The following is a 55343-nucleotide window of genomic DNA, read 5'->3' as shown; positions in this document are numbered from 1 at the left end:
GGTATTGAACAGTTATAGCCGTTTAACTGTGGATTTAAACCCATACAACTGTAATAAATCAGCTTTTAGAGTAGATTCCAACCTCGCGAGAAATTGCAGGAAGCTGCCGAGGCGCCAAGTCTCCCGATGCCCCTTTTTGACCTCTTTCCATCCAGACACCCTGTGACCTCTGAACGCTGCTTGTTCCCCAGCCAGTCGGCAAGGCCCCAGGGCTTCTGCCGCGCACCGGGCATGGGGGCGTGATGCTTGCCGAGATCGCCACGTTGATCGTCGCCGCCAATGTCGGCGTCATGCTGTTTTTCAGTGTGGCTGTGGCGCCAGCGATCTTTGTGGTCTTGCCAGCCGAGTGGGCGGCCACCTATGTGCGGGCGTTTTTCCCCAAGTACTACCTGTATCTGGGCGTGCTCACGGCAGCGGCGGCTGCGATGGCCCCCACACTTCTCCAGCAGCTCGGCCTGGCGGTGTGCGCGGCGCTGTTCTTTTTCAGCCGCTGGTGGCTCACGCCGCAGATCAACCGGGCGCGTGATGAGAAGCGGGCGCAGGCCTTCAAGGTGCTGCACATCGCGAGCGTGGTGCTCAATGTGCTGCAGTTGCTGTGGCTGATCGGCTTTCTGGTGCAGGGCCTGCTGTGAACCCGCCACCCATCACCCCGGCGGGCTCGAACCCGTGTGACGCCCTGACGGTGATGTTCGACGGCGCCTGTCCGCTGTGCCGGCGCGAGGTCGGTGTGTACCAGCAGCTCACGCCGCTGCAGCCGGTGGTGTGGACCGACGTGAGTGCGCAAGACACCGCCTTGCTGGATGAGCAACAGCGTTTGAAGTTTTTGGCGCGCTTTCATGTGCGCCTGCCAAGCGGTGAACTGCTCAGCGGTGCGGCCGCCTTTGTGGCGTTGTGGCTGTCGTTGCCGGGCTGGCGCTGGCTGGGCCGCCTGGCCTCGCTGCCCGGTGTCACGCCCCTGCTGGAGCGGGCGTATTCCGGCTTCCTGCGCTACCGTCCGGCGATCCAGCGCCTCGTCGCCAAATGGGATGTGGCCCATCTGCCTGCCGACATGCCGGCCAGCCTGTTGGGCGACCTGCGCTCCGATCACGCCGGCGAAACTGGCGCCGTGTGGATCTACCGAGGCATCCTGGCCGTGTCACGCGATGACGCCGTGAGGACGTTTGCCCTGCGACATCTGGAGACCGAGCAGCGCCACCTGCAGCACATGCAGGCGCTGCTGCCGCCCCTGCGTCGCAGCTGGCTGCTGTTGCCCTGGCGAATGGCCGGTTGGGTGACCGGCGCGCTGCCCGCGCTGGCGGGCCCGCAGGCTGTATTTGCCACCATCGGAGCGGTCGAGACCTTTGTCGATCAGCACTACCAGCATCAGCTGGACCAGCTCGCCGGCCGACCCGGCTGCCAGCCGCTGTACCGCCTGCTGGCCGAATGCCAGCACGACGAACGCGAACACCGCGATGAATCCCTCGCACAAGTGCAAAGCCCACCGAGCTGGCTGCTTTCGGCGTGGTGCCGCGTCGTCGGGCGTGGCTCTGCCGTGGCGGTGTGGCTGGCACGGCGCCTCTGACCCTTGATTTTCTTATTCCTGTTTTCTGTTTTGTAACCCCCGGAGACTTTTGACACCATGAACTTCTTGAACTCATTCAAGTTCGGCAATGAACTGATGGAAATCCTCATCGAAGGCACCAACCCCGGCGCCGTGAAGCTGCTCACTGCAGCCGACGCTGACAGCGTTCGTGACGACTTCACCCCGGGCGAGAAACTGACGGCCTACGTGGTCGGTCGCGTGGTGGGTTCCGGCCGCGGTCTGTGGGTCTTGAGCGATACCGCTGTGCTGCTGCGCGGCCATGGCGTGAGCACCGCGACCACCCGCATCCGCTTGGCTGACATCACGCATGCCGAGTGCGAAAAAGGCCGGTACGGCCACACGCTGCGGCTCGAAGCCGCCGGGCGCAAGTTCAGCCTGTATGGCACTTCGCCGACCCTGGCCATCTCGTTCTTCAGGATTCTGGCCAAGCATGTGCCCGCACTCGGGCTGGAGATTCCCGGCACCCTGTCGCCAGAGCAGGCCCTGCGCGCGGTGCACTGCTTCAAGGACGCATCCCTGCGCACCCAGCCTGCTGCGCACGACACCGCGCTGGCGGGCGATGCGCTGTTGCAGCTGGTCAAGGAGTCGTCAGAGCTCGGCATGATCCTGCCCGGCGAGCAGGCGGACATTCATGCCCATGTGTCGGCTGCGCCGCGTGCGGTGGCAGCTTGAGTTTCTGCGTGCCCACAAGCCACTGCCCCCATGACTGACAGCAGCGAGGACCCAAGGTGCTGCGGCACCGGGGTCTGCATCGTCGACCCCTCGGGCCGGTGCTGGTGTGGTCAGCAATGGGACGGCACCCGGATGTGTCACCCCGGTGCCGAGCCTGAAAGCGGCTCGCCTGAGCAGGCGCAAGCGGCGGAGACTCGCACGGGCGAGTGACCGCCACCTTTCATCGCTCAGCCCGTCATGACGGTGGTCTGATGCCGAGATGCGTGGGCTACATAAAAATACTGTGAGTGTGGTGAATGTGCTGAGCGCGTCTCACCTCACGCCTGCAGCCCGTTGATCCGCGCGAAGTAAGACGTATGGGCGTCAGAGCGCTCTGGCCAGTTGGAAAGAAACAGGCGCTTCCAGCGCGCCTGGTCGTAAGCCACAGGCAGCGCATCGACCCACGCCCCGGCGACACGCGAGCCATAGGCCACGACATGTGGCGATGGCGTGCGGCCAATGCGTGTGATCAGCCCCGGCCACTTGCCGCCCGCATTGGGCATGCCAGCTGCACCGTTATTGATCACCGCTGCGTCCCGGCCGTTGGCCCTGAGTGGCTTGAGCAGGGGCTCGCAGGTGTGGCTGGACGCAAACACATCCACCCTGGCCGCCTCGAAGGCGTTGCGCAGCCAGGCGGCGTGCTCTGGTCGGTTGATCTCATCAACGCCGAAGCGCCACCCAGCCAGCGATTCCGCATCACCATGCACCACGCCCACGCGGCAGTCGCCGACGTCGTACCGCGCGAACATGGGCAGGCGATCGAGGCGTGCGGTCAGCGCGGCATGGCGTTGCGCTGTGGCTTTCAGGCGTGCGTGAATCCGGTTGGAGCGCTCCACCACGGCGGCATCGACCTGATCCGGATAGGCGCAACCACAGCCGGCCTCGTCGCCGGCAGACGACAGCTCGGCTTCCACATTGCCGGTGATGGCGTGGTGCTGCAGCACGCGCTGGTTGATGGCGCGAAAGCCGTCGTCGTCAATGTTGAACCAGTTGAAGTCGCCGTTGAAGCACAGGGTGACCGGCCCGGCTTCCTTCGCAGCCATGCGCTCAATCACATCGAGCGCCGGCAGGTTGCCGTACAGCCCGCCGATGACGTACAGGGTGTCGGCCGGGTGCTGCGGCGCCGTGGCGATGGCGTGCGGGCCGTATCGGTAGCGCAAGGGGCAGCTGCGGCCCGCGATGTCGGTGTGGGTTTCGGTATGGGCTTCGGTATGGGTGTCGCTCATGACGTGATCAATGGTGTGAGTCGTGGTGTGGTTCATGGGGTGATTCCGTCTTCGTGATGCCAATGAACGGGCAGCGCCACCTGCCAATGGGCGGGTGGTTCGCTGCCGAGGGGGCGGTACAGGCCCACCAGTTGCCGGTCGCCCACCTGGGACACCGGGAGATCAAACGCCACCTTGCCCTGCCGCAGGCCAATCACCCGGTCGGCCAGCACCGGCAGCAAGGCCGGGTTGTGCACCACGGTCAGCAGCGTGGCGCCAGCGGCCGCAGACACCAGCAGTTGGCAGACTTCGGCCGCTGCGGTCGGGTCCAGGGCGGCCGTGGGTTCGTCGGCGAGGATGAGTCGCGGCCCCTGCATCAGCATGCGGGCCACGCCCACCTTTTGCCGCTCGCCACCAGAAAGCTGGTCAGCCCGGGTACCAGCGCGGGACAGCATGCCGACTTGTTGCAGCGCCAGGTTGGCGCGCTCGATTTCGGCCGCAGGGAAGACACGTGCCCAGCTGCGCCAGCCGCCCACGCGACCGAGCGCACCGATCAGCACGTTGTCGAGCGCAGACAGGCGGCCCACCAGATGCAGGCCCTGCATCACTTGCCCGATCTCCTGCCGCAGCAGCCGCCACTGCCGCGCATCAAGCGCCATGCCGAGCGAGCGGCCCAGCACCTGCACCTCGCCGTGGGTGGGGCGCATGAAGCCGGTGAGCACCTTGAAGAGCGTGGATTTGCCCGCGCCGTTGTGGCCGATGATGGCCACGCGTTCGCCGGCCGCGACCGTCAGCGCCGGAATGTCGAGCACCGTCTGCCCATGGATCTGGCAGCAGACATTTTTCAGATCAATGCAGGGGCTGCTCATGACAAGGCCTGCCGGATGCGGCGACTGACGGCGTCGAACGAACTCACCAGAACAATGACCACCAGGAGTACCGTGGCAAGCCGATCCCACTGGAACAGTGCAGTGGCCTCCGAGATCAGCAGGCCCAGCCCGCCGGCGCCGATGATGCCGAGAATGGTCGAGTCGCGGATGTTGAACTCCCAGATGTACAGATGGCTGGAAACAAACTGCGGCAGCACCGACGGGCAGACGGCGTTGAAGAACACCTGCGTGCGACTGGCGCCGACGCTTTGCACCGCATGGATGGCCGCCATGTCCAGCGACTCGATGGCCTCGGCAAACAGCTTGCCGTAGGTGCCCATCGAATGCAGGCCAATCGCCAGAATGCCGGCCGTGGGCCCGAGGCCGACGATGCCGACCAGCACCAGCCCGAACACCAGCGTGTGGATGGAGCGCATCACATCCAGCACGGCTTTGGCTGCCACTGCCAGCGCGCGCGGCGCGGCCAGATTACGCGCCGTCAGCACCGCCAGCGGCAGGGCCAACAGCGCGCCTAGCAGCGAGCCCAGGGTGGCGATGCGGATGGTGGTCCAGGTGGCGCGCCCCAGCGCAGCCAGGTAATCGGCCTCGACCTGCTGGCGGTTTTCCACGCGCAGCACGGTGCCGTCGTCGCTGCGGTATTCCAGCCGTGTGTCGCCAAACCAGACATCCAGAAAACTGGGGTGGGCAAACTCGGTGACGGTCTTGGCGAGATTGGCCAGCGGGTTGCGGCCCATCGAGAGCTCGCCCTCGGCGCCCAGCGACCACAGACAGGCCAGCACCAGCAGCCCGTACACCAGCGCCAGACCGAGGAACTGCAGCCGTCCACCCTGACGGGTTGCGCCGCCAGCACCCGCTGCCATCGTCATCGCCATGCTTACTTGGCCCGCAAGTTACCGGTGGCCAGGCCCGCGTCGCGGATCGGTTTGTAGAAGGTGTTGTCCCGCGTGACAAAGCCGGTGTAGTTCGCGGGCAGCAGCCGTGGCTGTGACTTGAGCGCCGCACCGACCCCGGCCAGCGCCTGCTGCAGGCGCGCGACAAAGGCCTTGTCGGCTGCCAGCGTTTTGCTGACCGCAAAGGCGTCGTTGGGCAATGGTGCCGACTGCCAGATGATCTTGGACTGCTCGGCCTTGATCAGCCCCTGCTCGATCATCGCGTTGCGGTTGCGGTTGTAGTCGGCACCGGCATCCAGCAAGCCCTGTGTGACCTGGGTTTCAATGGCCTGGTGCTTGGTGTACAGCACCTTGCTGAAATAGGTGTCGGGGTTGATGCCCAGCGTCATGAAGTGGTGGCGGGGAATCAGGTAGCCGGAGGTGGAGCCCTTGTCACCAAACGCGAAGGTTTTGCCCTTCAGGTCGGCCAGTGTGTTGATGCCTGACTTCGGGTGGGTGACGATGATCGCGAAGTATTCCGGCTTGCCGTCATAGAGGATGGTCGAGACCACCTCGGCACCGGCCTCGTGGTTGGCCAGCACATAGCCCCAGGGCCCCATCAGGGCCATGTCGGTTTCGCCGTTGGCCAGCGATTTGGCCAGACCCTCCCAGCTGTCCACCGTGCGCAGTTGCACCGGGCGCTGCAACTGGCTGGCCAGGTAGTCGGCCAGCGGCTTGTAGGTGGCGTCGTTCTTTTCCTTGTCGGGCTGGAACAGGCCCACGCCGAGTTGCAGCGGGGCTTGCCGCGCCTGTTGTGCCTGCTGGGCCTGCGCCGTGCCTGTGATGGCCAGGGCGGCCAGCAGGGTGAACATGCGACGACTGAACTTCATGGGAACCACTCCTTGAATAGGCTTGTTGATGCTGATGCTTATGCTGGTACGGGCTCTGCCGCGGTGTCTCTTCATGGCGGCTGGCCTGCAAACTGGCAGGGCTCGTCGGCGCCGACAAAGTGCAGTTCGGCGAAGCCGGCACGGGCCTGCTCCTTGGTGTTGTCGGTGTCTGATGCCACCGCCAGCAGGCTGGCTTTGAACGGAAGCGCGCCAAAGGCCTGTGTGGCGTCGGCCAGTACGTTGGCCCGCTCGCTGACCCAGCGGCCGACCTGCTCCTTGCCGGAACGCCGTACCACCATCGCGGCCCGGTCGGTGTAGGCATTGAAGGCGCGGGTGCCGACCGGCTGACGGTTGTCCCACACATAGTTGACCGCCGCATCGGGCGCCAGCGCACCATACAGGCTGCGGCCAAGTGCCAGCTTCATGCGCAGGCCCAGGTCCAGTGATTCGGGGGGCACGGTGAAGGTGACGTAGACGCGGGCGGCATAGTCATCGCCGGCTTTGCGGGTCAGGTCGGCCTGTTGCACCACACCGTCCACACGCCACAGCCAGCACAGCACGGGCGTGGCCTGCAGATCAACCGTCAGCGGCCGGGCCAGCAGCGCCATGCTGGCGTTGGCTGTGGCTTCCACGGCGGCCCGCCCGTCCCACTGAAAGGTGCGGTAGCGTGTGGCGGGTACACGGTCGTCAATCTGCACCACTTTCCACGGGGCTGGCACGGCCTCGCCGCTCGCAGCAAAGTCGCCCACCCGCACCGGGGTGGCGATGGCGAGGGTCGTCAGTCCGCTCATGGCACACAGCATCAGCAGGGCCAGCGAGCGGGGTTTCAAAGCGAAGCGGATGGGTGTGTATTTCATGAGGGTGTGGGCAGGGGCAAGCTGGCCGGTGACCCCGTCTGCAAATCAGCTGGCAGCCAAGCGAGGTCTTGCGGCTCGTCGATGTCGTGCAGGGCTAGCAGTTCGCACAGAAGCCAGCCGAGTTGCGCCACGCGCTGCCTGGTCTCGGCAGCCACGGCAGCGGTGCTCCAGGGCATGGCGTCGAACAGCGTGGCGTCAAAGTGATTCAGGCCGAGCAGCACGTAACCGCCATCGGTGGCTGGCACCAGCGACGCGTCGTGGTCCTGCAAGGCCGCTTCAGCGCGTTGCAGCAGGTGGGTTTCGAGGGTAGGGCAGTCTGTACCCATCAGCAGGATGGCTTCACCCCCCTGGGTCACGCGCCGGGCCACGCGGCCCATGCGTGCACCGAGGTCGCCTTCCCCCTGATCGGTGCAGACCAGACCTTGCGGCAAATCCAGCGTGGTCCAGTCAAAGTACTGAGGGCCGGGCGTGACGCAGAGCTCCACGGTACCCAGCCGCGCCGCCAGCGCGAAATGCACGGCGCGCAGCAGCATGCGGTGTGCCAGCGCTGCTGCGCCGTGTTCGCCCAGTGCGGGGATCAGGCGGGTCTTGCAGAAGCCCGCGATGGGCGCCTTGGCCATGATGACGATGCGCGCCGCTTTCATCGGTAGGCCTCGGCGAGTCGGCTTGCGGGCACACCGCGCCAGTAGGCCCAGCGCAGGCGCCACATCAGGAAAATGGTGCGCCACACCCCGCGCTGCTCCCAGCGCCTGCCCGAGGTCACCACCGGATCAGACACGCAGATCGGGCGTGCCATGCGGCGCAGCCGGCTGGAGATTTCAATGTCTTCCATCAGCGGCTGCACCGGGAAGCCACCCACCGCATCGAACGCTGCGCGGGTCATGAAGAGGGCCTGATCGCCTGTCGCAATACCGGTCAGGCGTGAGCGCCGGTTCATCAGCCAGGCCACCAGTACCAGCAGGGCCGGGCGCCCGTCGATGCGCACATCAAAGCGCCCCCACGCGCAACCCTGCAATCCGCTGGCCTGCAGCCGCTGAAGGGCGGCAGGCGGCAGGCGCGTGTCGGCATGCAGGAACAGCAGCACATCGCCGCTGGCGGCGGCAGCGCCTGCATTCATCTGCAGGGCACGCCCCCGCGGCGAGCGGATCAGCCGAAAGCCCAGACACTCCACCGCCTCGGCGCTGCCGTCGTGACTGCCGCCATCGACCACGATGACTTCCACGCCCTGACGCACCAGCGGCAGCAGGTGCGCGCACAGCTCAGGCAAGCCAGCGGCTTCATTCAGCACAGGTACGATGAGCGACAGTTTCACGGGTGCCCCTGTCCCGAGCCGCCGGTCGGTTTGTTGAGCCGCCAGGCGTGGTAGCGCTGCACCCAGGCCAGCAGCTTCTGCGGCGCGTGCGCGCGCTTCCATTCACCGGCGGCGTACTTGTTGGCTTCGGCCAGCGTGGGGTAGGTGTGGATGGTGCCCAGAATCTTGTTCAGGCCCAGGCCGTGCTTCATCGCCAGCACGAACTCGGCCAGCAGGTCGGCGGCATGTTCGCCCACGATGGTCACGCCCAGGATGCGGTCCTTGCCCGGCACCGTCAACACCTTGACGAAGCCGTGCGCCGTGCCGTCGGCAATGGCGCGGTCCAGATCGTCAATGCCGTAGCGTGTGACTTCGAACGCAATCCCTTTTTCTTTCGACTCTTGCTCATTCAGACCGACCCGCGCCACTTCCGGATCGATGAAGGTGGCCCAGGGAATGACGGAGTAGTCCACCTTGAAGCGCTTGAACTGTCCGAACAGCGCATTGACGGCGGCGTACCAGGCCTGATGCGCGGCGACATGGGTGAACTGGTAGGGACCGGCCACGTCGCCAGCGGCGTAGATGTTGGGGTACAGCGTTTCGAGGTACTCGTTGGTCACCACCGTGCGCTGGGTGGGAATGCCGATGTCTTCCAGGCCGTAGCCCTGCAACCGGGCCACGCGGCCCACCGCGCACACCAGCGCGTCAAATTCAATGCGCTGCTCCACGCCCGCGTGTTCAACGACGATGTACTTGCGCACCGCGCTGTCCCGCTCCTCGCGCTCGCAGCGCAGCGCCTTGTGGCCAGTGAGCACGGTCACGCCGTCGCGTGTGAGGGCTGCGCGGGCCAGTTCCGACACCTCGGCGTCTTCGCGGGCCATGATGCGCGGTGCCATCTCGATCTGCGTCACGGCAGAACCCAGGCGCGCAAAGCTTTGCGACAACTCGCAGCCGATCGGGCCGCCACCGAGAATCACCAATCGGGCGGGCGGCGCGTCCATGTCGGCAAAGACGTCCCACAGGGTGTCGCTGGTGACGTAGCCCACCGCGTCGAGTCCGGGCAATGGCGGCACCAGCGGCTGCGCGCCGGCGGCAATCACGATGCTGCGGGTGGTCAGGCGTTGCTTGCGACCGTCTGCCGCTTCGATCTCCACCGTCCACGGGTCCACCACGCGGCCGTAGCCCTGAAGGACCTCGACACCCAGCGACTCGTAGCGCTCCAAGCTGTCGTGCGGGGCGATGTGGCGGATCACCTCGTGCACCCGGGCCATCACCTGGCGAAAGCTGAATTGCGGCATCACCGCCGACAGGCCGTAGTGATCGGCATGCCGCATCTGGGTGGCCAGCCGCGCGCTTTTGATCAGTGCCTTGCTCGGCACACAACCGTAGTTCAGGCAGTCGCCGCCCATCTTGTGCGCCTCGACCAGCGTGACTTTGGCCTTCACGGCGGCACCGATGTAGGCCGTCACCAGACCGGCTGCGCCAGCGCCAATCACGACCAGGTTGCGGTCGTAGCTGCGCGGTCGTGTCCAGCGCGCATACACGCGGCGGCGCTGCAACCAGCCCAGCACCCCCTTGGCAATCAGCGGGAACACGCCCAGCAGAACGAACGACAATGTGACACCCGGCGACACGATTCCCGCCAGGCTATCGATCTGCGCCAGCTGTGTGCCGGCGTTCACATACACCAGCGTGCCGGCCAGCATGCCCACCTGGCTGACGCCATAGAACGTCAATGAGCGGATGGGCACCAGACCCATCAGCAGGTTGATGAGGAAAAAGGGAAACACCGGTACCAGCCGCAGCGTGAACAGGTAGAAGGCGCCATCGCGGGCGATGCCGTCGTTGATCGGCTTGAGGCGGTTGCCAAAACGCGCCTGCACCCAGTCACGCAGCAGGTAGCGCGCGCTCCAGAAGGCCAGGGTGGCGCCCAGCGTGGAGGCGAAAGAGGCGATCACCGTGCCCCAGAACAGCCCAAAAATCGCGCCTGCCGCCAGCGTGAGGATCACGGCACCCGGCAACGACAGTGCCGTCACCAGCACATACACCGCAGCAAAGGCGAGGCCCAGCAACACGGGCGATGTGCTCTTCCACACGGTGAACTGGTCGAGCCCGGATTTCAGGCCGTTCAGCGTCAGCCACTTCTGGCCACCAAGAGCGAAGAACGCCCAGACCAGCAGAACAGCAAGCACCAGCAGCGCCAGGCGCTTGGCATGTCGCATGTTCAGTGCGCCTTGAGTGCGCCGCCGCAGCTGCTGCCTTGCCCGGCTGTGCAGCCATAGCAATGCTCGGCCGTGCGCACTGGCCGGCCTTGCGGGTCCTGTGCCAGCAAGTCGCGCAAATGCGGCGCGGCTGCCATGCGTGCGCCATCGCCAGCGGGCAATGGCAGGCCCAGCTGCTGGTTGAAGTCACAGTCATAAAGCCGGCCCTGCCAGTCCACGCTGATCAGGTCGCGGCACATCACGGCGCGGTGGTTGGCCGGGCTGAAGCTGCCCTTCAGCAGCTGCATGTAGCTGTTGAACTCGCCCTTGGAGATCAGCATGGAGCCGAAGCGCTGGATGGGCATGTTGGTGATGACAAAAAGTTCATTGAACTCGATGCCAAAGTGCGACTTCAACTCGCGCTTGTAGTCGGCCTGCAGCTTGCCCTGCTCAGGCGGCAGCGACGGCCCCTGTGGGTTGTAGACCAGACTGAGCTTGAGGCCCGAGCCCGGCTGGCCGTAGCCCAGCGCGTTGAGTTGCTGAAGGGCCGCAATGCTCTTGTCGAACACGCCCTTGCCGCGCTGCTTGTCCACGTTCTCCAGCGAGTAGCAGGGCATGGAGGCCACCACCTCGACACCCTGGTCTGCGAGGAACTGCGCCAGGTCTTCCTGTCCCGGTTCGAACAGGATGGTCAGGTTGCAGCGGTCCATGACATGCACGCCCAGGGCCCGGGCCCGGCGGACCAGTTCGCGAAATCCGTCATTGAGCTCCGGTGCGCCACCTGTCAGGTCCAGCACCCGGATGGCACGGGCTTCCAGCACCTCGACCACCAGATCGAGCGTGGCCTCGTCCATCATCTCGGTGCGGTTGGGGCCGGCGTTCACATGGCAGTGCACGCAGCTCTGGTTGCAGCGGTAGCCGAGGTTGACCTGCAGCGTGGTCAGTGCGCTGCGGCGCAAGGCTGGAAAGGTGGTTTCTTGAAGCAAGGGCAAAGTCGCGTGCATGGGTGTCCTTGGTGATTCGGATGGGGGTCGGATAAAAGTCAGATAACAGTCAGGTAAAGGAGGCTGACCGCGCGCAGGTGCGTGTTGGCATGGTTTCCCGAGTATGTCTTTTGGTCGCCTCGAACTCCCCACTTCTTACACATTTGCGACCAGAACCGACTGCGTCGATGGGACACGGTCAGGCTGGGCATGGTTCCCTCAGGCCATCAAATTCGTGGATGAGGGTTTGGCCTCTATCCGGCGCGCGCTGGTCTGGCACTCCTTGGGTCACTGGGTGTTCTCCAATGGGGCTAGCCAGAGCCTGCCCCAGGGCGTGAGATACCGGGGATAACACGGCGGACAAAACGGCGGATGAACCGGCGGTCTATCCAGTCCTTCCAGCGCCAGATCCATCTGCCTTCGGCCGACCACGACCCCCATGAGGCAATGGCGTAGCGCGGTCCGCACGCCAGCAGGTAAAGCGGGTTGGGCTGGGGGCGAAACGCCTGCAGTGGCTGGTGGGCGAGCGCGGCCAGCAGATTGTTTGCGAGCACCGGCCCGGCGCGCACCGCGTGCACGCCCGAGCGGACGAGGCCTTCGCCGGGGCGGGCGCAAACATCACCCGCTGCAAAGACATTCAGGTGGGACACGCTGCGGTGGCGGGGGTCCACCTGGATGTAGCCGTCCGGGTCGAGCGCGAGTTTGGACAACTTCAGCCAGACCGGTGCGCGGGCCCCGGTCGCAGCGATCACCAGATCGGCCGCCATCTGCTGGCCGTCTTCCAGCAGGATGCCTTCCGGGGTTCCGACAGCCCGCTGGAAATGGAGCTTCACGCCCGCCCGCCGGGCGTAATCGCGCAGCCGTTCCTGCACGCGCGGGTGGTGGCCTTTCAGAATGCCGTTGCCGGAGGCGATCAGGTCCACCCGCGGCTGAACGCCAGCGCTTGCCAGCGCAAATTGCACGGCCAGCGCGATTTCGACGCCAGCGGCACCGGCACCCACCACCACCACGTGGAGTGAGCCCGTGGACCGAGCTTTGGCCAGCGCCTCGGGCCAGCGTGAAAAGAAATGGTCCAGCGGCTTGACGGGCAGCAACTTTTCGCCCAGCGCCTGCAGCCATGAGGTTTCGGTTTCGCTGCCCACGTCGAGGGACAGCCAGTCGTAATGCAGGTGCCGCCCATCCGGAAGCCCGACACAGTTCCGCTCGGCATCCATGCCGACCACGTTGTCCACAATGAGTCGAACACCGGCGTCCCGTGCCAGCGGCAGCAGGTCAATCTGGCAGTCGGGCAGCGCGTAGTGGCCAGCAATCCAGCCGGGCAGCATGCCAGAGTAGTTTTGTCGGGGCGAAGGTGTGACCAGCGTCACCTCGGTATCGGCCGGGCGCCTGGCCGCCAGAGCCTCCAGCACCGAGAGGTGCGCATGTCCACCGCCAACCAGCACGAGTCTTTTCATCAAGGGGTACCGATCTGCGGGTGGAAATGAGGCTTCGGCATCCGGGTCACCACGTCGGCCGCCGACTGGCGAGGAGAAGCCCCCAGCCGGTGGATAGTGGTGAATTGTGCAGGGGCGAGGTCTGGGGGATATTCTCAGGCATTGGGTACTCTGTCACCGGGATTGGATATTCTTGAGTGCACTTTTGGTTTACTCCCTTTGGTCGTTCGGCCCGGCGCTGCGCTTACACCGATACACACACTTTCTTGCCCTTGTTGTAATCGATGCGCTGCCGGGACCGACCAAGCTGAATCTTCCCAACCTCCGGAGTTTTCAACATGACACATGCCCTGATCGGGGTGATAGGCGGCAGCGGTCTTTACCAGATGGACGCGTTGCAAGGTGCGCAGGCACATGACGTGGACACGCCGTATGGCAAGCCGTCCGACGCGGTCATCACTGGCACGGTTCATGGCGTTCCGGTTGCTTTTCTGGCCCGGCATGGCCGGGGGCATCGGCTGATTCCCTCCGAGGTGCCCTACCGCGCGAATGTCCACGCGATGCGCCAGTTGGGGGTGCGGTATCTGGTGTCGTTTTCTGCGGTCGGCTCTCTGCGTGAGGAGTTGCGCCCCCTCGACATGGTCTTGCCCGATCAGTTCATTGATCTGACCCGGCGCAGAGACAGTACTTTTTTTGGCGCTGGTGCCGTGGCACACGCCTCGCTGGCACAGCCGGTTTGCGCGAACCTCTCCGCGGTGCTGGCCCGCGCGGTGGCAGACGCCGGGCTGGGTGAAAAAATCCGCCTGCATCACGGCGGAACCTATGTGTGCATCGAGGGCCCGCAGTTCTCCACCATGGCCGAATCGCACTGGTACCGCAGCATGGGCGCCAGCGTGATTGGCATGACCAACATGCCCGAAGCCAAACTGGCACGGGAAGCCCAGATGGCCTATGCCACCCTGGCGATGGTGACCGACTACGACTGCTGGCACCCGCGTGAGGCGCACGTCACCGCCGATGCGGCCATTGCCAACCTGATGCAGAACGCCGGCCATGCGCAGTCGATTGCGGCCGAGGCGATCCGGATTCTGGGGCGCGACAAGCCGGTATCCCTGGCCCACACGGCGCTGGACTCGGCCCTGGTCACGCCACGCGACGCCATGGCACCGGACGTGCATGAGCGGCTCAAGGCGTTCTGGAGCTGACCTGTCTGTTCGTCGCAGACGCAGCCGGCAAAAAATCAGAGAGCCAAAGAAAAAGGGCTGACTTTCGAAGTCAGCCCTGATGGCGAACTCAGCAACGTGTTGCGCGGGTCAGCAACCTGCCGTGCACTTGCCAGCGCCATCAAACGACATCGTCTTGCCAGACAGTGGCACCAGCACCGGCACCTTCACGGCTTTCATGAAGGCTTCGGTCTTGCTGCCGGTGCGTACCTTGCCGCCCACCGTGCCGACCTCGTTGGCATGCGATGCAATCACCGACGCGGGCTTGACCAGCTCGTTGATGACATAGGCCGCCTCGACCGGGCCGGTGCTGAAGCCGTCACCCATGTTCATCACGGCCAGCTTGGCGCCGTAGTGGCCGCGCACCACCAGGTCCTGATCGGCGGTGATGCCGGTGTCACCCGACAGGTAGGCCACCAGGCCGTTGCTGAAGCGCAGCACATAGCCGGTGGCCAGACCCACGTCGCCCGCAATGCCGGCTTCCTTCATGGCCCGGCCCAGCTCGCCGCCGATGTAGTCGGGATCAACACCGTTGCTGTGCTGCGCGGTGACGGTGGCAATCTTCACGCCGCCCACGGTCACGCTGCCGCCAAAGCGGGCCAGTACGGAGTTGGCCGGATCGCCGCCGCCGGCCCTGAGTTTTGCCGCGAAGAAGGGCGGCATTTCACTGCCAGTCACGATCTTCGATTTCTTGGCAATCGCGATGTTCACCGCACTGGTGGCCGGCATGGCCGACACCGACAGGTCGGGCTTGTCGCAGCTGCCGGCATTGGGTGCCTTGGTGTGCATGTTGCCCACGTGGTCGCCATGCATGTGGCTGACCAGAATGATGTCTATCTTGCCGAGACGCGGATCGTCTGCGCCGGCCACGGTGCGGCCCGGATCGTAAAGAATGCGGGTGCCGTTCGGGTCTTCGAACACCATGGCACGGTCCTGTGGGCAGAACTCGCCCTCAATGCCGCCCAGTGGCGTGACCTTGACAACTTGCGCCACAGCCGGGGATGCGATGGCAGCGCCGATGGCGCCCAGCATGGCAACCCGTATCAAACGGTCGATCAATTTCATGGGTGTCTCCTGTAACTTGCGCGAATGAGGGTGGTCTGCCAGCCCGGGATGCGTGGTGCCTTGGAGGTGCTGAACCTTTGGTCACACTTTGAACGCGAGTTATAGCAGCTATTGCCGAGTTGGGTGGGTTTTTCGGGTTGGGGCGGAGTCGGTCGCGCGGCGAGCACTCCCGGCAGCGCGGTGCTGCTTGGCCCGGCAGTTCTGGGATTAACATGACAGGCCCATCTCGTTCCCCATCACCTCATCACACACCGTTTCCCATGAATGCCCTTTTGACGCCGTCTGCCTGTCTGCCATCCGATTCCGCACAGTCCCTGCTCATTGGCCGGGTGTGGGTGCCCGGTCAGGGGCCGGTGCTGGCGCTGGTCGGGCCTGACCAGATTCACGACCTGTCCACATTGGCGCCCACTTGCAGCCAGCTGCTGGAACTGCCCGATGTGGCCCAAGCGGTGCGTGCGGCACAAGCGTCGTTGCCGCGCATTGGCGCCACCGCCGACATCATGGGTAACTCCAATGAGTCCACGCGCGATGCCAGCCAGCCCTGGCTGCTGGCGCCGTGCGACCTGCAGGCGCTCAAGGCGGCCGGCGTGACCTTTGTGGCCTCCATGCTGGAGCGCGTGATTGAAGAGCAGGCGCGTGGCGATGCCAGCAAGGCCGAGTCGGTGCGTCAGGCCGTGGTGGCGGTGATTGGCGACAACCTGGCCAGCGTCAAGCCCGGATCGCCCGAAGCCGCCAGGCTCAAGGACGTGCTGGTGGCCCAGGGGGTGTGGTCGCAGTACCTGGAAGTCGGCATTGGCCCCGATGCTGAAATCTTCACCAAGAGCCAGCCGATGAGCGCGGTGGGCACCGGCGCGGATGTGGGCATTCACCCGCACAGCCACTGGAACAACCCCGAACCCGAGGTGGTGCTGGCGGTGAACTCGCGCGGGCAGGTGCAGGGCGCGGCGCTCGGCAACGATGTCAACCTGCGCGATTTTGAAGGCCGCAGCGCGCTGCTGCTGGGCAAGGCCAAGGACAACAACGCCTCGTGCGCCATCGGTCCCTTCATTCGCCTGTTCGACGCGAACTTCACCATCGACCATGTGCGCCAGACCGAGTTGGGCATGACGGTCTCCGGCCCCGAGGGTTTCGAGATGCGGGGCGGCAGCAACCTTGCCAAGATCAGCCGCGACCCGCTGGACTTGGTGGCGCAGGCGATTGGCGCCAATCACCAGTACCCCGACGGCTTCATGCTGTTCCTCGGCACCATGTTCGCCCCGACGCAAGACCGCCACGGCCCCGGCCAGGGCTTTACCCATGTGGTGGGTGATGTGGTCACCGTGTCGGCGCCCGCACTCGGCACGCTGGTCAACCGCGTCACCACCTCGGACCAGGCCGCGCCGTGGACGTTTGGCGTCACGGCGCTGATGCGCAGCCTGTCGACCCGCGGGCTGATCTGAACCGCTGAACAGGCGGATCGAAAGTTTGACCATGCACACATCGGCTCTTGTTCTGTTCTCTGGCGGTCAGGATTCCACCACCTGCCTGGCACACGCGCTGGCGCGCTATGAACGCGTCGAGACGGTGGCCTTCGACTACGGCCAGCGGCACAAGGTCGAGTTGCAGGCGCGGCTCAATGTGCTGCGGGAGATCAAGGCGCAGTTCCCGCAGTGGGCCCACAAGCTGGGCGAAGACCACCTGCTCGATCTGGCGGTGCTGGGCCAGGTGAGCGACACGTCGCTCACGCGCGACGTGGCCTTTCGCATGGAAAGCTCGGGGCTGCCCAACACCTTTGTGCCGGGGCGCAACCTGCTGTTCCTCACGCTCGCTGCCGCGCTGGCCTACCGGCGCGACCTGCAGGTGCTGGTGACCGGCGTGTGCGAGACGGATTTTTCAGGCTACCCCGATTGCCGCGACGACACCATCAAGGCCATGCAGCTGGCGCTGTCGCTGGGCATGGACAAGCGCTTCCTGATCGAAACGCCGCTGATGTGGATCGACAAGGCCGACACCTGGCGCATGGCTCACACCCTGGGCGAGAAGTCAGGCGTGCCAAGCGGCGGTGAGGCGCTGGTGGCACTGATCGTGGAGCACACGCATACCTGCTATCTCGGCGACCGCGAGCACCGCCATGACTGGGGCTATGGCTGCGGCAGCTGCCCGGCCTGTGAGCTGCGTGCGCGGGGATTTTCCGGCTATCGGGCCTCGCCTGTGGGGAAGCCCTAGGGCCTAGCTCTGGCTTTCAATGATGCTACGCGTGACTGCGGGCGGCGCATCCCCGATGTGAAATGCCAGCTTGCGCTCGCGCAGCGCCACGTCGCTGGCCGTCACGCGGTCAAAGCGCCGCAGGTGCTCGGTCCAGGTCTCGTCGGTGATCTGCTCCACATAGTGCCCAAGCCGGCTCACGTCGCGCAGCAGCGCCCATTGCAGGGCGCCCTGGCGCAGGCGGCTGCGGCGGCTCTCCTGCATCAACGCCACGAAGTCATCGGCGTGCGCCGGATTAATCTGGTAATCAATTGACACCACCACCGGCCCGGCGTCGGGTGCGACCTGCTCCACCGGCGCCTTGAACTCGCGTGACGGCGTGAGGTCTTCCTCGATGCTCAGGTCCGTCACCCAGCGCTGCGCCAGAAACATGCCGAGCAAGCCACTGCCTGCTGCCACCAGCAGGCTGATGGTCACCGTGCCCAGTGTGGCCACCTGGCCCCACAGCGCAGCACCCAGGGCGCTGGCGCCCATGATGGCCATCTGGTACATCGACATGCCGCGTGCACGTACCCAGTCGGGCAGGGCGAGTTGCGCGGACACACTGAGCGAGTTCGCACAGATGATCCACGCCATGCCATTGAGCACCATGGCAGGCACGGCCAGCCACGCATTCGGTGCCAGCGCCACCACCACGGTCGACACCGACTGAAGCCCGGTCGCGCCCAGCACCAGGGTGTTGCGCGTCATTTGCTGGCGCAGGCGCGGCAGGAACAGCGCCGCCACAATCGCGCCGCTCCCCATCGCCGCCAGCAGCATCGTGAACGTGCCAGCATCACCGCCCTGCAGCCGCCGCGCCACCAGCGGCAGCAAGGCCAGCAGTGCGGTGGAATGAAAGAAGAACAGTGACACCTGCAGCAACACGGCGCGCAGTCGGCTGGACTGGCGCACGAACTGCAGGCCAACCCGCATCGCGCTCACGAGGCGTTCCCGGCCGAGCGGGTTGGGCACATGCTCACGCTTCCAGCGCATGATGATGAAGGCCGAGAGGATCGACAGCACCGCGTTGAGCACAAACACATACTCGGTACCGGCGCTGGCAATCAGTGCACCGGCCACCAGCGGGCCGATGATGCGCGACGCATTCATCGACACGCCGTTGAGCGCCAGCGCGGCGGGCAGCTGGGCTCTGGGCACCAGCTCCGGCACGATGGCGGCGAACACCGGCCAGCGCATCGCCAGGCCCACGCCGTTGGCAAAGGTCAGCGCCAGCAGCAGGGCGGGCGTCATCACGTCCGCGATCACGGCAATGCACAGCAGCGAGGCCACGGCGGCCACCCAGAACTGCGTGATGATGAAGTAACGCCGCCGGTCGAGGATGTCGGCCAGCGCACCGCTGGGCAGACCGAGCAGGAACACCGGCAGCGTGGCGGCCGACTGCACCAGCGCCACCCAGATCGGCGTGGTGGTCATCGAGGTCATCATCCACGCGGCCGCCACATCGTTCATCCACATGCAGATATTGGCTGCCAGCCAGGTGCTCCACAGCATGCGGAAAACCGGCAGGCGCATGGGCGCCCAGGCTGACAGCGATTCGGCTGGTGCCAGTGGCGACGGCGATGACGCTTCAGCCATTCAGCGCGCGTCCGGTGCGGTCTGCTGGCTCATCGCGTTCAGCGTGTACAGCGAAGGCGATCCCTCGGGGCGCCTTTCCAGTGTCCAGACGGTGCGGTGAAACGCTGCTGCTGTGGGCCGGTGCGCAATCGACACCATGCTGCCGTGCGCCGCCTTCACATGGGCCACCAGCTTTTCGTAAAGCGTCTTCTCGGCCGCCTCGTCCAGCGCACTGGTGGCCTCGTCGGCAAAAATCCAGCGGGGCTTCTTCAGCAGCACACGCGCAATCGCCAGCCGCTGCTGCTCGCCGCCCGAGAGCTTTTGTGTCCAGGCGTCTTCTTCGTCCAGACGGCTGGCCAGCTGCGGCAGCAAGGCATCGGTGAGCGCCTGTTTCAGGTCGGCATCGGCATAGGTGGCGGCTGGTTCCGGATAGGCCAGCGCATCGCGCAGCCGACCATCAGGGAAATACGGGCGCTGCGGAATGAACATCGCCTGCTGCGGCAACTGGGCGCGCCCGGTCGAGAACGGCCAGATGCCCGCAAACGCCCTGAACAGCGTCGACTTGCCGCTGCCCGACGGCCCCTTGACCAGCACGCTGTCGCCGGGCTGGGTCTGCAGGTTCAGGTCTTTCAGCAGCGTCACGCCGGTGGGCAGCTGCAGAGTGAGGTTCTGGGCCACCAGCGAGTCCGTCGGGGTGGTCGCCGCATCGGCGGGCTGCACCTGCGCAGCTTCGCGTTCGCGCGTGGCCTGGTCAATCGCCGACATGCTGTCTTCGAAGCTGGTCAGGCGGTCGGTGGTGGCGCGCCAGGCGGCCAGGCTGCTGTAGTTGTCGACGAACCAGCTGAGTGAGTCCTGCACCTTTCCGAAGGCCGACGAAATCTGGATCAACTGCCCGAGCTGGATGGCACCGCTGAAAAAGCGCGGTGCGGCCACCAGAAACGGAAAGATCACTGCCGCCTGCCCGAAAAAGCTGGTGAACCAGATCAGCCGCTTTTGCGCCTTGAGCAGCAGCAGGTAATTGGCCAGCACCGAAGAAAAGCGTCCGCCCAGATGGTTCTGCTCCACCCGCTCGCCACGGTCCAGTGCGATCGATTCGCTGTATTCACGCACCCGCACCATGTGGTGGCGGAAGTCCGCTTCATAGCGCTGCTGCAGGAAGTTGAGACCAATCTGAGGCCGGCCGATGTAGTGCGTGAGCACGCTGCCCAGCGCGCAGTAGGCAATCGCTGCCCACACCATGAAGCCGGGGATGGTGTAGCTGCTGCCCGCAAGCGAAAAGGTGAAGGAGCCCGACAGCGCCCACAGGATGCCAATGAAGCTCACCAGCGTGACCACGGCGTTGAGCAGCCCCATGGTCAGCGACACGGTGTAGGTGGTGAAGGTGTTGAGGTCTTCCTGGATGCGCTGGTCCGGGTTGTCGGGCGTGGGGCCTTGTTGGTCGGCGGCATACACCGCACTGATGGCGGGTGTGGCGACAGCTGTGGCAGAAAAGCGCGCCAGCTCCATCTTGTAAAACGCCTGCCCCGACAGCCACCGACGCAGGTAATCGCGTGTCATCCACGAGCGCCAGCGGATCTCCAGCAGCTGCGTGAGGTAGAACTTGTAGACCGCCATCAGGATGGCAATCACCGCGAGGTAACTGAAACGCACCATCTGCTGCCAGAACACAGTCTGGTCTTTCTTTTCCAGCGCGTCATAAAACACGCGGTACCAGTCATTGAACTGCACCGCCATGTACACCGTGCCGAGGTTGAGCACCACGATGGCCAGCAGCAGGCCGCGGGCTTTCCAGCGGTCTTCGGAGCGGAAGTAGGGTGCGGCCAACGCCCAGACGCGGCCGCTGAACAGGCGGAAGGTGGCGAATTTGGCAGCAAGGCGCGTCAGCAGGTTCATTCGGTCAACCTTGGGTGAAGAAAGGGGAACAGGGGAGCCAATCGGGCAACTGAGGCAACAGCATCAAGACGACTGGTTGGCCACGCCGCTGGCCACATGGCCAGCCGGCACATGCTGTGCGGCGGAGTGCACATGGCTGGTCTGGTCGTCAAAGAAAAAGTCGGGCTCGAACTCGCGCAGGAATTCGCCCTTGGCCAGACCGCCGAGGAACATCGCTTCATCAACCTCGATGTTCCAGTCCATCAGCGTGCGGATGGCGCGCTCGTGCGCGGGCGCACTGCGCGCAGTGACCAGCGCGGTACGGATGCGCATGCGCGAGGTGCCGGCCTGCTGCAAGCGGTGCAGCGCTTCGAGCAACGGTTTGAAGGGGCCGGCCAGCAGCGGCTGGCTGGCCTTGTCGTATTCGTGGGCCTGGAAGGCCGACAGACCCTCGGCCTGGAACACGCGCTCAGCCTCGTCTGAGAACAGCACCGCGTCGCCGTCGAAGGCAATGCGAACCTCATGCGGGTGGGCGTCGCTGGCGCGTGCCGATTGCGGGTACACCTGCGCGGCCGGCACACCAGCGGCCAGCGCCTCGCGCACATCGCTCAGATGGGCTGACAGGAACAGGTTGGCGTGCAGCGGTTTGAGGTAGCGCCATGGCGGCTCACCGCGGTTGAAGGTGCCACGCTGAATGTTGAGGCCGTAGTGCTGCGCCGAGCGGAACACCCGCATGCCCGAGACGGGGTCGTTGCGCGAGAGGATCACTACCTCGACGCGTTGGGCCTTGTATGCGGGGTCCGGTGTTTCGTTAAAAGCGAGCAGTTTTTTCACAAGTGAAAATGCCACACCCGGCTTGGCCGGCACGTCGAGGCGGTCCAGCTGCAGCTTCATGTAGGCGGCGTCTTTTTTGGCGCCGGGTACGGGCGGTGTGTTCAGGCCGGACTCAAAGACCTGATTTTCCTCTTCAAAGTCGAACAGTGCGCGCGAGGAGATCGCCACCACGAGTTGACCATCCAGACTTGCTGCCATAGTGACGTGCCTTGATCTTTCAGGGGGGTTGCAGGGTCAGAGTGAACCATTGTCCATATTCCGGTGCGGCGAGTGGCCACGCGTCGGCCCGGGTGATGTGACGCTGGCCGCGGGCAATGAGTTCCACCGCGCGAATCACGCCGGCGTGGGTGATCCACACGGTGTCGCCGTGCAGATCACGCCCCAGGTCGTCAAAGGCGGCCGCCACGCGGTTCATCACCTGCGTCACGCTATCGCCATGGCCGCCGACGCGGTGGTTGGCGAAGTCGTCGGTCCAGGCTTTCAAGCTGGGCGGGTCAATGGTTTGCCACAACAGTCCTTCCCATTCGCCAAAATGCATTTCCTTGAGGCGGTCGTCGGCTGCAGGGGACAGGTCAGGCCGCAGGCCGTGTAGCTGCATGGCCAGCTCGGCGCAGCGCCGCAGTGGTGAATGCACCAGGCGCGCGTTGATGGGTAGCGCGGTGGCCAGCGCCTGGGCGCAGCGCTCGGTGTCTGGCGCCCGAGCGGGCAGGTCGAGCTGGCCGTAGCAGGTGCCCGGAGCCACCTCGGGTTGCGCATGCCGGACCAGCCAGAGTTTCATGGGTGGCACGCAGCAAGTCAGAGGGCCACCACCAGACCCAGGTAGAACGCGATCTCGCAGATTTGCTGGGTGGCGCCCAGGCAGTCGCCGGTGAAGCCCTGCAGTCGCTGTTTGAATCGATACGCCATCCACAGCAGTGCAATAACCGCAAAGCCGCAGGCGACGAGCAGGCTGCCGACGTCAATCACGAGGCTGGCCAGCGCCAGCACGGCCAGACACCAGATCAGCGCCACCAGCAGCGTTGCTGGCGCGATATGCCCAGCCAGCGGACGGGACTTGGAACTGGCGCTGTCGCCCACATGCGGCAGCAGGTGAATCACTAGCAGCGGCAAGCCGCGCGACACCACGTGGGCGGCAATCAGGGCGACACCGATGTAGGCGTCGCTCCATGAAGCGACGTCCCAGTCTCCGGGCTCATCGCTCTGCACAGGGGCGACTTCAACCGATCCAAGAACAGCAATCAGCCCCACCTTGACCAGCAGCGCCAGCACCAGCGCCATCGCGCCAAACGCGCCGACGCGCGAGTCTTTCATGATCTGGAGCGCACGGTCGCGGTCGAAGCTGCCCCCCAGCCCGTCGGCCACATCGGCCAGCCCGTCTTCATGGAAGCCTCCGGTGAGTAGCACGGTGGCGGCGGTAGACAATGCCGCCGCGACCAGTGGCGCGAGCGGCACGTCGGGCAGCAGGGTCTGCAGCAGCAGGTACACCGCAGCGGCCACCATACCAACCAGAATGCCCACCCCCGGCAGGTGTCCGGCGCTGGTTCTCAGCAGTTCGGGGCTGAAACCTACCCACTCGGCCAGTCGCCCGGTGACAGGAATGCGCGTGAAGAACTGCAGCGCCAGCAGGAACTCGCGGATGAAGTCGGCAAGGAAATTCATGGAGCCTCTTTCCCGCTGACAGCAGCCGACTCGAAGCTGGCCATTTCGTCAAGAAACCGCGCTGCCGACTGCAGCAGCGGCCACGCCAGCAGCGCGCCGGTGCCTTCGCCCAGCCGCAGGCCGAGGTCCAGCAGCGGCTGCGCACCCATGTGAGCCAGCAACAGGCGATGGCCCTGCTCGTTGGAGCAGTGACAAAACACCATGTAATCGCGTGCGGCGGGCGCCAGTGCCTGCGCCACCAGCGCTGCGGCGCCGGCGATGAACCCATCGACCAGCACCACGCGGCGCTCGCTGGCCGCCTGCAGCATGGCGCCGGTCATCATGGCGATTTCAAACCCGCCCAGCGCCGCCAGTGCGTCCAGCGGCGCGGTGGCGTCGGGGTGGCGCGCCAGGGCGCGTGCGAGCACGGCGCGCTTGTGCTGGAGCTGCTGGTCGTCGAGGCCGGTGCCCCGCCCGGTGGCGTCGGCAATCGAGCTGCCGGTCAGGCGCGCCATCAGCAGCGCGGCTGCAGAGGTGTTGGCTATGCCCATCTCGCCAAACGCCACCACATTGCCGGGCAGGTCGCGTAATACGGCCATGCCGGCATCGAGTGCGGCTTGCGCTTGCTCTGCCGTCATGGCCGTCTGCTCGCAGATGTTCTGCGTGCCGTGCGCGATTTTGCGTGGTTGCAACTGGGGATGCGCGGGCAGGTCGGCGGCGACGCCCGCATCGACCACCTGCAGCGCAAAGCCATGCTGGCGTGCAAACACATTGATGGCGGCACCGCCCGCGAGCATGTTGCCCACCATCTGCACCGTGACCGCCTGCGGAAAGGCCGAAACGCCTTCGGCTGCAATGCCGTGGTCGGCTGCAAACACCACCATCTGCGGCTCGCTCAGCGCGATGGCTTCGCGCTGCTGGATCAGGCCCAGCTGGAGCGCCAGGCTTTCCAGCTGGCCCAGGGCGCCTTGCGGCTTGGTCTTGTGGTCGATCTTGTGCTGCAGGCGGGCCCGGAGATCGGCGTTTGCCGTGAGGTCAATACGGGGCAGGGGCATGGGGGCAGAAGGTCAAGGTGCGGTGGTGGTCAGCTCGGCCAGGCACTTCGGGCAGAAGCAGGTGGTCGCGGTGTCGTCTGTTGCGGGGACCGGAAGCACAGGCGGCAGTTGAAAGCACCAGCAGGTCGCGTCCCCACTGACCATGCCGCACCTAAAGCCTGCGCCGCATCGTGGACACACAGAGGACGCATCTGCTGATGAAGCGGGCGCTGGTTCTGCCTCGGCAACGGGGGTGGACATGACGGCTGTCAGCTTTGCAGGAACAGCCGGTAAGCCGGGTTGTCGGTTTCTTCGACATGCGGGTAGCCCAGCGTGTCGAGAAAATCCTTGAATGCCTTGTGGTCGGCCTTGGGCACCTGCAGCCCGACCAGAATGCGGCCGTAGTCGGCGCCCTGGTTGCGGTAGTGGAAGAGGCTGATGTTCCAGCCCGGCCGCATGCTGGAGAGGAACTTCATCAGCGCCCCCGGCCGCTCGGGGAAGATGAAGCGCAGCAGGCGCTCGTCTTTCGACAGCGCACTGTGCCCGCCCACCATATGGCGGATGTGCTCCTTGGCCAGCTCGTCGTGGGTGAGGTCGAGCGCGTTGAAACCCTGGCGCGAAAAGAGTTTGGCGATCTTGGTGCTCTCACCCTTGGCCGAGGTGGTGAGGCCGACGAACACATGTGCCTTGGCGTCGTCGCTGATGCGGTAGTTGAACTCGGTCACGTTGCGCGGGCCGCCGGGCAGCTCGCCGATCAGCTTGCAAAAGCGCCGGAAGCTGCCGCGCTCTTCTGGAATGGTCACGGCAAACAGTGCTTCACGCTCTTCACCCACTTCCGCTCGCTCGGCAACGAAGCGCAGGCGGTCAAAGTTCATGTTGGCGCCGCACAGGATGGCGGCGTAGGTCTCGCCTTTGGTCTTGTGGGTGGCCACGTACTGCTTGATGGCCGCCACTGCCAGCGCGCCCGAGGGCTCGACGATGCTTCGTGTGTCGACAAAAATATCCTTGATCGCGGCGCACACGGCGTCGGTGTCCACGCTGATGAATTCATCCACAAGATCGCGGCTGATGCGGAAGGTTTCCTCGCCCACCAGCTTCACGGCGGTGCCGTCTGCGAACAGGCCCACATCCTGCAGCGTGACCCGTTTTTTGGCCGTCACCGACTGCAGCATGGCGTCGGAGTCGTTCATTTGCACGCCAATGACCTTGATCTCGGGCCGCACGGCCTTGATGTAATTGGCCACACCCGAAATCAGCCCGCCACCGCCAATGGCCACAAACACCGCATCCAGACGGCTGGAGCCGATGGTCTGCAACTGCATCAGGATTTCCATGGCAATCGTGCCCTGGCCGGCGATGACGTCCGGGTCGTCGAAGGGGTGCACAAAGGTCAGGCCGCGCTTTTTCTCCAGCGTCACCGCGTGGGTGTAGGCGTCGGAGTAGCTGTCGCCGTGCAGCACCACGTCAGCCCCCCAGGCCTCGACGGCATCGACCTTCAGCCGCGGCGTGGTGGTGGGCATGACCACCACGGCCCGCGTACCCAGTTTCTGGGCGCTCATGGCCACCCCTTGCGCGTGGTTGCCGGCCGAGGCGCAGATCACGCCTTTTTTCAGCTGCGCCGGGCTCAGGTGCGCCATCTTGTTGTAAGCGCCGCGCAGCTTGAAGCTGAAGACGGGCTGCTGGTCTTCCCGCTTGAGCAGCACGGTGTTGCCCAGCCGTTTACCCAGGTTTTTTGCGGCTTCGAGGTTCGATTCCACCGCCACGTCATAGACGCGCGCGGTCAGGATTTTTTTCAGGTAATCGGCGGGTGTCAGCTGGCCGGTGGGCCTTTTGCCGGGTTTGGCGGGGCGTCTGGCGGGGGTGGGCGTCGGTGGGGTCATCTTTTTTCTCGCAGCCTGACATCATAGTGGGCAAGAAAAAAGGCCCAGACCTTGCGATCTGGGCCTGTAAATCCACCCTTAGAGGAGGTGGAGGAGACAACCAGTGCAAAAATGCGTCACGTAGGTGAGCAGGATTGCGATGAAATCAGTATAGCGGAGCGATGTTGCGCTGCACAATACCCTGCTGTTGGAAATTTTACCTTTCCACACCTTCCTGGTTATTAATCTTTTGCATGAGGAACGACGTTTATGGAATGCACCGTCAGCTGGACCGGAACACCGGCCACGACCGGCTCACCGTCGGGGATGACTTTTCTGGCCCAGACGGGCAGCGGCCACACGCTGGTGATGGACGGCGCACCCGACGCGGCCAAGCCCGAGAACGGTGGCGCCAACCTCGCACCGCGCCCCATGGAGACGGTGCTGGCCGGCACAGGCGGCTGCACCGCCTATGACGTGGTGCTGATCCTCAAGCGCGGCCGGCACGATGTGCGTGGCTGCTCGGTCAAGCTCACCTCAGAGCGCGCGCCGGTGGATCCCAAGGTCTTCACGAAAATCCACATGCACTTTGTTGTGACAGGCCGTGGACTGACCGCTACCGCGGTCGAGCGCGCTGTGGCCATGAGCCACGACAAGTACTGCTCGGCCACCATCATGCTGGGCAAGACGGCAGAGATCACCACCAGCTTCGAGCTGGTGGAGGTCTGAAAGGAATCGGTCTAATCGGGGCCGGTCACAGGTAGTGCGCGGTGGTCGTCATGACCCGCGCCGCCGACCGCATCAGGGCCTTGACGGGTGCAGGAAGTGGCAATGCACCGACTTGCTCCGCTTCCTTGGCATGCGCTGCCTCGTCGTCCTTCATCTGCGCCACGATGGCGCGCGACTCGTGGTCGCCTTGCGGCAGGCGCTCCAGATGCTCGGCCAGATGCGCTTCGACCTGACGTTCGGTTTCCACCACAAAGCCGAGGCTGAGGCGGTCGCCCAGCCGGCTGGCCACCAGTCCCAGACCGAAAGCGCCGGCGTACCAGAGCGGATTGAGCAGCGAGCGGCGCGCACCCAGTTCGTCCAGCCGTTGCTGCGTCCACGCGAGGTGATCGCCTTCTTCGCGACTGGCTTGAAGAAAGTGTTCACGCAGCGCCGGGTCGCGCGTGCCGAGTGCCTGCGCGGCATAAAGCGCCTGGGCACAGACCTCGCCCACATGGTTCACGCGCATCAGGGCGCCTGAGAGCGCCTTGTCCTGCGTGCTCAGTTCGGTCGCCTGTCCGGGCACCGTGGGGCAGGCCCGGCTGGCGCGTGGTTTGGCGAACAGGGTTCGCAGTGCAGCGTCGGCGGTGGTGATGGAAACGTCAAGAGCTGAAGCCATGGAGTGTCTCGGTGTGAATGCGTTGTCTCAAGGTGATTGCGCTTCGGTCCTGCAATCGTACTGCGACTGGGCCATGCGATGCCCTGAAATGCAAAAAGCCCCCGTGAGGGAGCTTTTTGCTGGGGTGGTCGGTTGAACGGACTGACGTCCATCCAACGCTTCATCAGAACGTGTGTCGAATACCGAACGCGATGTTGGTCGAATCCACGCCGGCTGACGAGGTGACACCACCCAGGAAGCCGTTGCCGCCAGGAGCAGTCTGGCCTAGGCCTTTGTTGTTGAAGCGGGTCAGCACTGCGTTCAGGTTGGTGCGCTTGGACAGCGCGTAGGTGTAGGTTGCGCCATACGACGAGGTGTCGGCATCGTTCGGACGCTTGTCGTTCAGGCGGTTGTAGGCCACGACCCAGGTGTGCGGGCCGGTGGTCATCCGGTAGCCGATGTGCATCAGGTTGGCATCCTGCCGGAAGCCATTGATGTAGGCGTTCTGGATGGTCAGAGCGTTGGCAGAGCCTACTGCGTTGACGAGTGTGGTGTTGGTCGAGATCGTCGACAGGCCGCTTGGATTTTCATCCTTGATGGTAGCGTACTGGCCGTACAAGGTACCAGGGCCGACATCCACGGTGGCACCGATCACGTTGTTGGTCAGTGACTTTCTGCCGAGTTCGTTGTTACGCCGGTTGTGACCGAAGCCAACAGAGTAGCCTGCGCCCTTGTAGATGACCATGCCGCCAACAAAGCGGCTTGCCGAGTCGCCCACAGTGGCTGAAGCAGCTTCGCCAGCACCGTACATCAGCGTGGCGGTCACGCCTGCGTACTGGATCCCGTACTGAACGGTGTTGCTCAGGCGGATGTCAAAGGTCGGAGGAAAGCTTCCAACCTGACCTGCGGCGAGGCTGGACTGGGTTTGCGATGCATCGAACGTTGCGCCCACCAGGTAGCCTGGCGTGTACTGGCGGCCCAAGGTGACAGCACCGAAAGGTGTGACCAGACCTACAAATGCCTGGCGGTCGAACAGGTTGCCAGCCGTGTTGACGCCGACGCTACCGCCCAGCGTGGTGTTGAGACTGTCAAGAGCGGTCTGGAATGCCGTATTGAGGCCCAGACGGGAGGCCTGCGACAAGCGGTCAGGAAGCTGGGTGCCGGAATTCGCGCGGTTTGTCACCGATCCGGTATCGGCTTCAAAGCGATTTTCCAGCGTGAAGATGGCCTTGTACCCGCCGCCCAGGTCTTCCGTGCCACGAAGACCAAAACGCGAGCCTTCCATGATGCCGCTGGCAATGGTGCTCACGGTGCCCTGGCGCAGGCCGGACACGCGGTTATAGCCGGCATCAACGAGGCCGTAGACGGTGACGGTGCTTTGTGCCATGGCCGCCGAGGTGGACAAAAGTCCCATCACAGCGGTTGCAACCAAGGTCAGTTTTTTCATGGTGTCTCCAGAGAGTTGTAATTGGTCAGAGATTGAAATCCAGCTGGCTTTTGCGCGCCGCATGCCGTCTTTACCGCTGGTCTGGGGTGAACATTAATGGTGGCCCTCCAGCCCGTAAAGAGGGTGATTGCCGGGGGTATCGCCTTGGTGACAAGGGAAAACCCCTTGTCAGCAGGGCTGTGGTGGGTTGCGTCGGCATGGACTGAATACGCGTTGCATCGTGCTTTCCCCAGTCAAATACGCTCTGCCGTCGCGTCTATGCCCGCCTTCAGGCCAGCCTGTTCGCGCCGTATAGGCACAGACCTCTAGATTTGGACTGCTGTGGCGTGACGGCGACATTCAATGTCGCAACTTTTTGTATGGGCGATGACTCGCATCAGTAACACGCTAATTCCCCTGTCGTGTCACCAAAACAATGCGCGGCAGAAGATGCGCACCATAACGGGGCTCGACTGCGGCCGCTTTCCCGTTCTTCTCCTCTGTGACGCGTGCTGAATTGCTGTCGGGAGCCTCTTGAGGCGAAAGCACCTCTGTTGTGCATGAAAAATCCGATGTGGCGGGCGACCAACATGTAAGGTATGAATTTTGCTAATAGTCCAATAAGGGTTAGGCATACATCGTGACCTTTTGGTTAAATCCGGTTAAGGGTTAACCAGAAGCCCTTAGTCAGTTTTCGTTTGGTTCCAAGTGTTTCCCTTTCTTTTTGGAGATTTCTAATGATGAAAAAAAGCCTCGTTGCTGTGGCCGTGATGGCTGTTTCCGGCATGGCCTCTGCCCAGTCCACCGTGACCATTTACGGTCTGATTGACGCCTACTTTGGCTCGGTGAAGTCTGGCACCCTGACCCAAACCGTGGTCAATAGCGGTGGTCTTCAGTCCAGCCGATTTGGTTTCAAGGGCACCGAGGACCTCGGTGGTGGTCTGAAGGCCAACTTTGTGCTCGAAGCTGGCTTTAATGTTGATACCGGTGCTTCGAGGGCTTATGACAACCCGTACACGAACGCGGCCACCACCGCGATGTTTGGGCGGCAGACCTTCGTCGGCCTGTCGGGCGGCTTCGGCGAAGTGAAACTCGGCAAGATGTGGACCCCATTTGACGAAGTCAAGGGTTCTGGCGCTGCCGGTTTTGATGCCAACGTCTTCGCGCCTGCGACCAACGTGTGGTCCAGCAACAGCTACAGCGACCTCCCTGGCAACGCGATTTATTACTCGACCCCCAACTTCAGCGGCTTCAGCGCTGCGGTCATGCACAGCTTCGGCGAGAACAAGACCGCCACGGTCGGTGCTGGTTCGATTTCTTCCATGAACGTCGCGTACTCTGCCGGCCCCTTGGCCGCTGCGCTGTCGTACCAGACCCAGAAATCCACTGGTGCAGTCGCTGCCACCAAGTACACGCAACTGAACGGCTCTTACGACCTCGGCGTCGTGAAACTGCTTGGCGCCTATGGCACGACCAAGAATCAGTCCAGCCCTGTGACCACGCTGGCCCAGGAAAAGACCAAGGAATACCAGCTGGGTCTGGACTTCCCGGTCTCCAGCACTTTTACGCTGTCTGGCGGCTACGCCCGCTCCAAGGGCACGCGTGCCGCTGGTGCATCCGAGCTGAAGCGCACCGGCTACGGTATCGCTGGTCTGTACGCGATGTCCAAGCGCACCAACCTGTACGCTGGTTACCAGAATGCCAAGGAAACCGCTGCTGGTCTGGCTGATCGCAAGGACAGTACCGTCGGCGTGGGTGTTCGCCACACGTTCTGATCGACTGCGTTTGCCATTCCCCTTTCACAGGGGTTTGTCGATAAAAGCCACCTTGGGTCCGCCCAAGGTGGCTTTTTCATTAGGGACTCTCGGCACCGATCGAAGTCCCGACATGTGCATACACGCCATTACGTTGAATACTTAAGTAGACGTTGTTGGAATCCCACGACCCCCGGGGATAAGTGTGGCAACGGTGCAACGTCCAGATGGTTTTTCACGGCAATTCTTTGCGAATCGGCGCCCAGTCTGGTGCAATAGAGCCAACTTCCCGAAAGGGGGTTGGCCCGGGTCTCTGGTGGAGTCATGGAAGCATTAGCCGACATGCCCCCGTACCGGAGCCCTATGTTTAACCTTGGAGAAACTGCTCAATGAAAAAAACCCTTATCGCCTTTGCAGCACTCAGCGCTATCGCTGGTGTTGCACAAGCCCAGTCCAGCGTGACCCTGTACGGCCTGGTTGACGCGTTTGTTGGTCGCACCACGTCGCAAGTCGGCGCTGCTGCCAAACTGTCGCAAACCGTTGTCAACGGTAGCGGTCAGAACAACTCCCGTTGGGGCCTGCGCGGCTCTGAAGACCTCGGTGGTGGCATGAAAGCCATTTTCACCCTGGAAGGCGGCTTCCAGCCTGACAACGGTACCAACGCCACGATCTCCGCTCAAGGCGGTGGTCTGTTTGGCCGTGCCGCGTTTGTCGGCATCGAAGGCGGTTTCGGTACCGTGACCCTGGGTCGTGTGTACAGCGCTTACGACGATCTGCGTGGTGCAACCAACATGATCTATGACTCCAACTTCGCCACGACCGGCACCGTGTACGGCACTGGTCTGCGCGACTACCAGAACCGCAGCAGCAACGCCATCCGTTATGTTTCCCCAACCGTCTCTGGTTTCAGCGGCGCCATTTCTTATGGTATGGGCGAGAACAAAACGGCTACCGCTTCTGCTGAGAAAGTGACTGCCCTGCACATCAAATATGTGAACGGTCCCCTGTTTGTGGGTTACGCATACCAGAACGAGAAGCAAGTCAACGGCGGCAGCTACTTCGGTACCAACGCCACCCTCGGCACCGCGGCAACCGCACTGACGTTTGATTCCAACCGCAAGTACCACGCCCTCGGCGCTTCCTACGACTTCGGCGTTGCCAAGCTGACCGGTAGCTACAACACCTCCAAAGGCGAGACCGCTGCCAACACGTCCGCTTCGGACAAGGGTTACCAACTCGGCGTGAGCGTGCCATTCGGCGCTGCTGCTGTCGCTGTCGGTTACAGCCGCGAAAAGAGCGATGCCACCAACAACAACAACCGCGGTAAAGGTATGAGCATCTTGGGTACCTACGCCCTGTCGAAGCGTACCAACCTGTACGCTGGTTACCTGTCCACCAAGGTTCAGTCCACCAACGGTACCTCTGAAACCAAAGCCACCACTCTGGGCACTGGTATCAAGCACACGTTCTAATTTGAAGCTGGCTTGAAGCCAGTTTTCGATCAGAACCAAAACCGCCTCGGGGTTACCTGAGGCGGTTTTTTTACATTCAACGCTGAAATCAACCTTTTGTGATGATGCTGACTTTCTCCTTGCGCTGGTCCATCATGATGCCAAGTCGGCTCTGGCGCCTGGGCTTGGCCACAGCCTGTTTGCTGATGGGGGCTTGCACTACCAAACCTGCAGCACCAGATGCCGTCGGCAAGGATGTTTATTGGCGTGCTGCGTCTCAAGATGTCCCTGCTGTATGGAGCCATCGCCCCTTTCCGGGCAAAAGATTCACTGACTACCGTGCGGTTCCCATGGATGGGCGCTTGGTCATTCAGACCCGTTCAGAGAACGCGGCCAGCATGCTTCGCAAGTCCCTGCATGTGGCGCCCACCCATCTGGGCACCATGAGCTTTTCGTGGAAGGTGCCTGCCCTCATTCAGGGCGCTGACCTTGCCCAGCGGGATGCCGATGATTCACCGGTGCGCATCGTGCTGGCATTCGACGGCGAGCGCAGCAAGTTTTCTGCGCGTAACGCCATGCTGTCGGAACTGGCCCATGCCATGACAGGGGAGCCGATGCCTTACGCGACATTGATGTATGTCTGGGGCAATGCTCAACCAGTGGAGAGCGTGGTACTCAACCCGAGAACCGACAGGATCCGTAAACTGGTGGTGGAGTCTGGTCCCGGCCGCCTGGGCCGTTGGCTCACCTATGAGCGTGATGTTCGTGCCGACTTCGAAAAAGCCTTTGGTGAGCCCCCCGGCGCGCTCGTGGGTGTGGGCATCATGACTGACACCGACAATACCCAACAAAAGACGCATGCCTGGTATGGCCCGATCACGCTTGCTGCAGTTAGTGCATCACCCGCCAAACCGTCTGTGCTTTTGACCCCCAGCGTTGCTTCTCAGCCATCCCGTTTGGTCATTGCCAATGAACCTTGACATCCGGATCGATCAGTCCTGGACTTTGCAGGACACGCAGGCCCATCGGGTGTATGCCAACGGCCGCGCCTTTGCGCAAATCGCGCAGTTTCACCCTGAACTGACCGCCTTTCGCCGCGATTTGCACGCTCATCCCGAGTTGGGTTTTGAGGAGGTCTACACCTCCAGCCGTGTGGCCCATGCGCTCAAGCTGTGCGGCGTCGATGAAGTGCACACGGGCATCGCCAAGACCGGCGTGGTCGCCGTCATTCGCGGACAGAAGGCTGTCAACGCTGCAGCCCCGCGCCCCATGATCGGTCTGCGTGCCGACATGGACGCATTGCCGATGACCGAGCACAACGAGTTCGGCTGGAAGTCTGCCAAAACCGGTCTGATGCATGGCTGCGGGCATGATGGTCACACCACCATGCTGGTGGGTGCGGCCCGCTATCTGGCCGAAACACGGGCCTTTGCTGGTGATGCGGTCCTCGTTTTCCAGCCCGCAGAAGAAGGGCGTGGCGGTGCCGCTGCAATGATCCAGGAAGGGCTGTTTGACCGGTTTCCCGTGCAGGCGATTTACGCCATGCACAACTGGCCCGCGATGCGGCCGGGCACCATCGGCATCAACCCCGGCCCGATGATGGCGGCGGCAGACCGCATCACCATCGAAATCACCGGCAAGGGCGGGCATGGCGCGCATGCCTACCTCACGGTGGACCCGGTTGTCGTGGCGGCGCACATCATCACGGCGGTTCAGAGCATTGTCTCGCGCAACGTCAAGGCCATGGACAACGCCGTGGTCAGCATTTGTGCGATGCAGGCGGGCGATCTTGCCGCCATGAGTGTGGTGCCGGGTACTGCCACACTGGTAGGGACTGTGCGCACCTTCAAGCCCGAGATACAGGACCTGGTGGAGCGCCGCCTCAAGGAGTTGTGCCCAGCGATTGCGCATGGGTTCGGGGCTACCGCCACCGTCAAGTACGAGCGCATTTACCCGGCCACCATCAATTCGTTTGCCGAGTACACCCTGGCTACCGGCGTGGCAGAGCAGCTGGTGGGCACCGAGAATGTGGTGCGCGATCTGGAGCCGAGCATGGGCTCGGAAGACTTCTCGTTCATGCTCAAGGTCAAGCCCGGCGCCTACCTGCGCCTGGGGCAGGGCGAGCAGATTCCCGACGGGCAGGGCGGCAGCACAGGCGGCGTGGGTAGCCGATTCCTGCACAACAGCTGCTACGACTTCAACGACAACGTGCTGCCTTTGGGTTCAGCCCTTTTTGCGGGCATCGTCGAGCGCTCCATGCCGCTGGTTTGACCCCTGCTTTCGCAGGTCACGCCATCAGGCGTAGCGCTTGTTGCGCAGGTTGTTCTTCATTTCCTTGAGCAGCGGCTGCAACTTGCTGCCAATGCGCAGGGCCACGCAGGTGGCGAGGATGTCGATGATCATCAGGTGCATCAGCCGCGACACCATGGGACTGTAGCGGTCATAGCCCTCAGGGTGATCGGCCGCGAGGTGGATGTTGGCCGCTGCTGCCAGCGGTGAGCCCGTCACGGTGATGACGATGGTTGTAGCACCATTTTTCCGCGCGATGTCGCAGGCGTCCATCAGGTCGCGGGTGCGGCCAGAGTTGGAAATCACCACCACGCAGTCGCCCGGGCCCAGCAAGGACGCACTCATGACCTGCATGTGGCCGTCACTGTAGGCAATGCTGGTGATGCCGAGGCGAAAGAACTTGTGCTGCGCATCCTGCGCCACGATGCCGGAGTTGCCCACACCGAAAAATTCGATCCGCCGGCCTGCGTTGTAGGTCGCCAGCAGGGCATCGGCAGCGCGTTCTATCGCCACCGAACTCGCGTCATTGCGGTACTTCAGGAAAGCCGCCACCGTGTTGTCGATGACCTTGACCATCACGTCACCGGTCTTGTCGTCGACGTCAACGCTGCGGTGGATGAAGGGCACCCCCTCACTCACGCTGCCAGCGAGCTTGAGCTTGAAGTCCGACAGGCCGTCATAACCCATGCTGCGGCAAAAACGCACCACGGTCGGCTTGCTCACATGCGAACGACTCGCCAGCTCGGTGATGGGCTGGTTGGCAAACGCCCGGGGGTCGGCCAGCACCAGCCGCCCCACACGTTGCTCAGCTGGCGCCAAAGACGGCAAAGAGGCTTTGATTCGGTCAAGCATCCGGTACCCCATGCAGGTGACACGACTCTAAGGAACGTATTCGCTTCTTCAACCAGCAGGAGCCGCGGGACTGGCTTCGCCAGACCGCAGGCGGGCGGCCCCCTCGGGGGGCAGGGAGCCACACGCAGTGGGCGACCGTGGGGGCTAACATTCTTCGCTCCAGCAATACCCATCCCGCGCAATCATCGCGCTCGACGCACTCGGCCCCCAGGTGCCGGCCGCATAGGGGCGCGGCCCGGCTGCGTCACTGCTCCACGCATCCAGAATCGGTTCGACCCAGCGCCAGGCCTCTTCCTGTTCGTCGCTGCGCACAAAGAGGTTGAGTCGTCCGTCAATCACGTCGAGCAGCAGGCGCTCGTAGGCACCGACGCGCTCCGAGCCGAAGCGCTTGTCAAAGTCCAGGTCCAGCTGTACGGGCGCCAGCGACTGTGTGTTCCGACTGCTGGTGCGCTGGTCGGCCTGGGCCAGCAGGTGCAGCTCCAGCCCGTCCTGCGGCTGCAGATTGATGACCAGCCGGTTGGCTACGCTGGCGTTGGCCAGCGGTGACTTGAAGATGGCATGCGGCGCGGGGCGAAAGTTCACCTCGATGTGCGCCTCGCGCCCGGCCAGCCGCTTGCCGGTGCGGATGTAGAACGGAACGCCGGCCCAGCGCCAGTTGGCGATTTCGGTGCGCAGGGCGACAAAGGTCTCGGTCATGCTCGCTGGGTTCACGCCCTTCTCATCGCGGTAGGCTGGCACTGCTTCCCCGTCGATGTTGCCGGCGGCGTATTGCCCCCGCACCACGTGCTGGCTCAGGGTTTCCGGCGTCCAGGGCTTGAGCGAGCGCAGCACCTTGAGCTTCTCGTCACGAATGGCATCCGCGTGCGAGTTGATGGGCGGCTCCATGCCGATGGCGCACAGCAGCTGCAGCGCGTGGTTCTGCACCATGTCGCGCAGCGCGCCAGTGCTGTCGTAAAAAGCGCCGCGCTTCTCCACGCCCAGATCCTCGGCGATGGTGATCTGGATGTTGGCAATGGTCTCGCGGCGCCACAAGGGCTCGAACAGCGCATTGCCAAAGCGCAGTGCAAACAGGTTCTGCACCGAGGGCTTGCCGAGATAATGGTCGATGCGGAAGATCTGTTCCTCTTTCAGCACACCGCGCACCGTCTTGTTGATGGCGCGGTTGGAGGCCAGGTCATGGCCCAGCGGCTTTTCAAGCACCACGCGCGTTTGCGGGCCATTCAGGCCAGCTGCTGCGATCTGTTCGCACACCACCGTGAAAAGGCCGGGGGCTGTGGCCACATACATCACCACCACGTCGGCGGGGCGCTCGGCCAGCCGGGCAGCCAGCCGTCCGTAATCAGAAGGGTTGGACAAGTCCATGCGCAGATAGCCCAGCAGGGCTGCGAATCGCGCAAACTCCTCGTCACTGGGGCGTTTGGCCAGCTCGACATTGTCAAACCTCGACTTGATCAGGGCCCGGTATTGATCGTCGGACAGATCGTCACGCGCCACACCCACAATCCGTCCGCCTGCCGGCAGCGAACCGTGGCGAAACGCCTGGAACAGCGCCGGCATGATCTTGCGCCACACAAGGTCGCCCGTGCCACCGAACAGGATGAGGTCAAAGCTCATGGTGCGTTTGCCAGAATGTACCGGTCATGTAATTAAGTTTCATATTCTATTGGCATAATGGTAACTCGATGCGGCGATCGGGCTCGAACCTCGCTGCGTTCCAACCAGATGGACCCACCGCCCTGCCATGACCCAACTCGATGCCCTGAAACAGTTCACCACCGTGGTGGCCGACACCGGTGACTTCAAGCAACTGGGCCAGTTCAAGCCACAGGACGCCACCACCAACCCCTCGCTGATTCTCAAGGCGGTGCAAAAGCCGGAGTACCAGCCGCTGATGAAAGAGGTGGTCACCCGGTTCCGTGGCCGGCCACTCGATGAAATCATGGACCGCCTGCTGGTGCGCTTTGGCTGCGAGATTCTTTCCATCATTCCCGGCCGCGTCTCGACCGAGGTCGATGCGCGTCTGAGCTTTGACGCCTCAGCCACCTACACCCGTGGCGAGCGCATCGTGGAGCTGTACCAGGCCGAAGGCATTCACATCGACCGCGTGCTCATCAAGGTCGCTGCCACCTGGGAAGGCATACGCGCCGCCGAGAAGCTGGAGCAGCGCGGCATCCACACCAACCTCACTTTGCTGTTCTCGTTCTGCCAGGCGGTGGCCTGCGGGCAGGCGAAAGTTCAGCTGATCTCGCCGTTTGTCGGGCGAATTTACGACTGGTACAAGAAAAGTGCTGGCCCGGGGTGGGATGAAGCGGCGAACGCCGGCGCCAACGACCCTGGCGTGAAATCCGTTCATCAGATCTACAACCATTACAAGCATTTCGGCATTGCCACCGAGGTGATGGGCGCCAGCTTCCGCAATGTGGGCCAGATCACGGCGCTCGCAGGTTGCGACCTGCTCACCATCAGCCCGGAGCTGCTGGCCCAGCTCGCTGCGTCCGATGCGCCGATGGAGCGTGCGCTCGATGCACAGGCTGCCCGCAGCCTCGACCTGCCTGCCGTGAACTTCGATGAAACCGGCTTTCGCTACGCACTGAACGAGGACGCCATGGCCACCGAGAAGCTGGCCGAGGGCATTCGTGCATTTGCGGCCGATGCGGTGAAGCTCGAACACCTCATGCTGGCGGCATGACCTCCGCTGCCATGTCCGCTGCAGGGGTGAGTCGCCCGCGCTGCGACCAGACCGCAGCGTGGGCCGACTTGCAGGCGCACTTTGAGGCCAAAGGCCGCAGCTTCGACATGCGCGAGGCTTTCGCTGCCGATGCCGGGCGCTTCACCCGCTTCAGCCAGGACGCTCCCCATGTGTTTGCGGACCTATCCAAAAACCTGATTGACGCCGAGGCTGAGCGCCTGCTGCTCGAACTCGCCCGCCAGTGTGGGCTGGAATCGTATCGCGACGCCATGTTCGCCGGGGCGGCCATCAATCAGACCGAGCAGCGGGCGGTATTGCACACGCTGCTGCGAAACCCGCCAGCCTCATCGCAGGGCCCTGCAACGCACGGGACAGAACTTGAGGCCGCCCATGCGACGCTGAGTGCCATGCTGGCTTACGCGGAGCAGCTGCGCGCAGACAAATCGATCACCGACATCGTCAATATCGGCATTGGCGGTTCAGACCTGGGACCGCAGATGGCCGTGCTGGCACTGGCCGACCATGTGCCCGCCGGCAAGCGCTTTCATTTCGTCTCCAACGTCGACGGCGAAGAACTGGCCCGCGTGCTGCAAGGCCTGAAGCCCGAGAGCACGCTGTTTCTGGTCGCCTCCAAGACCTTCACCACCGCCGAGACCATGACCAACGCGCACTCGGCACGGCAATGGTTCGAAGCCGGTGGCGGGCGTGACATCGCGCGCCATTTCGCAGCCCTCACCACCAATGTGGAGGCCGCACAGGCCTTTGGCATCACCACCACGTTCGGTTTCTGGGATTGGGTGGGCGGGCGCTATTCGCTATGGTCGGCCATCGGGTTGCCGGTGGCCATCTGCATTGGCGCAGAAGGCTTCCGCCAGTTGCTGGCAGGTGCCCATGCGATGGACGAACACTTTCGGAACGCAGCGCTGGCCGAAAACCTGCCGGTGCGCCTCGGGCTGCTTGACGTGTGGTACCGCAACTTCCACGGCTTTGCCAGCCGCAGCATTGCGCCCTACAGCAGTGCCTTGCGGCGCTTGCCAGCCTACCTACAGCAACTGGAGATGGAAAGCAACGGCAAGCGGGTGGACATGCAGGGCCAGCCCCTGCCGTTCGACACCGCGCCGGTGCTCTGGGGTGAGCCGGGAACCAATGGCCAGCACGCTTATTTCCAGATGCTGCACCAGGGCACGTCTGTCGTGCCGGTCGAGCTGGTGGCGGTGCGCGAGGCGCTGCATGGGCTGCCGGGGCACAACAGCAAACTGCTGGCGAATGCGTTGGCGCAGTCGCAGGCGCTGCTGGTCGGCCGTCCGGATACGGGCGGGCACCGTGACTTTCCGGGCAACCGGCCCAGCACCTTCTTGCTGCTCGCGAGCCTGGACCCGGCCAGTCTGGGCGCCTTGCTGGCCCTGCAGGAACACCGCGTCTTCGTCAGCGGCGCGATCTGGGGCATCAACAGCTTCGACCAGTGGGGTGTGGAGCTGGGCAAGGTGCTGGCGCGCGACATTGAATCGCGCCTGCAAAGCGGCGATGCCCAGGGTCTGGACAGCTCCACAGCGGGTCTGCTGCAGCGCCTGCGGTAAAAATCCCGAAGGCTGGGCGGGTAGTGAATGCCGCGCGGCTTCTGGCCTATCATCTGCCGGGGGATTGACCCCGCAACAACGATGTCTGGGAGGACAAACACATGAATTTCGGCCAAGCCATCTCCACCTGCCTGAGCAAGTACGCGGGCTTCACTGGTCGCGCCTCGCGATCCGAGTTCTGGTGGTTTTTCCTGTTTCAGATTCTGGTCTCCATCGCAGCAGCGATGCTGGGCGACATCGTCAGTGGCCTGGTGAACCTGGCCCTGTTGTTGCCGGCACTGGCCGTGGGCACGCGCCGCCTGCACGACATCGGTCGCAGCGGTTGGTGGCAGCTCATCGCGCTCACGGTGATTGGGCTGCTGGTGCTGATTTACTGGTGGGTGCAACCCACCGCCGATGGCAGCAACGAATACGATCCGGCTGGCTGATACTTCGCCGCAGCCATGAAAAACCCGCAGGGCTCGCGCGCTGCGGGTTTTTTTGTGGGCCATACGGATGGGCTCAGGTCATTCCACCGGGCAGGGTCAGAGGCCCATGCCCCCAGCCTGCAGTTGGGTAATCTGACGGCGCCGGGCGGCCAGTGCCCGACTCGGAGAGCATTCAGGGGTTTTTTCAACCCATGACTCAGGAGATATTTCAATGATCAATCGCCGTGACCTGCTCGTCGGAGGTGGTGCTGCCACTGCCGCCTACTTGGCTGGTTCCTTCGTGCCCCTGGTGGCACAGAACGCCCCCAACTATGGCGCGCCCAGCGTGGTACAGGTGGGTTTTCGCCGCCAGCAGATGGGCGACATGGAGATCATTTCGCTCAATGACGGCGTGACCCGCCGCCCCCTGGCTGCAGAGTTTGTGCGCAACACGCCGCTGGACCAGGTACAGGCCCTGCTGCGTTCGCAGAACCTGCCTACCGATTACATCGACGTGCCCTACACCGCCTTCCTGATCGTCATGGGCAACCGCCGCGTGCTGATCGACACCGGTTTCGCCGACAACGGCGGACCGACCACGGGCCGGCTGGTGAGCAACCTGAATGCAGCTGGCTACAAGGTGGAAGACATCGACACCGTGATCCTGAGCCACTTCCATGGCGACCACATCAACGGCGTGCGCAACAAGGCCGGCCAGCTGGTGTTCCCGAACGCCAAGATCATGGTCCCGACGGTGGAGTACGACTTCTGGATGGACGATGCCCGCATGGCGGCCGCTCCCGAAGCGATGAAGGGCGCCTTTGCGAATGTGCGCCGCGTCATGGCCGGACTGGGGTCGGACCGTCTGGTCAAGTTCGTGCCGGGCACGGAGATCATCCGCGGTGTAAATAACCTCAAGTCGGTCGCTGCCTTCGGTCACACGCCGGGCCACACCCTGTTCGTGGCGCAGAGCTACCGCTTCAAGTTCGCCTACCTGGCTGACCTGACCAACATCCCGCAGCTGTTCGCTCGCAACCCTGATATGGCCGTAGTGTTTGATATGGACGCTGCCGCTGCGCGTGAGGTGCGCCGCAAGGTCTTCGAGATGACGGTGCAGGAGAATATGACGGCCGGTGGCTTCCACTTCCCCTTCCCTGCCTTTGGCCGCATGGAAAAAATGGGCAACGGCTACGAGTTCAAGCCCGTCGCCTGATCAGCGAGCGCCCAAAGAAAAACCCCGCAGTGTTTCCACTGCGGGGTTTTTTGATTCCGACACTTCGGACGGCGTAGCGAGCAGGTGTCAGGCGAGGCGGACAGCGCGCAGGAACCGGAGCGTACCTTGGGGTACGTGAGGATTCTGAGCACTGCCCAACGACGCATGGCGCCTGCGCAGTAGCCGTGGGCGCATTACATGCCCATGTCGCCCATGCCGCCCATGCCGCCCATGCCGCCAGGCATGCCGCCGCCGCCAGCGCCAGACTCTTCTTTCGGAGCCTCAGCCACCATGGCTTCGGTGGTCAGCATCAGCGATGCCACGGACGCTGCGTTCTGCAGTGCCGTGCGGGTCACTTTCGTGGGGTCCAGGATACCCATTTCGATCATGTCGCCGTAGGTGTCGTTGGCAGCGTTGAAGCCGTAGTTGCCCTTGCCAGCCAGCACAGCGTTCACCACCACAGAGGCTTCGCCGCCTGCGTTGTAAACGATCTCGCGCAGAGGCGCTTCGATGGCGCGCAGCACCAGCTTGATGCCGGCGTCCTGGTCAGGGTTGTCGCCAACGATCTTGCCAGCGGCCTGCTTGGCACGCAGCAGAGCCACGCCACCGCCAGCCACAATGCCTTCTTCCACAGCAGCGCGGGTGGCGTGCAGGGCGTCTTCCACGCGGGCTTTCTTTTCCTTCATCTCGACTTCGGTGGCAGCGCCGACCTTGATCACTGCCACACCGCCGGCCAGCTTGGCCACGCGCTCTTGCAGTTTTTCACGGTCGTAGTCGCTGGTCGCTTCTTCGATCTGCACGCGAACCTGCTTGACGCGGGCTTCGATGTCAGCGGCGGCGCCGGAGCCGTCGATGATGATGGTGTTTTCCTTGCCCACTTCGATGCGCTTGGCCTGGCCGAGGTCAGCCAGCGTCACTTTTTCGAGCGACATGCCGACTTCTTCAGCGATGACCTTGCCGCCGGTCAGGCAGGCGATGTCTTCCAGCATGGCTTTGCGGCGGTCGCCGAAGCCAGGGGCCTTCACAGCCACAACCTTCAGGATGCCGCGCAGGGTGTTCACGACCAGCGTCGCCAGGGCTTCGCCCTCGACTTCTTCGGCAATGATCAGCAGCGGACGGCCAGCCTTGGCAACTTGCTCCAGCGTGGGCAGCAGGTCACGGATGTTGCTGATCTTCTTGTCGTAGAGCAGCACAAACGGGTTGTCCAGCAGGGCGGACTGCTTTTCAGGGTTGTTGATGAAGTAAGGCGAGAGGTAGCCGCGGTCGAACTGCATGCCTTCGACGACGTCGAGTTCGTTCTGCAGCGATTTGCCGTCTTCCACGGTGATCACGCCTTCCTTGCCGACCTTGTCCATCGCGTCAGCAATGATCTTGCCGATGGATTCGTCGGAGTTGGCGGAGATCGAACCGACCTGGGCGATTTCCTTGGAGGTGGTGGTGGGCTTGGAAGCCTTCTTCAGCTCTTCGGTCAGGGCCAGCACGGCCTTGTCGATACCGCGCTTCAGGTCCATCGGGTTCATTCCGGCGGCCACGTACTTCATGCCTTCGCGAACGATGGCCTGGGCCAGCACGGTGGCGGTGGTGGTGCCGTCGCCAGCGTTGTCAGAGGTCTTGGAAGCGACTTCCTTGACCATCTGCGCGCCCATGTTCTGGAGCTTGTCTTTCAGCTCGATCTCCTTGGCCACGGACACACCGTCCTTGGTCACGGTAGGGGCGCCGAAGGAGCGCTCGAGCACCACGTTGCGGCCTTTGGGGCCCAGGGTAACCTTGACGGCGTTGGCCAGGATGTTCACACCCTCGACCATGCGTGCGCGGGCTTCGCCGCCGAAAATGACGTCTTTTGCTGCCATGTTGATTTCTCCGGAATTCAGTTAATTGGGGTGATAAATGGGTTACTTCTGGCTTCGGCCGGAGCTTCGCTCCTTAACTTTGCGGTGCAAAGTTAGCCTGCGCCGAAAGTAAATTGCTTCGCAATTTACTTTTCAACCACTGCGAACAGGTCTTCTTCCTTCATGACGAGCAGTTCGTCGCCATCAACCTTGACGGTCTGGCCGCTGTATTTGCCGAACAGCACGCGGTCACCGACCTTGATGGCCATGGGGCTGATCTCGCCCTTGTCGTTCTTCTTGCCGGGGCCGACGGCCAGCACTTCGCCCTGATCAGGCTTTTCAGCGGCGCTGTCAGGAATCACGATGCCAGAGGCGGTTTTGGTTTCGTTTTCCACGCGCTTGACGATCACGCGGTCGTGCAAAGGACGAAGTTTCATGAGAGCTCCTTGAATGAGAACAATGGTTTTGGGAATCAAAAGGCACTCGGAAAGTGAGTGGCGATTAACTTGGTGGATTGTCGTGCGTTGTTAGCACTCAACTCCATCGAGTGCTAATCATAGGGCATTTTTGATTCAATTCAAGCAGGTGGGTCCATAAAATGTGGTGATACCGCCGCGCAGGGCTTCAGCCAATGCGCGACGCACCACCTTTGAATGCCCGCAGTGCCCGCTCCTCTTTCCAGTGTCCCCGGCGTTTTCCGTCCAGATGCCCCAGCCGGCCAGCGGCGAAATGGCGGCCCGGGTTGCTTCGGGTGCCGCGCGGCATGATCACCACCCACCAGTTGGGCTTTTGCTACAACGCGGGGCCAGCGCTGCAGTTTCCGGATGTCGATGTGCCGCAGGGCGGTGTGCTGCTGCTGCATGGCCCCTCGGGCTCCGGCAAGTCCACCTGGTTGGCGCTGGCCGGCGGTTTGCTGACGCCCAGCAGCGGCAGCATGGTGGTGGCAACGCAATCAGTGGCTGCGCTTGGCAAGGTGTCGGGTGATGCCTGGCGGGCCCGAACCATCGGCTTTCTGCCGCAAAAACTGCACCTGAGCGCGGCGTTGTCGGTGCACGACAACCTGGCCATGGCGCAGTGGGCCGCTGGCATGGTAACTGACGAGACTGCAATTCGCGAGGCGCTGGCTGCCCTGGGCGTGGAATCGCTGGCGAATCGCAAGCCAGCGCAACTGTCGGGCGGACAGGCGCAGCGGGTGGCTCTTGCACGTGCCGTGCTGCTCAAGCCGCGCGTGATTCTGGCGGACGAGCCGACCGCCAGCCTTGACGCGGAAGCCGCCGCCGCGGCGTTGAATCTCCTGCACACCACCGCAAGGCAACAGGGGGCTACGCTGGTGATTGCCACGCACGACGCCCGGGTCACCGATTTCTTCGCCGCGTCTGGCGACGTTCACACCCTTACCATTGGGCGCAGGCCGGCATGAGAACCATTGTTTTCGCCTGGCGCTATCTGTGGTCACGGCCGCTGGCCGCCGCGCTGAACCTGCTGCTGCTCACGCTGGGTTTGGCGTCCATCACCTTCCTGCTGCTGGTGAGCCACCAGATCAACCGGGCGTTTGAGCGTGACCTGCAGGGCATCGACGTGGTGGTCGGCGCCAAGGGCAGCCCGATGCAGCTCATCCTGTCGGGGCTGCTGCATCTGGATGTGCCGACCGGCAACGTGCCGCTGGCCGAGATCCGCGCGCTGGAAAAGCACCCGCAGGTGGCCAAGTTGATCCCGGTGAGCTTGGGCGACAGCTTTCGCGGCTTCCGCATCGTGGGCACAAGCGTGGACTACATCCTCCACTATGAAACACCGCTGACCCAGGGCACCCTCTGGACGGCCCCGATGCAGGCGGTGGTGGGCGCGCAGGTGGCGGCCCGGGCCGGCCTGAAGGTTGGCGATCAGTTTGTCGGCACGCACGGTCTGGGTGGGGGCGGCGAGGCGCATGGCCAGACGCCTTACACCGTGGTCGGGGTGCTGGCTGCCAGCGGCGGTGTGCTGGACCGTCTGGTACTGACCTCAATCGAGTCGGTCTGGACCGTCCACGAGGATGCCACTGCGCTTGACGAGGAGGACCGGAAGATTCTGGAGGAAGAGCGCGAGGTCACGCTGGCGCTGATTCAGTACAAGACGCCGTTGGCCGCAGTGACCTTTCCCCGCTACATCAACGCCAGCACCGGCATGCAGGCGGCAGCGCCCGCGGTGGAAATCACCCGCCTGCTCAACATGCTGGGTGTGGGTACCGATGTCTTGCGCGCGCTGGCCGGGGTGTTGCTGCTGACCGCCGGTTTGAGCGTTTTCATTGCACTCTGGGGCGCCGTGCGGGAGCGCCGGGCCGATCTGGCGCTGCTGCGAATGCTGGGCGCACCACCACGCCGGATTGCGTCGCTGCTGCTGTGCGAGGCGCTCTGGCTCGCGCTGCTGGCGACGCTGTTCGGGGTTCTGGCCGGGCAGGGCTTGACAGCCCTGATAGGCTCGATGTTGCAGCTGGAGAATTCCGTGCTGATCGGCGCCTTGTCGTGGCCTGTCGAGCTGCTGGCCGTGCCCCTGCTGGCACTCGGTGTCGGGCTTGCCTCGGCGCTGCTGCCGGCCTGGGAGGCCTACCGCGTGAGTGTTTTTGAGCTGCTACAACCGAAATAATGGAGAAAAACACATGATGAACCCCACTACCCTTGCCCTCTTTGCCGCCAAGCTGCGCCGCACCCTGCTGGTGGCCTGTTCCGTGGCCGCTATGTTTGCTGCGCCACTGGTGCAGGCACAGGCGCAGCACACCAGCAAGGAAACCAAGGAAGACATCCAGCGGCACCGCGCCCTGGCGGCAGCCCATGAGGGTGCGGCCAAATGCCTGGAGTCCGGCAAATCGGAGGATGTGTGTCTGAAAGAATTGCAGGCCGCTTGCAAGGGAATTGCTGTCGGTAAATACTGCGGCATGAAGCACGCCCACTGAGCAGGCGTTTTTGCCAGTCATCCGGGATCAACAAATGAAGCTGTCGCGTCATCTGGTTTGCATGGGCATCGCTGCGGTGGTCGGCGGGTATCCTGTCCTGTCCACGGCTCAATCGGGGTCGCCGACGAGCCCGGCGGCCCGACCCGCGGGCGTGCCCTCTGGCGCCCCCGCCCCCGAGATTCCCATGGGCCAGGGCGCGGGTGTGCACGGCGCCAACAGCCCGTTTGCGCCGCTGGTTCCGCGTGATGACGTGGTGCCCTGGTCGGTGCTGACCAAGGTGACGATCAAGGTGGAAAAGAATCGCCTGATGCCGGTGTTCGACGCAACGCATCTGTCGCTCAACCAGAAAACACAGCGCATCCAGGGATTCATGATGCCGCTGGAGCCCGGTGCGACACAAAAGCGGTTTCTGGTCTCGTCCGTTCCGTTGACCTGCGGCTTCTGCGTGCCCGGTGGCCCCGAGGGCATGGTTGAGGTGCTGGCCAAGACGCCGGTGAAGTACAGCATGGAGCCTGTGGTTGTTGAAGGCCGGTTTCTGGTGCTCACTGACGACAAATACGGTCTTTACTACCGCATGACGGACGCGGTCAGCGTCAAGTAGCAGTCACTCTACAACTCCACGCATCGCCAGCCCCTGCGCTGATGGTTCGAGGGCGCTCCCACTTTTGCAAAACTCGCCCGCCAAAGTCATGTGGGTCGATCCGTCCCGCGTGAGTTGCCCTAACGGCACCATGACCTACCGCATTAGCCTCGACCGCTAGGCGTAGCTGGTACAGCCTCACTCGACCATATCGAGTGAGGCTGATTGATCGTGAATATTTCCTGATCACTGGTTCAGCGAACCCGATCACAGCAGACGAGGTTACATTTGATTACGAGTGGCGATGCGACGGCGATACCAGCCCAGTGGCGCCAGCTGATCATCTTCAATCAGGGTCTCCAACTTATGAAATCAAGAGCAGCGGCGTATCTCTTTGTACTGTCAACAACGTTGATTGGGCTGTCGGGCTGTGCGACCAACACCATGACCGGGCGGTCCCAATTGACATTGATCAGCGACGAATCCGCTTCCAGGCAGAGCGTGAGTTACTACAACTCGATGATGGGTGACTTCAAGAAAAAGGAAAAACTGGTCACCAACTCCCCTTTAAACGCCCGCGTGGAGAGCATCACCAACCGGCTCATCGAGGAGGCGGTTCGGTATCAGCCCAAGTCAGTGACGTGGAACTGGCAAGTTAACGTGATTGACGATGACAAAACCATCAACGCTTTTTGCATGCCCGGCGGATTGATGGCGATCTACACCGGACTAATCAATCAACTGAATGCCACCGACGATGAAATCGCCCAAGTGATGGGCCATGAAATCGGCCATGCCCTGGCAGGCCATGGCGCGGAGAAGATGTCCATGCAGATTGCCAGCAACATCGCCGTCCTTGCGATCTCTGCGGCAGCGGCGAAAAATAGTCAGGACTTCAATGCCAACCGGGGAGGACTTACTTTTGCCGCACTTGCATTTGTGAATATGCCAAACGGGCGGATTACGGAGACAGAAGCGGACCGGATCGGCATCGAACTGGCTGCCCGCGCCGGCTATGACCCTGGGGCCGCTGTAACGCTGTGGCAGAAAATGGCGGAGGCTACGAAGAGCAAGGGGCGCCTAGACTTTCTCAGTACTCATCCATCACCAGAGCGTCGCCAGGAAAATCTCATGGAGCTCGGCAAACCCATGGGGCCTCTTTATGCAGCGGCTACAGCCACACAGCGCGTGCCGTATGACTGGCTTCGCGGTGCTTATGATGGGCGACCCAAAGTAGACCCCGGCATGGCCCAAGCGTTCTATTCAATCTCGTGGGATCAATTCATCAAAGGAGAGTCCGAGCTCAAAGGAGCCAACCTGCCAGCCTACCTGATCAAGCAAGGCAGCTTGGCTGAGCTTTACCGCTCTGGCAGCTGGCGTGACTTGGCCTCCAAGGTGCTCGATCTGGATTTCGAGCTGGACCTGTCCTATTTCTACCTCTCCAAAGCCGCCCAAGGTCTTGGTTTTGGTCAGGCTGCAGAAAAGTACCGCCAACGAGCGCTCGATCTCAGTCTGTCTGAAAAGACATCCTGTGCCAAAAAAATGATGGTGTCATGCTCAGGCGTTCAGGTTTCCGACCTCCGGGATGGGTCGTAAGCATTCAGGCTGTGTCATGGGGCGCTCGCGGGTTCTCCCAATGACTCGTCCAGTGATCTGTATCCAGCCGTTTCGCAACAGCCATGCGCACTTGTTGTTTCCGCGCTGTCCTACATGAATTTGGTCGGCAGCGTACAGAGTGGCCTGTGTGGCACCCCTAAAGTCATTCAAACCCTGTCTCCGTGCATTTGGCACCGCGCGGCAAGGATGACTCAAAGGACGCACATGATTGAACTCAGCTCGACAAGCACGACTTCTGGCGACATCGCCCGGGGGTGGTCGGTTCATGTCGGCCGTGCGTCGACGGGTGGTTCTGGCGCACCATCGCGCAGTCCGTGGCCGTTTCCGGTGATGGATGTCGAGCCGCCGCAGGACGGGGATTCAGATGAGCAGCGGGCTGAAAGCAGCAGTTTTGTCACCTGAAGGTTTGGCCTTTCCACACGTTACAGGAAGCTCCACCATGCTGAAGTATTCAGGGATCTATCTGGCGATTCTGGCCACCATGGTGGTGATTGACATGATCTGGCTGCGCGTGATCGCCGTGTCGTGGTACGAGGAGGGCATGGGGTCGCTGCTGACCGATTCCCCCAATCTGGTCGCAGCCGCGCTGTTTTACCTGCTGTACCCGCTGGGTCTGATGATTTTCGCCGTGCTGCCCGCGTCGGGCGATGCCCCGCTTCTCAAGGCCGTTGGCATGGGCGCACTGTTCGGATTTTTCGCCTACGCGACTTACGACCTGACCAACCTCGCAGTGATCAGGAACTGGCCGGTGGGCCTGACCGTGCTGGACATGGCGTGGGGCACCTTCATCAGCGGCGTCGCGACAGCTGCTGGCAAGGTGAGCATGGACTATTTTCAGCGCTCGTAGGGCAGATGTGAAAAAGCCACCCCGCAGGGTGGCTTTGATTGAGCTGACGAGATCTGAAAAGATCCAGCCAGAGTAGAGGGTTGTTTACAGACCTGCTGCTGCGCGAAGCGCCGCAGCCTTTACAGGCCGGCTGCAGCCCGCAGGGCAGCAGCTTTATGGTTGCCGCATCACATTGCTGCGCAATATGAGCGACCCCCAAAGCTCAAGGGAGCTTCGCTCCGCAGTCCTTACAGGCCTGCCGCTGCACGCAGCGCTTGCGCTTTATCCGTACGCTCCCAGGTAAATTCAGGCTCATCGCGCCCGAAGTGACCATAGGCCGCCGTCTTTTCGTAGATCGGACGCAGCAGATCCAGCATCTGGATGATGCCCTTCGGGCGCAGGTCGAAGTGTTCGTTGACCAGTGCCGAGAGTTTCTCGTCGGACATCACACCCGTGCCTTCGGTGTACACCGTCACATTCATCGGGCGTGCCACGCCAATGGCGTACGCCACCTGGATCTGGCACTGACGGGCCAGGCCTGCGGCCACAATGTTCTTGGCCACGTAGCGCGCAGCGTAAGCGGCTGAGCGGTCGACCTTGGAAGGGTCCTTGCCGCTGAACGCACCGCCGCCGTGCGGGCAGGCGCCGCCGTAGGTGTCGACGATGATCTTGCGGCCGGTCAGGCCGCAGTCGCCCTGCGGTCCACCGATGACGAAACGTCCGGTCGGGTTGATCAGGTACTTGGTGTCCTTGAGCCATTCCTTGGGCAGCACCGGCTTGATGATCTCTTCGATGATGGCTTCGTTGAACGAGGCCTTCATCTTGTGCGGCGTTTCGCTCTGGTCGGGGCTGTGCTGGGTAGACAGCACCACGGTGTCGATGCTGTGCGGCTTGCCGTCCACGTAGCGCATCGTGACCTGGCTCTTGGCGTCCGGGCGCAGGAAGGGCAGGCGGCCGTCCTTGCGGAGCTGGGCTTGGCGCTCCACCAGGCGGTGGGCGTAGTAAATCGGAGCTGGCATGAGCTCGGGCGTCTCGTCGCAGGCGTAGCCGAACATCAGGCCCTGGTCGCCGGCGCCGGTGTTCAGGTGATCGTCGGACGCGTGGTCCACGCCTTGGGCGATGTCGTTGGACTGCTTGTCATAGCAGACCATGACCGCACAGCCCTTGTAGTCGATGCCGTACTCGGTGTTGTCGTAGCCGATGCGCTTGATGGTGTCGCGGGCGACCTGGATGTAGTCCACATGCGCGTTGGTGGTGATCTCGCCCGCCAGCACCACCAGACCGGTGTTGGTCAGGGTTTCAGCGGCCACGCGGCTGCGCGGGTCCTGCTTGAAAATCGCATCAAGGATGGCATCGGAAATCTGGTCAGCCACCTTGTCGGGGTGGCCTTCGGAAACAGACTCGGATGTGAAAAGAAAATCGTTCGCCATTGCGTACACTCCATCAGGTTAGTCGGCGCGTTGCCGGCTTGGGGTGCCTCGGCGAACGCTTTAGCAGTTTGGTTTAATGTCGCCCTGCAAGTTGTTCAATAACTCGGCGACAGGCCGCATTATATGAGTGTGCGGTCCGGGGTTCATCCGCTGTGGTGAATCCGCCTTCAACTTTTTCATGGTTTTCTTATTCCGTTTCTTTTCCAACTGGCCGCTGGCTGCGCTGCATGCGCTGGGCGGCGCCATGGGCTGGCTGGTGTGGGCGGCCAGCCCGCGCTATCGGGCCCAGTTTCGGGCCAATGTGGCGCAGGCGGGTTTGTCTTTTGACCAGGCCCGGCCGGCGATTGCCGAGGCGGGCCGCTTCATTGCCGAGCTGCCCAAGCTGTGGATGCGCCCGGCCACCGAGTCGTGCCTCGGCAACGTGCAGGTGTCCGGCCAGGCCCATGCGGATGCGGCCTTTGCTCAAGGGCGAGGGGTGATTTTTTTCGGCCCGCATTGCGGCAGCTTTGAAACCGGTCCCCAGGCCCTGGCCGAGCTGTATGGCCCCATCACGGCCATTTACCGGCCAGCCCGCAAGCCGTGGCTGGCGCGGCTGGAGCAGATGGCGCGCAACCGGGCCCGGCTTACGGTGGTGCCTGCCAGCCTGAGCGGAATTCGCCTGATGCACAAAGCCCTGAAGTCCAACGAAGCGGTGGCCCTGCTCACCGACCAGGTGCCGCCCGAGGGCTTGGGTGTGTGGGCGCCGTTTTTCGGCCGTCCGGCCTACACCATGACGCTGGCGGCGCGGCTGGCCCTGCAGTCTGGCGCCGTGATGCTGCCGGTCAGCTGCGAGCGCTTGCCCCGAGGTCGCGGCTACCGGCTGGAAATCTGGCCACCGGTCAAGATGCCGGAAGGCGCGGAGGATGTCAGCCTGCTCACGATGGTGACGCGCATCAACGAGGCGATCGAGGCCATCGTGCTGAGCCAGCCGGGCCAGTACCTGTGGGGCTATGCACGCTATAAGACGCCCCGCAAGGAAGCGGCCCCTACAGATGTGCGCCAGGAGGAATCCGCGTGACATCGGTTCGGCGGCTCCTTCATCGCGCAGTGACCCGCACTGGCATCGCCGGCATGCGTGTGCTGGCCATGCTGCCCTTGGCATGGACCCGTGCACTGGGCGCCTTGCTGGGCTGGGCTTTGTATGTCCTCGTGGGTTCGCGCCGGCGGGTGGTCACCACCAATTTGCAGCTCTGCTTCCCGGCGCTTTCGCCCGCTGAGCGTGGTGTGCTGGTCAAGCAGACTTTTGTCTACTTTGCGCAGGCCTGGCTGGACCGCGCCTGGCTGTGGCATGCGCCTGCTGATCGGGTTGCTCGGCAGGTGCGGCTCAAGGGGGCAGTTCATGAACTCGCCGGACATGCGCCGACAGTGATTTTTCTGCCGCATTTTTATGGGCTCGATGCGGCGTGGGTGGCGGTGGCCCTGAACAGCCCGCGGCCGTCGACGACCATCTACACCAACCAGTCCAACCAGATGGTGGACCGCTGGATTCTTCGCGGGCGCCAGCGCTTCGGCAATCTGCGCCTGTTTGGGCGCATCGACGGCGTCAAGCCCATCGTGACTGCGTTGCGGGACGGCCAGCCGCTGTACCTGCTGCCCGACATGGATTTCGGCCCGGACGATTCGCTGTTTGTGCCCTTCTACGGCGTGCCTGCGGCCACCGTCCCATCGCTGTCCCGCTTTGCGCGACTGGGCCGTGCCAAGGTGGTGCCCTTGCTGCCGCGGATGACGGCAGACGGCTATGAGATTGAGGTGCGACCAGCGCTGGAGAATTTCCCGACCGACGACGCCACGGCAGATGCCGCGCGGATGAACGCCTGCCTTGAGGAGTACATCAACACCATGCCGTCGCAGTACTACTGGGTGCACAAGCGCTTCAAGACGCGCCCTGAAGGTGAGCCCTCGCTTTATTAAGCTTTACCGGACGGGTTATGCCAGTCAGCGGCTGGTTTCCCAGGCCAGAAAATCCTGCAGATAAGCAGCCACTTGCTCGGGCTGCTCATGCACGATCCAGTGGGTGGCGTCGTCCACCCGGTGCAATGTCATGTCGGGCACGTAATCGTCCAGCCCCTCCAGCAGCGACGGCAGCAGGGCGTGGTCTTTCATGCCCCAGATCACCAGCGTCGGCACGCGTATGTCGAGCATCTCGCGCGGGATGTGGACGGCTGCTGCCCCCGGGTCGCCGGGGCGTGGCGGGCGCACGGGTGAAGCCCGGTAGTAATTCAGCGCGCCATGCAACCCCTGTTGCCACACGGCGCGGTACTGCGACTGCACCGGCCCGGTCAGCCAGCGATGCGGTCCGTCAGTGGCGCCCATGTTGTTGAACAGCGCCCACAGGCGTCTGAAATCGTCCTCGGCCAGCCGGTCTTCGGCGTCCGGGCGGATCAGGAAATTCATGTAGGCGCTGGCGGACTGCTGCTCGGCCGAATGTGTCAGTTCACGAACAAAAGTACCCGGGTGTGGCGAGTTGATGATGGCCAGCCGCCGCATCAGCGCCGGTTGTGCCGCCGCCAGGTTCCAGGCGACCGCGCCACCCCAGTCGTGAGCCACCAGACAAGCCAGTGGTTCGTTGTTGCACTCGATGGCGATCAGCGCCGCGATGTCCTGCATCAGGTGTTTGAGCCGGTAGTCCTTGACGTCTGCGGGCGCGCTGGAGTGCTCAAAGCCGCGCAGATTGGGCGCGACGCACCGGAAGCCGCCGTGCTCCGGCCTGGAAAAGTGGATCATCAGCGCGTCCCAGACAAAGGCCGCTTCCGGAAAACCATGCAGAAACATCAGTACCGGACGCCCCTTGTCGCCGCAGGTGCGGCATGACAGCGTGATGCCGTGGGGTAGCTCAACAAGGGCGGTTTCGACAGCGGTTTCGTTCATGGCGCGATGGTGGTGCACGCCAGCCCGGGTGGTCAGGCTCAGGCGCTGGGTTCGGTGGCGACTTTGGGGGCGTTTCCGGCAGGATGGGCCCAGTCCCACAGGTGTTGCGCGACTTCCTCCACCCCCTGGCGTTTCAGGGACGAGAAGAGTTTGACGTCTCCGCCGCCGGCCTGCAGTCGCACGATGGACAGCGCCTTGGCCGCTTCCGTCTTGTTGAGCTTGTCGGACTTGGTCAGCAGCACCAGAAACTTCAGGCCTTCCTCGACACGCGGCCGGATCACATCCAGCAGGATTTCGTCGAGTTCGGTCAGGCCAAGCCGTGGGTCGCACAGCAGCACCACTGCCTGGAGGTTGTCACGCGTTTGCAGGTAGTTGCCCATCACCTGCTGCCAGCGGTATTTGGCTTCCTTGGGCACGGCTGCGTAGCCGTAGCCGGGCAGGTCGGCGAGCACGGCATCCGTCACGCCCTGCTTGCCGAGGGAGAACAGGTTGATGCTTTGCGTGCGGCCGGGTGTTTTGGAGGCAAAAGCCAGACGGTGCTGCTGCGTCAGGGTGTTGATGCAGGTGGACTTGCCGGCGTTGGAGCGCCCCACAAAGGCAATTTCGGGCACATCCACACGCGGCAGGTGCTTGAGTTCGGGCGCGGTGGTCAGGAATTTGGCCGTATGCAGCCAGCCCATCGCGATTTTGGGGTCCGGCCGCTGCGCCGTGGGTGCGGCGGAGGCTTTGGATGGAGGGGCTGATGTCATGGTTGTGTATTCAGGGGCGTTGGCGGCCGGCTTGGCATGCGCCAGCGGCCCCGGAGAAGGTGCGTCACGCCCTTTACATATGCGGCAAATGCGGTTCGGCGGCTGTCGGCAAGTGGCCCAATACCCCAGTGGGTGATCAAGGCAAGGCCTGTGCGGGCGGTGCCGTGGTCAAGCCATTGTAAAATCAGAAGGTTCTGAGTTTTGTGCGCCAACCAATTAAATCCCCCGATATGAAGCTGTTCGTTACTTCTCTCCTGGCCGTTCTGCTGTCCGTGCCCGCCATGTCTTCGTTCGCAGCCGGTGAAGCCGCTGCCAAAGTGGCCAAGCCGGACCTCGTCAAAGGTGAGGCCAGCTTCACCGCTGTGTGCGCTGCCTGCCATGGCGCCGATGGCAATTCGGGCAGCCCGGCCAACCCCAAACTGGCCCAGCAGCACCCCGAGTACCTCGTCAAGCAGTTGCAGGAGTACAAGTCCGGCAAGCGCCAGAACGCCATCATGCAGGGCATGGCTGCTGCGCTGTCTGACGACGACATGAAAAACATCGCCTACTGGCTCGCCAGCAAGAAGGCCAAGCCCGGTTTTGCCAGCAACAAGGAACTGGTGGCTCTGGGTGAGCGCATTTACCGCGGTGGTATTGCCGACCGTCAGGTGGCTGCCTGCGCAGGTTGCCACAGCCCCTCAGGTGCCGGCATTCCGGCGCAGTACCCGCGTCTGGGTGGTCAGCATGCCGATTACACGGCAGCCCAGCTGACGTCTTTCCGTGACGGTGTGCGCAAAAACAGCATTCAGATGAGCCAGGTCGCCGCCAAGCTGAACGACCGCGAGATCAAGGCCCTGGCCGACTACATCGCCGGTTTGCGCTGATCGTCCTTTTTCCGGACACGGGCCCGTGAGGCCATTGGGACAATCAGTGCTTTTGCATTGAACCCCGGCCCGAAAAAACAATCACATCCAGGCGGGTCTTTCTGATGAAAGCCCGCCTTTTGTGTTTCTGATGGCGACCCTCCCCGGCGCTGCCTGTGATCACCCTTCGTTTTCCCGGCTTTTCTGAATTCGCCCTGCATGTACCGAACGCCTGACCTGCCGCTGACCGCCCAACGACCATGACTGTTTCCACCCAAGGATTGACTCTGAACCGCGGCTCCCGCAGCCTGCAGGCTGCGGTGGAACTGTTGTCGTCGATGCGGTTTTCGATCTCGCTGCTCACGGTGATCTGCATTGCCT

Annotated in this window: 54 protein-coding genes and 1 other RNA gene (1 of these 55 running past the window's edge); 26 read left to right on the top strand and 29 right to left on the bottom strand. The window is 63.3% G+C overall.

Annotated features, from left to right (window positions below):
• Positions 1–242: 242 nt before the first annotated feature.
• From AAG793_RS10220 to AAG793_RS10210, 3 genes are read left to right on the top strand one after another with little or no spacing between them, the layout of a single operon-like run.
• On the top strand, positions 243–632 hold the full coding sequence (locus tag AAG793_RS10220) for a DUF4149 domain-containing protein (RefSeq protein ID WP_341907580.1): 390 nt from the start codon (positions 243–245) through the stop codon (positions 630–632).
• The gene (locus tag AAG793_RS10215) at positions 629–1561 is read left to right on the top strand and encodes a demethoxyubiquinone hydroxylase family protein (protein ID WP_341907577.1); all 933 of its coding nucleotides are present in this window, start codon (positions 629–631) and stop codon (positions 1559–1561) included. Before AAG793_RS10220 ends, AAG793_RS10215 begins: the two co-directional genes overlap by 4 nt.
• 57 nt (positions 1562–1618) lie before the next feature.
• The gene (locus AAG793_RS10210) at positions 1619–2254 is read left to right on the top strand and encodes a hypothetical protein (protein WP_341907574.1); all 636 of its coding nucleotides are present in this window, start codon (positions 1619–1621) and stop codon (positions 2252–2254) included.
• A gap of 317 nt (positions 2255–2571) precedes the next feature.
• Here the strand turns inward: AAG793_RS10210 and AAG793_RS10205 are convergent, their stop codons facing one another.
• The 10 genes from AAG793_RS10205 to AAG793_RS10160 form a co-directional block, all read right to left on the bottom strand.
• Positions 2572–3555: a hypothetical protein gene (locus AAG793_RS10205; RefSeq protein ID WP_341907571.1), complete on the bottom strand. Its 984-nt coding sequence runs from the start codon at positions 3553–3555 to the stop codon at positions 2572–2574.
• On the bottom strand, positions 3552–4367 hold the full coding sequence (locus AAG793_RS10200) for an ATP-binding cassette domain-containing protein (protein WP_341907568.1): 816 nt from the start codon (positions 4365–4367) through the stop codon (positions 3552–3554). The genes AAG793_RS10205 and AAG793_RS10200 overlap by 4 nt, the downstream gene beginning before the upstream one ends.
• The gene (gene phnE, locus AAG793_RS10195) at positions 4364–5254 is read right to left on the bottom strand and encodes a phosphonate ABC transporter, permease protein PhnE (protein WP_341907565.1); all 891 of its coding nucleotides are present in this window, start codon (positions 5252–5254) and stop codon (positions 4364–4366) included. The genes AAG793_RS10200 and phnE overlap by 4 nt, the downstream gene beginning before the upstream one ends.
• An 8-nt stretch (positions 5255–5262) precedes the next feature.
• Entirely contained in the window at positions 5263–6147 is an 885-nt protein-coding gene (locus tag AAG793_RS10190; RefSeq protein ID WP_341907561.1) for a phosphate/phosphite/phosphonate ABC transporter substrate-binding protein, read from the bottom strand.
• A 71-nt stretch (positions 6148–6218) separates the two neighbouring features.
• Positions 6219–7004, bottom strand: a complete 786-nt coding sequence (locus AAG793_RS10185) for a DUF3047 domain-containing protein (protein WP_341907558.1) — start codon at positions 7002–7004, stop codon at positions 6219–6221.
• Positions 7001–7648, bottom strand: coding sequence for a TIGR04282 family arsenosugar biosynthesis glycosyltransferase (locus AAG793_RS10180; RefSeq protein WP_341907556.1), 648 nt, complete (start codon positions 7646–7648; stop codon positions 7001–7003). The genes AAG793_RS10185 and AAG793_RS10180 overlap by 4 nt, the downstream gene beginning before the upstream one ends.
• On the bottom strand, positions 7645–8316 hold the full coding sequence (locus tag AAG793_RS10175) for a TIGR04283 family arsenosugar biosynthesis glycosyltransferase (RefSeq protein ID WP_341907553.1): 672 nt from the start codon (positions 8314–8316) through the stop codon (positions 7645–7647). The genes AAG793_RS10180 and AAG793_RS10175 overlap by 4 nt, the downstream gene beginning before the upstream one ends.
• Positions 8313–10517, bottom strand: coding sequence for an FAD-dependent oxidoreductase (locus AAG793_RS10170; RefSeq protein WP_341907550.1), 2205 nt, complete (start codon positions 10515–10517; stop codon positions 8313–8315). Before AAG793_RS10170 ends, AAG793_RS10175 begins: the two co-directional genes overlap by 4 nt.
• A gap of 2 nt (positions 10518–10519) precedes the next feature.
• The gene (gene arsS / locus AAG793_RS10165) at positions 10520–11500 is read right to left on the bottom strand and encodes an arsenosugar biosynthesis radical SAM (seleno)protein ArsS (RefSeq protein WP_341907546.1); all 981 of its coding nucleotides are present in this window, start codon (positions 11498–11500) and stop codon (positions 10520–10522) included.
• A gap of 290 nt (positions 11501–11790) precedes the next feature.
• The gene (locus AAG793_RS10160) at positions 11791–12933 is read right to left on the bottom strand and encodes an FAD-dependent oxidoreductase (RefSeq protein ID WP_341907544.1); all 1143 of its coding nucleotides are present in this window, start codon (positions 12931–12933) and stop codon (positions 11791–11793) included.
• A gap of 317 nt (positions 12934–13250) precedes the next feature.
• Here AAG793_RS10160 and mtnP point away from each other — a divergent pair, with 317 nt between their 5' ends.
• A complete protein-coding gene (gene mtnP / locus AAG793_RS10155; protein ID WP_341907540.1) occupies positions 13251–14117 on the top strand; it encodes an S-methyl-5'-thioadenosine phosphorylase in 867 nt (288 codons plus the stop codon).
• Positions 14118–14225: 108 nt separating this feature from the next.
• Here mtnP and AAG793_RS10150 read toward each other — a convergent pair whose 3' ends face one another.
• On the bottom strand, positions 14226–15200 hold the full coding sequence (locus AAG793_RS10150; RefSeq protein WP_341907538.1) for an MBL fold metallo-hydrolase: 975 nt from the start codon (positions 15198–15200) through the stop codon (positions 14226–14228).
• 260 nt (positions 15201–15460) lie between these two features.
• On the opposite strand from AAG793_RS10150, the gene AAG793_RS10145 reads away from it, so the two are divergent.
• The gene (locus tag AAG793_RS10145) at positions 15461–16639 is read left to right on the top strand and encodes a fumarylacetoacetate hydrolase family protein (protein ID WP_341907535.1); all 1179 of its coding nucleotides are present in this window, start codon (positions 15461–15463) and stop codon (positions 16637–16639) included.
• Positions 16640–16670: 31 nt separating this feature from the next.
• Positions 16671–17405 (top strand): 7-cyano-7-deazaguanine synthase QueC, encoded by a 735-nt coding sequence (gene queC / locus AAG793_RS10140; RefSeq protein ID WP_341907532.1) that lies wholly within the window; start codon positions 16671–16673, stop codon positions 17403–17405.
• 3 nt (positions 17406–17408) lie between these two features.
• Here queC and AAG793_RS10135 read toward each other — a convergent pair whose 3' ends face one another.
• The 8 genes from AAG793_RS10135 to ilvA form a co-directional block, all read right to left on the bottom strand.
• Positions 17409–19019, bottom strand: a complete 1611-nt coding sequence (locus AAG793_RS10135; protein ID WP_341907530.1) for an MFS transporter — start codon at positions 19017–19019, stop codon at positions 17409–17411.
• Complete coding sequence (locus AAG793_RS10130) at positions 19020–20891, bottom strand: ABC transporter ATP-binding protein/permease (RefSeq protein ID WP_341907526.1); 1872 nt, start codon at positions 20889–20891, stop codon at positions 19020–19022.
• Between the two features lie 63 nt (positions 20892–20954).
• Complete coding sequence (locus AAG793_RS10125; protein ID WP_341907523.1) at positions 20955–21902, bottom strand: 5'-nucleotidase; 948 nt, start codon at positions 21900–21902, stop codon at positions 20955–20957.
• Positions 21903–21921: 19 nt separating this feature from the next.
• Positions 21922–22482 (bottom strand): histidine phosphatase family protein, encoded by a 561-nt coding sequence (locus AAG793_RS10120; RefSeq protein WP_341907520.1) that lies wholly within the window; start codon positions 22480–22482, stop codon positions 21922–21924.
• A 17-nt stretch (positions 22483–22499) separates the two neighbouring features.
• On the bottom strand, positions 22500–23363 hold the full coding sequence (locus AAG793_RS10115) for an adenosylcobinamide-GDP ribazoletransferase (RefSeq protein ID WP_341907517.1): 864 nt from the start codon (positions 23361–23363) through the stop codon (positions 22500–22502).
• Positions 23360–24397 carry a nicotinate-nucleotide--dimethylbenzimidazole phosphoribosyltransferase gene (gene cobT / locus AAG793_RS10110; protein ID WP_341907513.1) on the bottom strand — a complete coding sequence of 346 codons (1038 nt, stop codon included), beginning with the start codon at positions 24395–24397 and terminating at the stop codon, positions 23360–23362. The genes AAG793_RS10115 and cobT overlap by 4 nt, the downstream gene beginning before the upstream one ends.
• A 12-nt stretch (positions 24398–24409) precedes the next feature.
• Positions 24410–24637 (bottom strand): cysteine-rich CWC family protein, encoded by a 228-nt coding sequence (locus AAG793_RS10105; protein ID WP_341907511.1) that lies wholly within the window; start codon positions 24635–24637, stop codon positions 24410–24412.
• 8 nt (positions 24638–24645) lie between these two features.
• Complete coding sequence (ilvA, locus tag AAG793_RS10100; protein WP_341907507.1) at positions 24646–26256, bottom strand: threonine ammonia-lyase, biosynthetic; 1611 nt, start codon at positions 26254–26256, stop codon at positions 24646–24648.
• Between the two features lie 249 nt (positions 26257–26505).
• On the opposite strand from ilvA, the gene AAG793_RS10095 reads away from it, so the two are divergent.
• Positions 26506–26964, top strand: coding sequence for an OsmC family protein (locus AAG793_RS10095; protein WP_341907504.1), 459 nt, complete (start codon positions 26506–26508; stop codon positions 26962–26964).
• Positions 26965–26989: 25 nt separating this feature from the next.
• Here AAG793_RS10095 and coq7 read toward each other — a convergent pair whose 3' ends face one another.
• A complete protein-coding gene (gene coq7, locus AAG793_RS10090; protein WP_341907502.1) occupies positions 26990–27619 on the bottom strand; it encodes a 2-polyprenyl-3-methyl-6-methoxy-1,4-benzoquinone monooxygenase in 630 nt (209 codons plus the stop codon).
• A gap of 163 nt (positions 27620–27782) precedes the next feature.
• Positions 27783–29045: a porin gene (locus AAG793_RS10085; protein ID WP_341907500.1), complete on the bottom strand. Its 1263-nt coding sequence runs from the start codon at positions 29043–29045 to the stop codon at positions 27783–27785.
• A 716-nt stretch (positions 29046–29761) separates the two neighbouring features.
• Between AAG793_RS10085 and AAG793_RS10080 the strand changes: the two genes are divergently transcribed.
• The 4 genes from AAG793_RS10080 to AAG793_RS10065 all read left to right on the top strand — a co-directional run bounded on the left by AAG793_RS10080 (position 29762) and on the right by AAG793_RS10065 (position 34500).
• Complete coding sequence (locus tag AAG793_RS10080; RefSeq protein WP_341907496.1) at positions 29762–30799, top strand: porin; 1038 nt, start codon at positions 29762–29764, stop codon at positions 30797–30799.
• A 368-nt stretch (positions 30800–31167) separates the two neighbouring features.
• Positions 31168–32250, top strand: a complete 1083-nt coding sequence (locus tag AAG793_RS10075) for a porin (RefSeq protein ID WP_341907484.1) — start codon at positions 31168–31170, stop codon at positions 32248–32250.
• 101 nt (positions 32251–32351) lie between these two features.
• Entirely contained in the window at positions 32352–33209 is an 858-nt protein-coding gene (locus AAG793_RS10070; protein WP_341907480.1) for a DUF3047 domain-containing protein, read from the top strand.
• Positions 33199–34500 (top strand): M20 aminoacylase family protein, encoded by a 1302-nt coding sequence (locus AAG793_RS10065; RefSeq protein ID WP_341907477.1) that lies wholly within the window; start codon positions 33199–33201, stop codon positions 34498–34500. The genes AAG793_RS10070 and AAG793_RS10065 overlap by 11 nt, the downstream gene beginning before the upstream one ends.
• 24 nt (positions 34501–34524) lie before the next feature.
• Here AAG793_RS10065 and AAG793_RS10060 read toward each other — a convergent pair whose 3' ends face one another.
• Positions 34525–35370 (bottom strand): SIS domain-containing protein, encoded by an 846-nt coding sequence (locus AAG793_RS10060; protein WP_341907474.1) that lies wholly within the window; start codon positions 35368–35370, stop codon positions 34525–34527.
• 144 nt (positions 35371–35514) lie between these two features.
• Positions 35515–36984, bottom strand: a complete 1470-nt coding sequence (zwf, locus tag AAG793_RS10055; RefSeq protein WP_341907472.1) for a glucose-6-phosphate dehydrogenase — start codon at positions 36982–36984, stop codon at positions 35515–35517.
• 127 nt (positions 36985–37111) lie between these two features.
• Between zwf and tal the strand changes: the two genes are divergently transcribed.
• From tal to AAG793_RS10035, 4 genes are all read left to right on the top strand, one after another.
• A complete protein-coding gene (tal, locus tag AAG793_RS10050; RefSeq protein WP_341907469.1) occupies positions 37112–38059 on the top strand; it encodes a transaldolase in 948 nt (315 codons plus the stop codon).
• Positions 38056–39636: a glucose-6-phosphate isomerase gene (gene pgi, locus AAG793_RS10045; protein WP_341907466.1), complete on the top strand. Its 1581-nt coding sequence runs from the start codon at positions 38056–38058 to the stop codon at positions 39634–39636. The genes tal and pgi overlap by 4 nt, the downstream gene beginning before the upstream one ends.
• A gap of 101 nt (positions 39637–39737) precedes the next feature.
• Entirely contained in the window at positions 39738–40064 is a 327-nt protein-coding gene (locus tag AAG793_RS10040) for a DUF805 domain-containing protein (protein WP_341907464.1), read from the top strand.
• A 211-nt stretch (positions 40065–40275) separates the two neighbouring features.
• Positions 40276–41256, top strand: a complete 981-nt coding sequence (locus AAG793_RS10035; RefSeq protein ID WP_341907462.1) for an MBL fold metallo-hydrolase — start codon at positions 40276–40278, stop codon at positions 41254–41256.
• A gap of 54 nt (positions 41257–41310) precedes the next feature.
• Here AAG793_RS10035 and AAG793_RS10030 read toward each other — a convergent pair.
• The 3 genes from AAG793_RS10030 to groES form a co-directional block, all read right to left on the bottom strand.
• A non-coding RNA gene (locus AAG793_RS10030) (sX9 sRNA) lies at positions 41311–41393 on the bottom strand.
• A 57-nt stretch (positions 41394–41450) separates the two neighbouring features.
• Positions 41451–43106: a chaperonin GroEL gene (groL, locus tag AAG793_RS10025; RefSeq protein ID WP_341907460.1), complete on the bottom strand. Its 1656-nt coding sequence runs from the start codon at positions 43104–43106 to the stop codon at positions 41451–41453.
• A 125-nt stretch (positions 43107–43231) separates the two neighbouring features.
• Positions 43232–43522 carry a co-chaperone GroES gene (groES, locus tag AAG793_RS10020; RefSeq protein WP_341907458.1) on the bottom strand — a complete coding sequence of 97 codons (291 nt, stop codon included), beginning with the start codon at positions 43520–43522 and terminating at the stop codon, positions 43232–43234.
• 326 nt (positions 43523–43848) lie between these two features.
• Between groES and AAG793_RS10015 the strand changes: the two genes are divergently transcribed.
• The 7 genes from AAG793_RS10015 to AAG793_RS09985 all read left to right on the top strand — a co-directional run bounded on the left by AAG793_RS10015 (position 43849) and on the right by AAG793_RS09985 (position 49055).
• Complete coding sequence (locus AAG793_RS10015; RefSeq protein WP_341907455.1) at positions 43849–44505, top strand: ATP-binding cassette domain-containing protein; 657 nt, start codon at positions 43849–43851, stop codon at positions 44503–44505.
• Positions 44502–45704 carry an FtsX-like permease family protein gene (locus tag AAG793_RS10010; protein WP_341907454.1) on the top strand — a complete coding sequence of 401 codons (1203 nt, stop codon included), beginning with the start codon at positions 44502–44504 and terminating at the stop codon, positions 45702–45704. The genes AAG793_RS10015 and AAG793_RS10010 overlap by 4 nt, the downstream gene beginning before the upstream one ends.
• Positions 45705–45795: 91 nt before the next feature.
• Positions 45796–46011: a hypothetical protein gene (locus tag AAG793_RS10005; protein WP_341907710.1), complete on the top strand. Its 216-nt coding sequence runs from the start codon at positions 45796–45798 to the stop codon at positions 46009–46011.
• 34 nt (positions 46012–46045) lie between these two features.
• Complete coding sequence (locus tag AAG793_RS10000; RefSeq protein WP_341907452.1) at positions 46046–46612, top strand: hypothetical protein; 567 nt, start codon at positions 46046–46048, stop codon at positions 46610–46612.
• Positions 46613–46879: 267 nt separating this feature from the next.
• Positions 46880–48187, top strand: a complete 1308-nt coding sequence (locus tag AAG793_RS09995) for a M48 family metallopeptidase (protein WP_341907449.1) — start codon at positions 46880–46882, stop codon at positions 48185–48187.
• A gap of 225 nt (positions 48188–48412) precedes the next feature.
• Positions 48413–48610 (top strand): hypothetical protein, encoded by a 198-nt coding sequence (locus AAG793_RS09990; RefSeq protein ID WP_341907447.1) that lies wholly within the window; start codon positions 48413–48415, stop codon positions 48608–48610.
• A 37-nt stretch (positions 48611–48647) separates the two neighbouring features.
• Entirely contained in the window at positions 48648–49055 is a 408-nt protein-coding gene (locus AAG793_RS09985) for a DUF2177 family protein (RefSeq protein ID WP_341907444.1), read from the top strand.
• A gap of 227 nt (positions 49056–49282) precedes the next feature.
• On the opposite strand, the gene metK is transcribed toward AAG793_RS09985, so the two are convergent.
• Entirely contained in the window at positions 49283–50464 is a 1182-nt protein-coding gene (gene metK, locus AAG793_RS09980; RefSeq protein ID WP_341907441.1) for a methionine adenosyltransferase, read from the bottom strand.
• Between the two features lie 178 nt (positions 50465–50642).
• Here metK and AAG793_RS09975 point away from each other — a divergent pair, with 178 nt between their 5' ends.
• Positions 50643–51521, top strand: coding sequence for a lysophospholipid acyltransferase family protein (locus AAG793_RS09975; RefSeq protein ID WP_341907438.1), 879 nt, complete (start codon positions 50643–50645; stop codon positions 51519–51521).
• The gene (locus AAG793_RS09970; RefSeq protein WP_341907435.1) at positions 51518–52414 is read left to right on the top strand and encodes a lipid A biosynthesis acyltransferase; all 897 of its coding nucleotides are present in this window, start codon (positions 51518–51520) and stop codon (positions 52412–52414) included. The genes AAG793_RS09975 and AAG793_RS09970 overlap by 4 nt, the downstream gene beginning before the upstream one ends.
• A gap of 24 nt (positions 52415–52438) precedes the next feature.
• Here the strand turns inward: AAG793_RS09970 and AAG793_RS09965 are convergent, their stop codons facing one another.
• Entirely contained in the window at positions 52439–53371 is a 933-nt protein-coding gene (locus tag AAG793_RS09965; RefSeq protein WP_341907432.1) for an alpha/beta fold hydrolase, read from the bottom strand.
• 38 nt (positions 53372–53409) lie between these two features.
• Positions 53410–54120 carry a ribosome biogenesis GTP-binding protein YihA/YsxC gene (gene yihA / locus AAG793_RS09960; RefSeq protein WP_341907429.1) on the bottom strand — a complete coding sequence of 237 codons (711 nt, stop codon included), beginning with the start codon at positions 54118–54120 and terminating at the stop codon, positions 53410–53412.
• Between the two features lie 230 nt (positions 54121–54350).
• Here yihA and AAG793_RS09955 point away from each other — a divergent pair, with 230 nt between their 5' ends.
• The gene (locus AAG793_RS09955) at positions 54351–54983 is read left to right on the top strand and encodes a c-type cytochrome (protein WP_341907426.1); all 633 of its coding nucleotides are present in this window, start codon (positions 54351–54353) and stop codon (positions 54981–54983) included.
• Positions 54984–55222: 239 nt separating this feature from the next.
• Positions 55223–55343, top strand: the start of a protein-coding gene (locus tag AAG793_RS09950; RefSeq protein WP_341907422.1) for a cytochrome c biogenesis protein ResB. It continues 2060 nt past the right edge of the window; the window shows 121 of its 2181 coding nt (coding positions 1–121); its start codon is at positions 55223–55225; its stop codon lies beyond the right edge, outside the window.

The sequence above is a fragment of the Polaromonas sp. YR568 genome (assembly GCF_943372955.1).
GTDB lineage: Bacteria > Pseudomonadota > Gammaproteobacteria > Burkholderiales > Burkholderiaceae_C > Polaromonas.
The sequence above is the reverse complement of the archived record's forward strand: the minus strand, read 5'-3'. Positions and strand labels throughout refer to the sequence as shown.

What these genes read in the sequence shown, in the direction of transcription:
- AAG793_RS10065 (WP_341907477.1), top strand. Translation starts at nt 33,199, where the DNA reads ATGAACCTTGACATCCGGATCGATCAGTCCTGGACTTTGCAGGACACG.
- AAG793_RS10115 (WP_341907517.1), bottom strand. Translation starts at nt 23,363, where the DNA reads ATGAATTTCCTTGCCGACTTCATCCGCGAGTTCCTGCTGGCGCTGCAG.
- AAG793_RS09985 (WP_341907444.1), top strand. Translation starts at nt 48,648, where the DNA reads ATGCTGAAGTATTCAGGGATCTATCTGGCGATTCTGGCCACCATGGTG.
- AAG793_RS10135 (WP_341907530.1), bottom strand. Translation starts at nt 19,019, where the DNA reads ATGGCTGAAGCGTCATCGCCGTCGCCACTGGCACCAGCCGAATCGCTG.
- yihA (WP_341907429.1), bottom strand. Translation starts at nt 54,120, where the DNA reads ATGACATCAGCCCCTCCATCCAAAGCCTCCGCCGCACCCACGGCGCAG.
- pgi (WP_341907466.1), top strand. Translation starts at nt 38,056, where the DNA reads ATGACCTCCGCTGCCATGTCCGCTGCAGGGGTGAGTCGCCCGCGCTGC.
- mtnP (WP_341907540.1), top strand. Translation starts at nt 13,251, where the DNA reads ATGACACATGCCCTGATCGGGGTGATAGGCGGCAGCGGTCTTTACCAG.
- AAG793_RS10070 (WP_341907480.1), top strand. Translation starts at nt 32,352, where the DNA reads ATGATGCTGACTTTCTCCTTGCGCTGGTCCATCATGATGCCAAGTCGG.
- AAG793_RS09965 (WP_341907432.1), bottom strand. Translation starts at nt 53,371, where the DNA reads ATGAACGAAACCGCTGTCGAAACCGCCCTTGTTGAGCTACCCCACGGC.
- AAG793_RS10185 (WP_341907558.1), bottom strand. Translation starts at nt 7,004, where the DNA reads ATGAAATACACACCCATCCGCTTCGCTTTGAAACCCCGCTCGCTGGCC.
- AAG793_RS09975 (WP_341907438.1), top strand. Translation starts at nt 50,643, where the DNA reads ATGGTTTTCTTATTCCGTTTCTTTTCCAACTGGCCGCTGGCTGCGCTG.
- arsS (WP_341907546.1), bottom strand. Translation starts at nt 11,500, where the DNA reads ATGCACGCGACTTTGCCCTTGCTTCAAGAAACCACCTTTCCAGCCTTG.
- AAG793_RS09955 (WP_341907426.1), top strand. Translation starts at nt 54,351, where the DNA reads ATGAAGCTGTTCGTTACTTCTCTCCTGGCCGTTCTGCTGTCCGTGCCC.
- metK (WP_341907441.1), bottom strand. Translation starts at nt 50,464, where the DNA reads ATGGCGAACGATTTTCTTTTCACATCCGAGTCTGTTTCCGAAGGCCAC.
- cobT (WP_341907513.1), bottom strand. Translation starts at nt 24,397, where the DNA reads ATGCCCCTGCCCCGTATTGACCTCACGGCAAACGCCGATCTCCGGGCC.
- AAG793_RS10120 (WP_341907520.1), bottom strand. Translation starts at nt 22,482, where the DNA reads ATGAAACTCTGGCTGGTCCGGCATGCGCAACCCGAGGTGGCTCCGGGC.
- AAG793_RS10205 (WP_341907571.1), bottom strand. Translation starts at nt 3,555, where the DNA reads ATGAACCACACCACGACTCACACCATTGATCACGTCATGAGCGACACC.
- AAG793_RS10000 (WP_341907452.1), top strand. Translation starts at nt 46,046, where the DNA reads ATGAAGCTGTCGCGTCATCTGGTTTGCATGGGCATCGCTGCGGTGGTC.
- AAG793_RS10150 (WP_341907538.1), bottom strand. Translation starts at nt 15,200, where the DNA reads ATGAAATTGATCGACCGTTTGATACGGGTTGCCATGCTGGGCGCCATC.
- AAG793_RS10200 (WP_341907568.1), bottom strand. Translation starts at nt 4,367, where the DNA reads ATGAGCAGCCCCTGCATTGATCTGAAAAATGTCTGCTGCCAGATCCAT.
- AAG793_RS10040 (WP_341907464.1), top strand. Translation starts at nt 39,738, where the DNA reads ATGAATTTCGGCCAAGCCATCTCCACCTGCCTGAGCAAGTACGCGGGC.
- AAG793_RS10125 (WP_341907523.1), bottom strand. Translation starts at nt 21,902, where the DNA reads ATGGCAGCAAGTCTGGATGGTCAACTCGTGGTGGCGATCTCCTCGCGC.
- groL (WP_341907460.1), bottom strand. Translation starts at nt 43,106, where the DNA reads ATGGCAGCAAAAGACGTCATTTTCGGCGGCGAAGCCCGCGCACGCATG.
- AAG793_RS09990 (WP_341907447.1), top strand. Translation starts at nt 48,413, where the DNA reads ATGATTGAACTCAGCTCGACAAGCACGACTTCTGGCGACATCGCCCGG.
- AAG793_RS10220 (WP_341907580.1), top strand. Translation starts at nt 243, where the DNA reads ATGCTTGCCGAGATCGCCACGTTGATCGTCGCCGCCAATGTCGGCGTC.
- AAG793_RS10060 (WP_341907474.1), bottom strand. Translation starts at nt 35,370, where the DNA reads ATGCTTGACCGAATCAAAGCCTCTTTGCCGTCTTTGGCGCCAGCTGAG.
- AAG793_RS10015 (WP_341907455.1), top strand. Translation starts at nt 43,849, where the DNA reads ATGATCACCACCCACCAGTTGGGCTTTTGCTACAACGCGGGGCCAGCG.
- groES (WP_341907458.1), bottom strand. Translation starts at nt 43,522, where the DNA reads ATGAAACTTCGTCCTTTGCACGACCGCGTGATCGTCAAGCGCGTGGAA.
- AAG793_RS10080 (WP_341907496.1), top strand. Translation starts at nt 29,762, where the DNA reads ATGATGAAAAAAAGCCTCGTTGCTGTGGCCGTGATGGCTGTTTCCGGC.
- coq7 (WP_341907502.1), bottom strand. Translation starts at nt 27,619, where the DNA reads ATGGCTTCAGCTCTTGACGTTTCCATCACCACCGCCGACGCTGCACTG.
- AAG793_RS10190 (WP_341907561.1), bottom strand. Translation starts at nt 6,147, where the DNA reads ATGAAGTTCAGTCGTCGCATGTTCACCCTGCTGGCCGCCCTGGCCATC.
- AAG793_RS10095 (WP_341907504.1), top strand. Translation starts at nt 26,506, where the DNA reads ATGGAATGCACCGTCAGCTGGACCGGAACACCGGCCACGACCGGCTCA.
- AAG793_RS10130 (WP_341907526.1), bottom strand. Translation starts at nt 20,891, where the DNA reads ATGAACCTGCTGACGCGCCTTGCTGCCAAATTCGCCACCTTCCGCCTG.
- queC (WP_341907532.1), top strand. Translation starts at nt 16,671, where the DNA reads ATGCACACATCGGCTCTTGTTCTGTTCTCTGGCGGTCAGGATTCCACC.
- AAG793_RS10075 (WP_341907484.1), top strand. Translation starts at nt 31,168, where the DNA reads ATGAAAAAAACCCTTATCGCCTTTGCAGCACTCAGCGCTATCGCTGGT.
- zwf (WP_341907472.1), bottom strand. Translation starts at nt 36,984, where the DNA reads ATGAGCTTTGACCTCATCCTGTTCGGTGGCACGGGCGACCTTGTGTGG.
- phnE (WP_341907565.1), bottom strand. Translation starts at nt 5,254, where the DNA reads ATGACGATGGCAGCGGGTGCTGGCGGCGCAACCCGTCAGGGTGGACGG.
- AAG793_RS10010 (WP_341907454.1), top strand. Translation starts at nt 44,502, where the DNA reads ATGAGAACCATTGTTTTCGCCTGGCGCTATCTGTGGTCACGGCCGCTG.
- ilvA (WP_341907507.1), bottom strand. Translation starts at nt 26,256, where the DNA reads ATGACCCCACCGACGCCCACCCCCGCCAGACGCCCCGCCAAACCCGGC.
- AAG793_RS10160 (WP_341907544.1), bottom strand. Translation starts at nt 12,933, where the DNA reads ATGAAAAGACTCGTGCTGGTTGGCGGTGGACATGCGCACCTCTCGGTG.
- AAG793_RS10085 (WP_341907500.1), bottom strand. Translation starts at nt 29,045, where the DNA reads ATGAAAAAACTGACCTTGGTTGCAACCGCTGTGATGGGACTTTTGTCC.
- AAG793_RS10210 (WP_341907574.1), top strand. Translation starts at nt 1,619, where the DNA reads ATGAACTTCTTGAACTCATTCAAGTTCGGCAATGAACTGATGGAAATC.
- AAG793_RS10145 (WP_341907535.1), top strand. Translation starts at nt 15,461, where the DNA reads ATGAATGCCCTTTTGACGCCGTCTGCCTGTCTGCCATCCGATTCCGCA.
- AAG793_RS10105 (WP_341907511.1), bottom strand. Translation starts at nt 24,637, where the DNA reads ATGTCCACCCCCGTTGCCGAGGCAGAACCAGCGCCCGCTTCATCAGCA.
- AAG793_RS10005 (WP_341907710.1), top strand. Translation starts at nt 45,796, where the DNA reads ATGTTTGCTGCGCCACTGGTGCAGGCACAGGCGCAGCACACCAGCAAG.
- AAG793_RS10170 (WP_341907550.1), bottom strand. Translation starts at nt 10,517, where the DNA reads ATGCGACATGCCAAGCGCCTGGCGCTGCTGGTGCTTGCTGTTCTGCTG.
- AAG793_RS10180 (WP_341907556.1), bottom strand. Translation starts at nt 7,648, where the DNA reads ATGAAAGCGGCGCGCATCGTCATCATGGCCAAGGCGCCCATCGCGGGC.
- tal (WP_341907469.1), top strand. Translation starts at nt 37,112, where the DNA reads ATGACCCAACTCGATGCCCTGAAACAGTTCACCACCGTGGTGGCCGAC.
- AAG793_RS10035 (WP_341907462.1), top strand. Translation starts at nt 40,276, where the DNA reads ATGATCAATCGCCGTGACCTGCTCGTCGGAGGTGGTGCTGCCACTGCC.